We start from the raw sequence: 57,671 nt of genomic DNA on the forward strand, positions 1-57,671 counted from the left end.
GACGAATGATAACAACGGGTTATTCAGCACTCAGCCAGCGATCGATGCGAGTGGCAATTTGACTTACACTCCTGCGGCCGACGCGAATGGGATAGCGAATGTCGATGTGGTATTGAGTGACGATGGGGGCACGGCCAATGGCGGAGACGACACCTATGCGACGCAGAGTTTCACGATCACGGTAACGGCAGTGAACGATGCACCGAGCTTCACGAAGGGCGCAGATGAAGACATCAACGAAGATGCGGGTGCACAGAGTGTGACAGGCTGGGCGACTGCTTTGAGTCCGGGTCCGGCGGATGAGAGTGGCCAGAACCTGAGCTTCAATGTGAGCAATGACAATAATGCGCTGTTCTTGGTACAGCCGACGATCAATGCGAGTGGGGACTTAAGCTACACACCAGCAGCGGATGCGTTTGGTACAGCAACCGTAACAGTGAGCATCAGTGATGATGGAGGCACGGCGAACAGCGGGGTAGACACCAGCGCAGACCAGACGTTCACGATCACGGTGAATGAAGTTGTGGATGATGGAACACCTGTGATTACTGGTCAAAATACAATTCCTTTAATCAATGAAGACCATCCATTTGATATTCTTTTAACTGACTTGACGGTGAGTGATCCGGACAATGATTTCCCTACCGATCATACGTTGCTACTTATTTCGGGAGATAATTATCTGATTACCGCTGGGAGCATCCAACCAGATGAAAATTACAATGGACAATTAAAGGTTTTAGTTAAGGTGTCCGATGGGGTTAACGATTCTGATCCATTCGAATATCTTGTAGATATTCTGCCGGTCAATGATAAACCGATTTTGGTAGCAGATGTGCTCACAGTCCAATTCGGAAATTCAATGGAGGGAAATCTTTTAGCTAATGATAGTGATATTGAAAATGATGGGTTGATGTTAACAGATATTAGTCCACTGATAGAAGGGTTGAGCTTTAGTGCTGATGGAAGTTTTATTTATAATGGTGATACCGAAATTGGAACAATTGAAATGGATTATGTCGTTTGCGATACTGGTAATCCCTCAGAATGTGCACAATCTACTTTTACATTGACCATAGAAGGTGGTGATTTTGATGGTGATGGCATCCCGGATGCATTTGAAATTCAATTTGATGATACCGATGAAGATGGTGTGCCTGAATATAAAGATTTAGATTCGGATAATGACCGAATCGATGATGCTATCGAAGCAGGTCCAGATCCTACCAATCCAATAGATACCGACCAGGATGGAACACCTGATTTTATTGATACTGATAGTGACAATGATGGAAAACTAGATAGTGAGGAAGGATTGGAAGATTGTGATAGAGACGGCATCTTGAACTATATCGATAGAGACGATCCTTGTAGAATGAAAATAGCAGATGCTTTTTCACCTAATGGAGATGGGAAAAATGATGAGTGGCTTATTCAGGGAATTGAAAGTTATCCTAATAACAATGTGACTATATTCAATCGGTGGGGAACAAAAATATTTGAGATAGATGGCTATGATAATAACAGCAAAGTTTGGCGTGGTGAGATTAATACGAATTTTGGGTCAGATAAAAACGCTCCATACTCTACCTACTATTTTATTATAGATTTAAAAGATGGCTCTAAGCCCATAGCTGGAAACATCTTAATAAGTAGATAATGGCCCGACTCATATTTGTTGCGATAGCTTTACTTACCATGGGACAGTCTATGGGCCAGCAGCAATACGTTATTTCACAGTATATGTTCAATGGATTGGTTTTAAATCCTGCATATGCTGGTACCCATGAATCGTGGAGTTTTACTCTCATGACCAGGGATCAATGGCGGGGAATTCCGGGGGCACCATCTACGCAGACGTTTACTGCGCATGGAGCAATCACTCGAAGCAATGAATCTTCCGTTGGGTTGATTATATCAAATGATACTTACGGCGCAATCGCTCTCAATAATCTATATGGTGTTTATGCGTATCGAATGAGTTTTGATCGAGGTAGACATCATCTTTCGATGGGACTACAAGGTGGCGCTTCACTTTTCAACGTGGACCTTTCACAGGACGATTTGATTGATCCGGACGATCCGGTGTTAAACAATGATTTTAGTTCAATTATGGCCAATTTTGGAACAGGTATTTTTTACAATGGCCCAAAAGCATATGCAGGCGTTTCCGTTCCATTTTTATTGAATAATCGACTTAACCAAAGTGAGGATGATTTAAGCAGGCAGGTTCGTCATTATTATTTAACTGGCGGAGCTATTTTACCACTTAGTCACGATGTAAAATATAAGCCAAGTTTCTTAATCAGATACGCAGATGGTATTTCTGATATTGACCTTACTACAAGCTTTCTTTTTAAAGATGTAATTTGGTTGGGAGTTACCTACCGGGTAAAAAATTCGATAGATTTTATACTCGAAATCCAGTTTACAGACAATCTGCGGTTTGGGTATTCCTATGGGTTGGTAACATCTGAATTAGGTCAATCTACTTCAGGTTCTCATGAAATAGTACTTAACTATCGGATTAAGAAACAACATCCAAGGGTTAATCATCCAAGAAGATTTAGATGAAGCTAGTTCATTATATATCGTTCATTGCAGTTTTAAGCATGATGGCACATGGCCAATCGATCAAGATATTGCATAATCTGGATCCACTTGAGCAGAGAGGCAATAGATCATACAAAAATGGTGCGTATGAAGAAGCAGCCATTTTTTATGAAAGGGCCTTCAAAAGGGATACATCTAAATTATCAGTTGCTTTAAAAATTGCTGAAAGCTACTATCATATTGATCAGTATGAATCTGCAGAAAAATGGTTCCGGATCGGATTGCAGGATAATGAAGATCGAACCTCACAAAACATGCTTGACTTTGCTCAGGTATTGATGGCCAATCAGAAATATGAGGAGGCGGAGCAGTGGCTCGAGCAATATAAATCCAGTGAAGGATCTCACCTAATCGCATCTAAAAAGCTATCATCCATAGAAAACCTTCATAAACATTTTAAGGATTCATCTTCTATTGAAATTGAACCCTTAAGTATCAATACCCAATATGCAGAATTCAGTCCGTTTTATTATGATTTTGGTATAGTGTACCTGTCAGACCACCACAGCAATGACGTAACAAATGTGATGGGTTGGAGTGCTGAAGAGTATACTACAGTTTTTTATACTGAAGAACTTGAAAGCGGACGAATGAGGGATCCGGTGGTCTTTCATCGTGGGTTAAATTCAGAATACCATGAAGGCCCACTTGTATTTTACGATGGAAACAAGATCATTTTTACACGTGCCGGTATTCCCAATAAAAATAATGCTGAGAGTCACTTGGAGCTTTATTATGCTGAATATGATTCGAGAAAAGATCAATGGGTAAATATGAAGCCTTTACCGTTCAATGATCCAAATTACTCGGTAGGTCAGCCGGCTATTTCAAAAGATGGCAAAACGCTCGTTTTTTCATCCAATATGCCGGTTGGTTATGGAGGTACAGATCTTTATGTATCAAAGCTTCGGGACGGTCAATGGAGCGAACCTGAAAATCTAGGAGAGTTTATCAATTCTGCCGGGGATGATATGTTCCCTTATTTAATCAATGAGAATGAGTTAATTTTCTCATCGGACGGACATGGTGGATTGGGAGACCTGGATCTTTTTAGAGCCCCGCTAAATGCATCCAGCCACGATGAGGTGAAAAATCTTGGCTATCCATTTAATTCTTCATATGCTGATTTCGGATTCATCTCCGATTCCCTTGGAAGAACCGGATTCTTTACTTCCAATCGAAAGAATGGAGGATTTGACGATGATATATATCGCTTTACAGCCAAGTGGTCACGCGTGCAATGTATTGTAAATACTGTTTCGGGGGAAGTTTTAAGCAATTCAAATGTTAATTTTATTGTAGGCGGGGTGGTCAGAGATTCTCGTTTTACGAATGAAGGTGGAATGACAGATTTTTTGGCGCTACCAGGTGAAGAAATTAAACTGGAAGTGAGCAAGGAAGGATATGTTTCACAAAGTGATGTAATCACTTCAAATGAATTATTTGCTGGAATGGCATTGACTTTAAATATAACACTTGAAAAAAAACCTAAAATAAAAGAGGAAAGAGTGGATCCGGATGAGGAATTGCAGGAGTTGTATAATCGAAGAAAGGCTATGGTACAGGTAAATGGACGTATCTACGAATACAGAGAGGTAGGGAATAATCGATTCATCGTAAATGCGGACGAAAGGATTTTACTTTCCGATACGCCTCCCGATGATGGACAAACGGTTGAAGAACGTGCTAAACAGGCTGTAGAAGAAAAGGGTCTGGATATGCAGGAAATGTATACGCTCAGGAGCATTTATTTTGATCTGGATTCCAATGACTTATCCGAGTCAGGCAAAACTGAACTGGACAAAGTGGTAAAGATCATGACAGTGGATCAAAAGATTGCCTTTTCAATTAACTCCTATACAGATAGCAGGGGCAGTATGAAATACAATGATGAGCTGGCGTTTAGGCGATCGCAAAAGATTGCGAGATATCTCATTGAAAATGACATTCCTGGTAGTAGATTGATATTGGATAGCTACGGCGAACAAGGGATATTGAATCATTGCGATGATATGACCGAATGCGACGAACGATTCCATGCAGTAAACCGGAGATCAGAGTTAGAATTGGTAATGCGAAAACTTTACACCAATGATGAACAAGCGAATTAACATTTTCTGGATGTGTTGGGCGCTGTGCGTCCCTTCCTTTAGTCAGGAACCAGGCTGTGAAGATGCTAAAGCAAGGTTCCTGGATTTTAACGGAAAGTGTATCAGCAAAATCGCTTCGAATAATTGTGTAAACCTTGACATATCAGATTCATACGACTTTGAAGGAAAGGAATTTACGTTTAAGTGGGACATGGGTGATGGCACCATTCTCGAAGGGTTAAATATCAATCATTGCTATAATAGCCCCGGTCTTTATGTAGCCAAACTAAGTTTAGAGGATCCGATCACCAAGGCTGTCATTCAAGAAGAAGCTGAAATTGATGTGGTAATCAAAGGTTCCTTTGAGTTGATAATGAACCCGCTGGTAGATGTCAGAACTAATATTGAAGAGCATTCATCTTTTACTCTGGACTATCCGGACTCAGCGTATCAGATCAAACACACGTATTGGGATTTTGGTGATGGGAGTTTTGCATGTGAGACAAGCCCTGATCACGTATATACTCGCGCCGGGGTTTACTACCGGTCAATGTTGGTGAAACTTGAATCAGAAATAGACAAAGTAGAACTCTGTGCTAGAGATAGCGTCACGGTGAAGATAGCGAATCCAACTGCAGGTCTGCTGACTGATGCGCTTAATCAAAGGATGATGGATTCTCGATTTCTGGAAGATAAGTCAACCTATTTTTTATTAAGAAAAAATGGAGATGCTTATTTCGAAGTGGAAGGTCTGGACGAGTTAACCGGTGGTGGCGACTATCGAATCATCGCCTACCGTGGAAATCTCATGTATGACTCCAGAGATGTAAATGTACCCGAGGGATCTGATTTGAAAGTCACCCAAACCATCATTAGTGATCAAACGGAACAGCTTGCTTCTGGCGAGCCCTTCAAGCTAAGCGCAATTTTTTTTGAATTGGATCAAAACGAACTCTCAAGAAAAATTGAGAAATCTTTGAAAGAAAACATTGAGTTCCTACTTCAGTCGCCAATGATGGATGTTGAGATTGGTGTGTATACCACATCAGGGGGTTCATATGCTAAAGGAGTTGCTTTGTCAATTAGGCGTGCTGAGCTAATTAAGCAGTACATGGTGGAAGAAGGAGTGGCCCAGGAAAGAATCAAAGTAAAAAATCCAAAAACATCCAGGTCATTGATCAATTCCTGCCTCACAGGATCAAATTGTGATTATGTTGATGAAACTCTCAACAGAAGAGCTGATTTTAAGTTAATAATGAGGAGGTAATATGAGAGCTGTAAAAACAATTTTGACCATCTTTTTAGTATTAATATCTTTTGTTATTAAGGCTCAGCGCATTCCCAATGAGATTGAAAATATTGATTATTTGGTGACGTTTGGAGGAGACGCACCATTATCATGGGGTGATGATGATCACATCCAGATCTTCTTCTTTTTAATCCCTCATACGTTTACCGAGCCGATTTATTTGAGAGTTTTTGATCCGGATATTGGCGGAGAGATAGATGAAATCAAAGGAGACTGGAATTCTGTACATCGTATTTCCATTTTTGGTGGAAATGGAGCCCACTCTCATAAAGATGCACGAAAAGTGGAACCAGTTGGCGAATTCAAGAGTGGCAACTTACTTGCGTCTAAGATTTTCAAAGACAATCCTGAATTTGACGGGGAGTGGTTCACTTTCGGTCCTTTCAACCCCATTGAAGGAGAGTTAGATCCGGATATTCCCAATGGAAGAATATTCAAAGTGATTATGGAAGGGCTACAAGGCGATGACGGAAACCTGTATCAATATTACCTCAGCTCCAATCCGGATGTAAATGAAGAAGTGGAGGGGTCGAACGCCTTTACTTATGAGTATTCATTTCGGTTGCCTGTTGCAAGCGGTGAGATCAGCCATATTTACCCATTCATTGATAGAAATGTGGTATCCATCACACAGCACAACTTTGACTTTGATTATGATGGTGAAATAGTGATCTACTCAACATCTAAGAATCGACACAAAGTAAAAAAGTCTGCTGATCTGAAATGGGCAAGCTCGATGCATGAGATCACACCCGAAGAGCAGAACTCCACCATTGAAATTCAGATCATCAAGCAAGGAAAACCAAATAATAACATGGTTTTTTACATTCGTAACCAGTATGAGGAGGCTGTACGCTTTTTCAGTATTCCCATTGGAGGGCCGCCGAGATACAAGTATGTTGTGAACCTGAAATATTATCAGAAAGATGATAACTAAAATCATAGCGTCTTTCATCGGGTTATGCTCGTGTCTTATGCTGTCGGCATCATTGCATCAGTATGACATCAGGCATTTTAATCCTGAAACTGGTTTAAATGGGACGTACGTTTATACAACCATTCAAGGCCCATACGGATACAAATGGGTGGGCACAGATTATGGTCTTACCCGTTTCGATGGGCTCGATTTTGAGCTGATGGATAGCAACGATTCCACAAAGAAAAATTTTTCAACAGCTGCTTTTAGCGATCAAAAAGAAATCTATTTTGGCTATTTCAACGGACGTATTAAGCAATTCAATGGAGTGGATTTTCATCTGCTTTATGAACCTGAAAGTCATGAGAGCCCTATCGTTGGCATTGTTAAAATGGGTGAGTACCTCATAGCATTAACCCAGAATGATGGACTACTAAGTATCGGGACAGATTCTGTATGGCGCATTCAACCACCTGAATTGAAAAACCAAAAAGCCAACTTCATTTATGTTCATGAAGAACTCATACTGGTTGGCACCAATGAAGGGTTGTTGGTCTTTACGTTTGAGGATGACTCCATTCAATTTATCCACAGTGTCTCGGAGCTCAATTTCATGGCTATTCAGGCACTGGAAAGAAGTAAAGAGGGCGAGCGTTCATTTTGGGTCGGAACAGATTATGGAATGTACCATCTCAACTTAGCCGCGAACGGAAGAAAGGGCGAGGTTTTCAAAGCCGACTATTTACAAAAAGAATCAATTACCGCAATTAGGGAAACCGCGAATCTGGATCTTTGGATTGGTACTAAATACAACGGGCTGATCAAAGTTGACTTCAACAGGAATAATTTAAAATCAAGACAGTTTACCTTCTTCAATAAGAAAAATGGTTTTCCGGGTGACCTTGTTTCTACGCTTTATCGGGATGCGGATGAAAGTTTGTGGGTAGGAACCATTGGTGATGGGCTAATCCAGGTGAGAAAGAAGGGGCTTCTGTTCTACAATTTTGAATCTTTCAGAGCTCGATCAGTAAATGGTATTTCTGGAAACTCCAAACACGAATTCTTTTTTGCTACAGATGTAGGTTTAGTAAAAGGCTATTACAAAGGAGAACTTGACAGCCTCAATTTTGAACTGATTTCACACGAGAGCAAAGGAGAAAATATCACTGCGGTGTTTGTTGATGATGAGGATAGAATCTATTTCTGTGCAGAGGATCAGGGACTCTACGTAGCTGATGTAGACCTGAATAATTTTCGTAAGATCAAATTTGATTATGGAACCGGAAAACTAAAGATTCGACAAATCATCAAAGATCCAAAAGGAAATCTTTGGCTTTCGCTACACCAGAAGGGCGTCTACGTTCTTGATTCTTTAGATAATGTGATTGAGCAACTTTCTACCAGAACAGGGTTCTATCACAACGAAATATACCATATCCACTTCGATCAAGAAGGTAATACATGGTTTGCTGCTCATGGTGCTGGTCTTGCTATCCGAAAACCCGATAGCTCAATAATTTTTATGACCAAAGAAGGACTTTTTCCAGCGCATGATATCAATGATATTTCAGAAGACGAATATGGAAACATATGGGTAGGCACCCATGGTAATGGTATTTATGAATATACTGGTGAAGCTTTTATCCGATTTTCAACCCAGGAAGGTTTACTAAATAATTATTGCTTTTCAGTGGTCAGTGATAAAAGCAACCATGTCTGGGCGACTCACAGGACCGGGTTAAGCAGGGTGGATGAGTTTACTGAAGCGGTTTCTACCATTCAGAAAAAAGATGGTTTGAAGGTGGCTGAATTTATCCATAACTCCATCTACCGCGACATGGATCATAACATCTGGATTGGAAATAGAAATGGGGTCACTTTTTTGAGCACACCCGATGAAGTGTTTGAATCCCAGCAAATCACGCCCATCATTTCCGATATTAAAGTCAATTACTCCACGGTGGATTTGTATCAATTTTCACGAGACTCGAAGGTAAATGGTAAAGTGCCTGAAAATATGGTGCTTCCATATAATAATAACAATCTGACGTTTGAGTTTATCGCAATAAATCTCAGAAATCCGGAATCCAACCTCTATCAATTTTGGCTGGAAGGACAGGGCATAGGCTGGTCAAAAGTCACAGATGATAATCACGTTACCTTCACAAATCTGGCACCTGGGGATTATACCTTTTATGTCAGGCAATCAGATAATCCCAATCACTGGGGAGAGAATATTACAAGTATAAGTTTTAGGATTCGTCCGCCCTGGTGGAATACATGGTGGGCAATTTTGCTTTTTTTACTGTCTGGTTTTGGGCTGGTTTACGGATTCATAAAATGGCGAACGGATCGACTAAACATAAGGCTGAAAGAGAAACAAAGATTGATCTCGATAACGGAAAGTCAAAACAAACGATTAAAGGATTTTTCATTCATTACTTCACATAATACTCGATCCTCTGTTTCCAATATCCGCGGACTTATTACTGCACTGGAATCAGATCCTGGAAATCAGGATTTCATAAAAATGCTTAAAAATTCATCTGATCGGTTAAATGGAACAATCAGGCATATCAACGAACTTCTGAACTTTGAGAATGATAGGGAAAGCCTCAATAAAATTTCATGTAATGTAAAAGAATCAATTGATCGTGTATTGGAAACGAATGAAGAAGAAATCCGAAAACATGGCGTAAAAGTTATAACAGATATCCCATCAGACCTTTCAGTAAATGGAGTGCCAACCTACTTTGAAAGCGCACTGAATAACCTGATTTCGAATGCGCTGAAGTTTGGTATAACGGAAGACTCCAAAGAGATAACTTTATCGGCAGAAAGTCTTGATGATGAAGTAATGGTAAAGATTCAGGATCATGGGATTGGAATTGATTTAAATCGTTTTGGAAATAAATTATTTAGCCTCGGGTCTCGATTTCACCCAGAAAGATCAGAAGGAGATGGGTTGGGTATGTTTATTTCCAAAAACCAAATAGAAGGAATGGGGGGTAAGGTTGAAATCGCCAGTAGGGAAGGAGAAGGCACGACCATCTACATTTATCTAAAGAAGCCCAACCATGTGAGCCAGTCGAGTTTGACTTAAAATTTTAAAAGAAAATTCTACAAAACCGAAAGGAGTGACATAGGGCTGTCACTCCTTTTTTTCTTTTTGTCACAAGTAAATGATTAGGGTGTCGCAATTGACCTCTTATTGTGGCGGTTTTGCACCTTAAAAATCACGAAATTGTACTTCAACTTTGAGATATGGAAAATGAAAATGTAATGCCTGAAGCCCCTGCTCCAAAAAAATCCATTTGGAGAGCGCTGAATGATGCCATCCGTGGAACGGATGCTGACTACACAAAAATCGATTTAAAAAAGGCAATCTTTTTATTGGCAGTCCCGATGATTCTTGAGCTGGTCATGGAATCCACCTTTGCTGTAGTAGATATCTATTTTGTTGGGAAGCTTGGCTCATCTGCCGTGGCTACTGTTGGGCTGACGGAAACATATTTGTTTCTGCTTTACTCTATCGCTATGGGTTTAGCAATGGCAGTCACTGCTATCATTGCCAGAAGGATAGGAGAGAAGAAAAAAGAAGAAGCTGGTATATCAGCTGTGCAGGCCATCTTTTTGTCCATCCTCATCTCACTTCCATTTGCGATTGCAGGCATTTTCTTTTCAAAAGAGCTACTCGCACTTATGGGTGCTGATCAGTGGGCCATTGAGAATGGCTATCGCTACACCCAATGGATGTTGGGTGCAAATGGCATCATCATCCTGCTATTTGTAATCAATGCGATCTTCAGAGGTGCAGGCGATGCTGCAATCGCCATGCGCGTACTTTGGATTGCAAATGGTTTTAACATCATCCTCGACCCGATGTTCATATTCGGATGGGGCCCGGTTCCGGCGATGGGTATAGAAGGAGCAGCCATCGCGACAACCACCGGAAGGGGAATTGCGGTAGCGATTCAGTTTTGGACACTGTTCAAAGGGGGCAAACACATTCGGGTTGTTCTTTCACAGATATATTGGGATGCCAAAGCGATTTTAAACATCATCAAGACTTCACTGGGAGGAATAGGTCAAATGATCGTTGCGATGACCTCCTGGATCTTCCTGATGAGAATACTGGCTGATGTTGGAAGCGAGGCAGTTGCTGGATCTACCATCGCTCTACGCGTTATGCTATTCACACTCATGCCGGCCTGGGGTCTTTCAAATGCAGCAGCTACACTCGTGGGACAAAATTTAGGGGCAGGAGATCCCGATCGTGCAGAGTCAGCAGTATGGAAGATTGGATTTTACAATATGATCTTCTTGGTAGGCGTGTCTTTTGTTTACTTCTTCTTCAATGAAGCACTGATGAGCATCTTTACAGACGATCAACGAGTGATCGCCATAGGTGGAGAGTGGTTGCGTATACTGTCTTACGCTTACTTTGTGTATGGCTGGTGGATGGTTTCTGTGCAGGCATTCAATGGTTCAGGGGATACTCAAACCCCAACGAAAATCAACCTGGTCTTTTTCTGGTTGATCCAGATTCCGCTGGCTTATTTGCTTGCGCTGGAATTGAATTGGGCACATTCCGGTGTGTTCTGGGCTGTCTTTTTCTCCGAAACAGCTGTAGGGTTATTTACACTTTGGTTATTCAAACGCGGAAGCTGGAAAACGGTAGAAGTCTGATTTATGTTAATCACCGAATACAATAAGATGCGATCAGAGACAGATCAACAAATCTGCGAACAATTGATGATGGTGATAAATACGCACTTACCTGAAGCGGAAAGTAAAATCTGGCACGGACATCCGGTTTGGTTTTTGGAAGAAAATCCCATTGTAGGTTATAGAAAATTGAAGGATTGCATCCGATTGATGTTCTGGAGTGGCGCTGATTTCGATGAGCCTGATTTAATAACGGGAACCGGAAAATTCAAGGATGCGTCCATTCGCTACACTTTTACAGATCAAATCAATTCGAATGATTTGAAAAGATGGCTTGAAAAGTCAAAAACGATCCAGTGGGATTACAGAAATATCGTTAAGAAAAAAGGCCGATTGGATCGGCTATTTGTATAAAGATTAGTAAGATGGTTACAAATCAACAATTCAGGGACTTAGCCTTATCCTTTCCGGGAACGGAGGAAAACCCTCACTTTGATCGGCAAGCTTTTAAAGTGACGAAGAAACGAAACTTTGCTACCATCCACGAAGCATCGCAGACTGCCAACTTGAAATTACCTCTGGTTGAACAGTCGGTTTTTTGTGATTTTGGAGATGGAGTTTATAAAGTTCCAAACAAATGGGGTTTGCAAGGCTGGACCACATTCGAGCTCAAAAAGGTACCTGAAGAGTTGATCTGGGTTGCATTGGAAACTGCGTAAATTGATGTGTTAAAACCGAAGAAATAAGGAGAGTACACATCCGTTGCTTCAGGAAGTTTTAATTTTAAGAAACCAATAGCTCCATTCTATGACCAAACACCGAATCTATACTATGAGCTTTGCAGGGGTGTATCCTCACTACATCACCAAGGCTGAGAAAAAGGGACGAACCAAAGAAGATGTGGATCACATCATTGAATGGCTGACAGGTTATGATCAGAAAGGATTAGAAGCTGTATTAGAAAACAAAACCAACTTTGAAGATTTCTTCATTCAAGCTCCAAAAATGAATCCCAATCGAAAATTAATCAAGGGGGTAGTGTGCGGTATCCGTGTGGAGGAAATAGAAGAGCCACTGATGCAGGAGATTCGCTATTTAGACAAGCTAATCGATGAACTGGCCAGGGGAAAGAAAATGGAGAGTATTTTAAGGAAGGAGTAGTATGTACATCATTGATTTAAACTATATCGTTCCGTTGGAAGAACTTGATGCTCACATGACTGAGCATGTGAAATATCTTCATCGGTACTACAAGCAAAATAAGTTTGTAGCATCCGGTCGAAAAGTCCCACGAACAGGAGGGATCATATTGGCTCTCGCTGACTCACAGGAAGAGGTGGAGCAGATTATTTCAGAAGACCCTTTTTTTATCCATAAGCTGGCGGAATTTACCATAACTGAATTCCTCACCTCGCAAATGCATCCCCAACTAAAGCCTTTTCTGGGGAAAAAATAAGGTCAGAAACTTAGGTCTGCTTTTTTTTAATACTAAAGCAACCAATCGGTGATGGGCTGCATCATGATGGAAACAAAAATTACCTAATCCATGCACACACTTCAAGAACAAAAGAATGCCGTAAAATGGTTGAGAATATTATATCCCCTATGGGCAGTTCTGGGGATGTTCAGTCTCTTGTACGTTCCATCCCAACTGATCGTTTTGGCTGATCCGGAGCTGACTGCTTCCAACATCACCTCGAATGAAATGCTTTTTCGGCTGGGCATTGCCGGAAGCTTGATCACCCAATTATTTTGCGTAGCAGCAGTATGGTTCTTATACAAGCTATTTTATGAATCATATAAGGACGCCACCATTCTCATGGCCATTTTCGCTTTCCTGGGGATTCCGATAGCTATGCTTAGTACCGCCAATCAATTATTGGTGCTCGATATGCTTAATAATCCGGAACAGGTAATTCTTTTGCTAAAGCAAGACACAAGAGGCACCATCATCGCTACGATTTTCTGGGGTTTATGGCTGCTACCTCAAGGTTATATGATCATTCGCTCACCCTTATTTCCACGCGTAATTGGTTGGTTTATGATCCTTGCCGGAGTAGGATATACCATATCGGCATTCGCCTACTTTCTGGGCATCAAAGGAATATTGATCGACCTGCTGGATTACCTCACGTTTGGTGAAGTGATCTGGATGCTGTGGGTACTCATCATGGGTGCAAAGTGGAAAGCTATCCGGAATGAATCCTCAAATAAAGACGCTTAAGACTAGCTAAACCTCATATTACAAAAGTAATCTTCACACTAGACTCAAAATCTCTTAAGTTAGTTATACAAAAGTGTAGATAATTGATTATGTTTACTTTTGTATAACAAAAGAAATAACTTATGAGTAAGGGTGAACACCTTGGAGAACTGGAAGAGCTCATTCTAATGATTACCGGATCATTGATAGACAATGCCTACGCTGTTTCGGTAATGGACGAGTTGAAAGCTTCTACCGGGAGAAGCATAAATGTTAGTGCGGTTCATGCAGTAATGAAACGACTTGAAACAAAGGGATTCCTCCGGTCACATGTAGGCGGGGCTACCAATGAAAGAGGAGGCAGGAGTAAGCGTATGTATGTCATTACAGCTGAAGGAAAGAAAGCCCTGCAGGACTCAATGGATATCAGAGTTGATCTGTATAAAAAAATTCCAGGCTTTAGCCTAAACTACTCAGGATCATGAAAAATCAACCACCTAAATGGATCAGTCGATTCCTGAAATGGTACTGCGATCCGAATCTGTTGGACGAAATTCAGGGAGATGCGCTGGAACTATATAACCGTAGGCTTGGCGAACGTAGTAAGCGGTACGCAGACCTACTCTTTATTCGGGACGTGCTGGGCTATTTCCGTTGGACCAATATTAAAAAAACCACCAAAATCATGAATCCACTCAAAAACCTCATCTTGTTTCAAAGCTTTATGAAGATAGGGTTTAGAAACATTGTAAAACACTATATAATAAATTCCATTAGCATCATAGGACTTGCTTTGTCACTAGGGATTGGCATTACCGCGCTGATTTTTTATGATGTGCAGGTAAACATGGATGAGTTCCATGTCAAGGGTGATCGCATTTATCAAATAACCCAATTAACCGAAGGTTCTGAGATTGAAGGTAAAACACCTGTAGTGCTAGGTCCAACTATTCATGATGACAATCCTGCTGTGCAGCACTTCACCAGAATAGAGAGACGTGGCGCTTATGTAAAGCAACGAAATAATACTTTTGAGGAGCAAATCGCCTTTGTTGATCCTGCTTTTTTACAAGTTTTTGATTTCCCAATGATAGCCGGGAATAAACATTCTCTATCCAAAAAGCATTCAGTCGTCATCAGCTATGAAATGGCTAAAAAGTACTTTGCCAATGAAGACCCTATTGGTAAAGAGTTGCAATTAATGTTTACTAATGACTATGAAGCCAGTTTTGTGGTGACAGGTGTAATGGATAAATATGCTGACTATGCGAGCTTTTACTTTGATTTTTATATTCCTTTTGCCAACCTTTTTGACTTTCAACAAAATGAAAATCAATGGCAGGCAACAACAGATGCTACATTCATCCTGACAAAACCAGGAATATCTCCCGGCGCGATAACCGAAGGACTCCAAAGGTATCTTGAACCGGTCAATGCCGCCTTAGCAAGCAAGCCGGTAGTTGGTTTTAAACTCTATCCGCTGTTTGACCTCTCCGAAAAATGCCATGAAATAGCGGGTTCTGTTTCGTTTACTGCGCCCGCCTTCACGCGTATTTCACTTGCAATTATTGCATTGATGTTGATGGCACTGGCCGTTTTCAATTTTATTAACATCTCCATTGCCGCTTACTCCAGACGACTAAGGGAAATAGCTGTTAGAAAAGTTATTGGAAGCAACCGTAGGCAAATCGTACTTCAGTTTTTTACAGAGAATTTGTTGTTATGCCTCTTCAGTTTTCTGCTGGGAATATATCTAAGCATGGCGATATTTACTCCGGGGCTTAATTATTTGATTCCGCTTCGAATACCGTCATCTTTTAGCTCTGCATCCTTTATGCTTATTTCATTAAGTAGCTTGTTTGCAGGGATCGTGGCTATAGCAGGTATATACCCGTCACTGTATATCTCTCGTTTTTCATCCAGCCATATTCTAAAAGGCATTGCAAAGTTTAAGCGAAACAGTGTGTTTTCACGCTTGATGCTGGCTATTCAATTTGTTTTGGCTTTTATCACAATCGTGGGATGTTTTGTTTTTACCTCACACTCTTTAGCACTTTATGAGAAAGAATGGGGATATGATGCGAAGGATTTGTTGATGATACGAACCGTAAGTTTTGCACAAATGGAATTGATGCGAAACGAATTACTTGATGATTCAAAAGTAAATTCCATTGCAGTTTCAATGCATAGTCATGTTGGCGTGCATAATACGACCATCAACTATCAATACGACCACAAAACGTATGAATCGGTAGGCTACTATGTCGATGAGAATTACCTGTCAGTTTTAGGATTGAATCTCAAATCCGGTCGCTGGTTCGATGGAACTGGACGCGATTATGAAAAATCTGTTGTAGTGAATGAGGCAATGGTACATAGCATGAATTGGGAAGACCCGATTGGTGAAAAGATTGACCATCAGGGAACACTTCGTGAAGTGATTGGTGTAGTAAGCGATTTTCACTACCGTAGTTTTCACAGCACTATTCGGCCCGTTCTTTTTTTCGGGTTAGATGAGGATACTCCATCCAGTCTGTACTATTTGAGTATAAAATCCAAACCGGGAGCTATACACGATCTGAAGCTAAGCAGTCAATTGCTATGGGATGATGTAGTCCCGGGTGAACCGTTTGTTCATATGCTTCAGGAAGAGGCATTTGCGTCTTTTTATGAGGAAACAGAGGCTTCTACACTCATATTGATCGTGCTCAGCACAATAGCCATCATTCTTGCGTGCCTGGGTTTGTTCGGTCTGTTTTCTTTTTCGATTCAGCGAAGACTCAAAGAATTCAGTATTCGAAAAGTGCTGGGAGCGACACCTCTTTCTATTGTAACACACGTGAGCAAAACCTATTTAGTCATAATTATCATTGCTCTTGTAATTGGCGCACCTGTTGGGTACCTGATGATCGATAAATTACTATCGATTATGTACCCTGAACAGATGGCTACAGGATTTTCTCCGTTCTTTTTAGCTTTTATCATGACATTAGGAACCATAGGGCTGACCATTACCGGGCAGATCATACGAGCTGTAAAAGTGAATCCTACTGAAAACTTGAGGGGGGAATGATCTCTTTTTAAAGCAATTCGTTTCTCAAGTGACTATGCGCCCAAACAACGGATTTTAGAGCATGAAACTCACTGAAATAACCGTACTATTCCTTCAGACTACTATGAATTCCTAATGATCTTTACGACTCTGACTTTAAGGATTTAAGTAAATCATCCAGTCGCTCTAACGTGGAGGTCAGGCCTTCTTTCATACCCATATTGATGACAGCTTCCAGATCAGCGAGTGATTGATACGTAACGGTTGTTTCTACAAGGGCGTTTTCACCTTTATCCAAAAAGTGGACATGCCATTCTGCCCTGGGAAGGTCAGTGTTTATGTTTCCTTCACCATCACTGAATGCATCAAGTGTTTCATAAAAATCAATTGGCTGAATTTTAGTGTACTCGGTCCATCCCCAATATTCCTGACCCTCAGGATCAATCATTGCGTAATGCCAGTGCCCACCTTCACTGAAGTCCATGGACTTGGTTTTAGTATTGAAAGGCTTTGGCGCAAACCATTGATCGAGGAGTTCGCTCTTCGTGTAGCAGTCCCAAACAAGTTTACGATCTGCAGCGAATTCTCTTTTTACGGTGATTGTGTTTTTCTCCTTGTCCACAAGGAAGTCGAACTGTAGTGTGTTTTTCATCATTGTTTGTTTTTCATTTCAGTTAATAATGTATCAAGTTGGCTAAACCGGTTCTCCCAGATCTTTCGGAACTGCTCCAGCCAGTGGTCGATTTCTTTCATCTTATCATGGTTGATGTGATAGTGGATTTCCCGTCCGTTTTTTTCCTGTTTGAGCAATTCGCACTCACTCAGAATTTTAATATGGTTTGATACCGCCTGGCGGGTGGTATCAAAATGTTCCGCAATGGCATTAGGGGTCAGCGCTTGCGCTGCAATCAATACCAGTATTGCCCTTCTGGTCGGGTCAGCTATCGCATGAAATGGATCTCGTCTCATAATTATATGCAAGTGATCGTTTGCTAATATATACGCAAGCAATCGTTTGCGCAAATAATTTTTCTAAAAAGTGAGATTAGGCCTAATAAACAGTTTCAAGAGAGGTTAACGGTTAAGACTTTGAATTAATTAGCTACCTTGGATCGTAATGGGGGAGCTTCTCGACAAACAGCACAGGTTTTATCTTCAGCATGAGCAATCATTGGTGGAGAAATACAAAGGACAATTCATTGTGATTCACAATGAGAAGGTTGTTGATTCCTTTGGTTCTGAGCGGGATGCGTACATTTTCAGTGTGAAGCAATTCCCAATGGGAACATTTTTGATACGAGAGGTTCGTTCCAAAAATTCATCCGATTAATCCGCACATGCTAAGGATTTCAAATTCCATAACGATCGACAAACCACTGTCAGAAGTCTTTGCCTTCGTCAGCGATCAGCGCAACAATCCAAAATGGAATTATTATGTCATGCGTGTTGAAAAAATCAACGAAATAGATGGGCTTGGTGCTGAATATCTTCAAACCAGGAAAAGCGATAAGCAAAAATTTGGAGTTGTTGTATTTAAAGATAATGAACGTTTGGTCATTCAGTCACTTCCAGGTCAAAGATTGTCTGTTCGCCGAAATTTAGTTTTTGAAGGAGATGAAAAGCGAACGACTATTCACGATCAAATCAATTTCAAAGTGCCACTACCAAAATTCCTTTCCTTACTGATCCTTAAAGGACCTATAAAAGGAGTTAAGCAGAATCTGGAAAAGCTTAAAACACTTTTGGAAACCGGGAATGTGGTGTTGCAGGATGGAAGAGAGTTCAATTTAAAAAACACCCTCAACTAACTAGTTAAGAGTGTTTTTTTTGAACAAATCCTGCTTAAAAATATTGAACAGAGTATTTGCTGATCACGTGTAAGCGGTTCCATGATCCCACAACTCCTGTAATTGAAAAGGTACCCTCCGGAAGTACATCCTGGCTAAAATCAACATGACTATATGTTGCGACAAGGCCCTTGCGAGGATTTACCCCATCAGAGATATAATTAGAACCATCCCACTTTCTCACACCGTCTGCCTCACTAAAGTGAACTCCGTTGATCTTTACCAGCTGACCGGAATATGTTCCGGCTATCAGGTCGTCAATCGAAATCTCACGAGGCTGCACATGTACATTTGTGGCTAATGTGGTTCCGATCCGATCTTCCACTCCAATCAGTGCCTTTTGATCATTAACCATTTCACCTGTTGAATTTTTCAGATTTAAACGAACCTTTGTGCCTCTGGTCAGCATATTTGGAGCAATAAAAATCAACATGATGCCACCAGTCTCGTCCTGGATATAGATGCTTTTTTCATTTGCAACATTGTTGGTGCTGGTAACCACTCCTTCAATGAAGTAGTCGGTCGGAAGAAACCAATTTCCTTCATGAGCTTCAAAATAGTCTCTGAGTTCCTGGATAGAATGAAGTGAAGCAACAGCGTCTTCCTCATCGTCAATCAATGTCAGCCGAGTGTCAAACTGTTCGCCCTGATCCAGACCGGAAGTCCAGCTGCTAATAGTAAAGATAAATTCTACATCATCATTTAACGAGGAATTGTTAATAGGATAGAAAGTAAAGCTTTTGCTCACCTGACCGGCTTCAAAATAGATCGGAATCATTCCGTCCACCATTTCCGGGGTGGTGTAGAAGTGAACGCCATATTCAAAATTGGTTGGGATACCCACCGCTAACTCTACCAATTCCTGAACTGCAGAAGCATGAGATAGCATCAATGCCACCTCAACACCGTTTACATTGTCCTCGTTAATAGAACTACTTACCTGTACAAAGGTGACAGCCGCTACAATGTTTTCACCTTGATCATCATCATCGTCGGCAATGTTTACTGCAAGTTGCTTATGATGTCCCAATTCAAATCCCTCAGAAGGATTGGCAAGCTCTAATGAAACAGTCTTGTTGCCTGTATTTACATCATCATTGACAGGGAGCAATAGAAACTGGACATCCTCATCGCCTTCTTCAAAGTTCAATATAAGGATCCCATCTTCTAATTCTGGTAGCACTATGTAGTGCTCAGGGTTGGTGGCAGTACCACCAAAAGATACTTCCACTTGTCCGTCTGCTAGAGCAGCTTGATCAAATGAAATAGTCACAACTAGGGCTTCATCAGCCTCATCAAGAGAAAGCGTATTGCTTTCAAACGCCACCACGGTTTTACCTGGGGCTGCTACACGATCGTCATTGGAACATCCAAGAGCCAACAACGCAATTATTAATATTGATATTTTTGATTTCATAGCTCATCAGTGATAAACTGAGAGCGGCTTAGCAAAGCGAATGCCAGATTGAAAAAATCCTAGAAATTCAAAATTTAAATGATGCTATTTCCATCATTTTGTCCATTTACGGACGATGAGAGCTGTCCTGTGATCATTTTCGTTCATGGGAGGTTGTAATCATTACCCAATTTGAAAGGGAGATCAACGATATCTTCCAAACAAAAACTCCCGTTCCTTGAAAGTAGCTTTCCTGAAATCAAAGTGAAGCATTTTTCCCTCATACGGAAAAGTGATTCGATGATAGTTCTTTACTTCTGCGATCCTTCTGAACAGTAACTTGCCGGAATAGCTTTCACCCGGATATATTACTTCCCTGTCAAATAATTCTGTTGGCAAGTATCTCAGTTCCGTATTTGCGACCTCTTTGGTTTGTAGTGCCGCATCAGTTAAAATATCAGTAGCAAGCAAAGTGGTTGCGGTTGCAATTTCACGTCTGGCAGATTTTTTCGAGTCTTCCTCGGTCCAGTGCTCCTTCCGATTATCCTGATGATCTTTTACAGCATCGTAAGTAGTAATGGCAGCACCTACTAAAAAGAGGAATACAGCAGCTGCTTCGCTATCTTTTCTCTTCTTTTCAAAAAACCTTTTCACTTTGCCTGGGGTCATCGCGATCGTAATTTCCTGAAAAGTTTTGGCTTCCTCTTCCCGATAAGAAAGATGGTGCGCGTACTTCCGGATTTTTTCCAGGTCTATGAAAATAGGCTGATCACTATGGTTCTGTACCTCCATCCCAAAAACATAATGATCACTCTTAACCTCTAGGTTCACAAGTGATACCGAGATGGAATCAACCTCGACATATGCCTCATCATTATTCTGCTCGATAGAGAAATCATGAGGCACAAGGAGCTTGGGCAAACAGCTAACAAATACAAATGGAATTAAAGCTATGGTGAGTCTCATGATTGAGTAAAAACAATTATGAGGCCAAAGTAAGTTTTCATCCCAGTCTTGAATGTCATGCCGGACCTGCCTTTTGCCGGCAGGCAGGCTTGATCCGGCATCTTCCACAGTTATTTCTAACTTCCCTTTTTAGTAGTTCTACGATTCGAGGGTGAGGGTTACCTTAGCATTCTGATATTTTGTATGAAACATTTTAGCGCCATTCTTTTAGTTCTTGTTGCACTCAATTCGTATAGTCAAGAAACTATTGATTATGAACTTATTGAAATTACTTGTCTCAATTTGGTTGATAATCAAAAGGATGAATATGTAATTAATTCAAGGAAAGAGTACTTTGATCAGATGAAGGGATTACGCTCGAAAAATAAGGAGTGCAGGAACCAAGGGTTCTCTTCAATAGACTTCAATACGCATACTCTTTTAGGCTTTATTGTTAAAACTGGAGGTTGCAGTGAGCCTGAGTATAACTTGAAGATCACGTCTAATAGATCAGAATATAATGTCAAATGCGAAGTGAGCAATACTGGAGCCTGTAGAAGGGGTTGGACAAAGGCTTTTTGGGTTACTGTAGAAAAATTGGATACTAAAAAGCCTGTTGAGTTTGAGTTTATCACTGGTGGTTGATTCCAAAACCCAAAAGGATAGACACACCAATCAGATTCCCATGACTCGGACAATTTTTAAAAATTGTCCTCCCAAGGGAATAGGGTATGAGTCGGTATTCCCTTGCGAGTGAGGTACGAGCGAGACTTGGGAATCTGATGCACTTCAGACTTTATCAGGCATCTTCCTCAGTTATTTCTAATCCCCCCTTTGAAGGGGGTGAGAGGGTTGTTATATTAGCTAGCAAGCCAAACAAACCTAAAGCATGAAATACTTAAGACAATTTGAGGATAAACCTGAAAACCTTTTTGGGAAACTATTCTGGAACATGTTTTTCTTTCTTGCTTTTTGGATGGTACCGTTAAGTTTGCTTATCCTGTTTGGAGTTATTCCTTTTAATTTTAACGATCAGCCATATTATGGAATTGGTGGATTTCTAATGGCGCTTTCATTTATCCCTATGATGGCTTTAGGATTTGCAGCTATTTTCTGGCTGTACTATTCAATAGGTAATTACTTCCTCAGGCTTTTTAATAGGATATTCTAACAAAACAAATCATTGGAGTTATGTATGGGTTAATTTCTGACGGCATGGGTGGTTTCAAATTTGGGCCGCATCAAATGACCAAGATTAAAAAGGAACTAGAGCGTGATAGCTTGGGGAAATATATATGGCAGAGTGAATTTAATGAAAGTAAAATCAAGTTAATCGCTTTACACAGGCCTGAGGACTTTCATTTTACGATGGAGGTTTCAAATAATGAAACAATAATATTGTCATGGAAAGGGCTCAATGGAAATTCAGATAGTTCTCAGCAAGATTTTAGACATTGCCAAAACATGTTACGAGCCTGGCTTCAGGGTATCAAAAAAATTATAGATAGAAGTGAAAGTGCATTAAATGAAGCGAGAGTCAATAGGGAGATTTTAGAGAACTCTACGCAATCCAATGATGTACAACTAGACGAAATCAAACCTAATCCTTCGGATTACAAAAAAATTCACTGGACTTCAATCTTTTTCACGCTTCTCAGGTGGATACTTAGGAAATGGAAATGGGTTTTATTCATCCTAGGCTTAATTATGGTAGGTTTTTTTCTAAGAACCATTAAAATTCAATTTGATTATCGTGAAATTAATATGTCTTGGGATGAGCGAGCCTTCTGGTTGGTTTCAATTGCTATTGCAGTTCCTGTTGGTTTTTTCTTCGGAAGGCTGTGGGCTAAGATTAATAAGTAACCCAATCTAGTCCTCCTTTTCAATTAGCATCTCAATCTAGTCCTCGTTTGTAACGAGGATTCCTAAACCTAATTTAATTACCCCTGACAAATCTTCCCCACCACCTCCCACATTCTTCAGTCCTCCCCACCATCTCCCACCAAATCTCTCAAATTCCAATTTTCAAGTTCCAAATCACAAAATTTATTCAAAAAAGTAGTCTAACCGCCTCGTTTTCATAACTCACTCATTCACAGAACATTCATTTAAAGCCTAAAATCATCGATTTAATGCACAAATGGGCATTTTGTGATATTTTGTGTATGAAAGTGGGGGAGAGTGGGGGAAAATAGGAAAAGTTGATTACATTTGTCTCGGTGGTTTATATTTTTCAAGGCTCAGTATGACGTTTTTTACAAGCGAATATGAGTGTAAGTTGGATACTAAAGGAAGGTTGGTCTTGCCTGCAAAGATCAAGGTCAACCTTCCGGAGGTCTCCACTGCAGAACTGATAATTCGGAAGGGATTCGAGCCGAACCTAATCCTCTACCCAATGGTGGAGTATAAAAAGATACACCACAAGATCTCATCATTGAGTGAATTCGATCCGGAACAACGGAAGTTGAAACGGACATTTTTCAGGAGCATCGCGCAGGTGGAGCTGGATAATGCAAACCGCATCCTGATCCCGAAACAGATGCTCGCTCATGCGCAGATAGACAAGGAGGCACTCCTCATCGGCACGGGCAACTATATAGAAATGTGGAACCCTGAAGTATTTGATAAGCACATGATCAGTGACGATAGCGAATACTCAGAGCTGGCACAGAAGTTTCTTGACGAATAATGCATTTGAATGATATGGAAAACGCTAAGGGATCATTCGAAAGTTGCAAACAGGAACTTTGGGCCGACAAAAAAGGCGGTCTATGACCGCATATCACAACCCGGTCATGCTGCAAGAATGCCTGGACGGGCTGGACATAAAACCAGATGGAGTATACGTGGATGTGACCTTCGGAGGTGGCGGACACAGCAAAGCGATACTCGACAAGTTGACAACCGGACACCTCATTGCTTTTGATCAGGACAAAGACGCTGAGCAAAATGCACTACCGCTGGCGAAAGAAGCTGGCAAACGTTCTTTTACATTTATTGAGTCAAACTTCAGATACCTGAAAAAGTACCTCAGACTACACGGCATCACAGAAGTGGATGGCATCCTGGCCGATTTGGGAGTTAGCTCCCATCAGTTTGATGAGCCAGAGCGCGGATTCACCATTAGGGCAGAAGGTGAGCTGGATATGCGCATGGATCAGGCCGCTGCTAAAAGCGCCAGGGAAGTAGTAAACGAGTACGAAGAAAAGGATCTGATACATATTTTGAGTGCATACGGTGAAATCAGAAATGCGCGAACCCTCGCTAGAGAGATTGTGAGTTTCCGAATGAACCAACCCATAGAGACCAACGAGCAGCTGAAAGCAATTGCGATGAAGAACGCTCCAAAAGGTCGGGATCTCAAATACCTCGCACAGGTCTTTCAGGCCATACGCATTGAGGTAAATGATGAAATGGACGCACTCAGGGAGTTTTTGGTGCAGGCTGGCGAAGTGCTAAAGGCAGAAGGCAGGCTGGTGGTGATGAGTTATCATTCACTGGAAGACAGACCGGTCAAAAACTTCATCAATAAAGGAAACATTAAAGGGGTCGATGAAAAAGACTTTTATGGGAATCCAATCAGGGTGTTAGACCCGGTGAACCGAAAGCCCATCATCCCCACAGCGGCAGAAATTAAAGAAAACAGCAGAGCGAGAAGCGCTAAGCTGCGTATTGGCAAGAAAAGAAGTGTGAAGTAGGATGCTAGAAGATGGAAGTGATTCCAGCTTCAAACTCCCAGCTTCAAACTTCAAACTTTTAAGAAATGAAGAACACCTACAAATTACCCCAAAGAGAAGAGCGAGGAGGCTTATTCCGTCTCATCAATCGCTTTCTACGCATGGACAGCTCCATGAGCGAGGTGATACACGTGCGTTTTCTTCCCCAAATTCTATTTCTGGCATTCTTATGTCTGCTGTACATCGGCAACCGCCATTACGCGGAAAAGAAGGTTCGTGATATCAACCATCTCGAAAACGAGGTGGAGGATTTACGAGCAGATTATACTACCCTGAAAGCGGATTTCATGTATGAGAGCAAGCAATCGGAGGTGGCAAAACGAGCGGCAGAGCTCGGGTTAAAAGAGAGTAAAGAGTTACCCGTATTGATCAGGGAAGTTGAAACAAAGTGATTACAGGTAACAAAATAACATTTTTTGAAATTGACCAACGGTCAGTCCACAGTCTATCAGTCGACTGTCGACGGATGGCTGTTGACCTAAAAAAATGAGCATAAAACGAGACATAGTACTGCGCGTGCGCATCGCATTCATCCTCACCTTTTTGGTGGCGGGAGCAGTCGTGCTTCGTATTGCCAAGATCCAGTTCATTGAAGGAGAGGAGTGGAGAAGCCTCGGCGAAACCCTGGGCATGCAGGTAATGAATGTAAAAGCAACGCGTGGAAACATTTATGCTGATGATGGAAGCTTACTGGCGACATCATTGCCATTCTATCGGTTAGCGATTGATCCATATCTACCTACCAACGGACTCTACAAAAACAATATTGACTCGTTGTGCTATTTGCTGTCGCGCTACTACGGCGATTTGACACCAACACAATACAAACGAAAAATAGATCAGGCCAGGAAAGAAGGTCGCCGTTACCTGACCCTTAATCGTCAGGAAATTGGCTACCAGGATAAAAAACACATGGAAAACTGGCCGCTCTTCAGAGAAGGTCGGTTAAAAGGAGGAGTACTGTTCGAAAAGGTAGAAAAACGATTTCTGCCCTTTTCGCATTTAGGCATCCGCACCATTGGAAGTGTAAATGCAAACGATCGTGGGACCGTTGGACTGGAATACAGCTTTAATAAGCAGCTGGCCGGAGTAAACGGTAAAGGGCTCTATCAAAAAATGGCCGGAGGAGGTTGGAAGCCTATCTATGACGGTACCGAGAAACGTCCGGTCGATGGATATGATATCCAGACAACTATTAATGTGGATCTTCAGGATGTGACAGAATCAGCTTTGCTGGATGAGCTTCAAAAGCACAATGCAGACTATGGCGTGGCAATCGTGATGGAAGTAAATACCGGGGAAATCAAAGCCATTTCTAATCTGAGCAGGAATACCGACGGAGATTACTATGAAAGATACAATTATGCAGTAGGAAATCAGGGTTCACGAGAACCGGGTTCAACGTTCAAGCTTGCAAGTATGATTGCATTGCTGGAGGAGGTCGATATTAAATTGACGGATACGATCAACACCGGTGATGGCAGCCTCGAGTTTTTTGATAAGACCATGCGTGATCATAAGCCGGGGGGCTTTGGTACACTCACGGTACAGGAGGTTTTTGAAAAGTCATCCAATATTGGTGTGGCGAAGTTGATTTCTCAGCATTTCGGAAACAATCCGGAGAAATTCATCAACTACCTAAAGCGCATGAATCTACATCAACCACTTGATTTTCAGATGGTAGGAGAGGGCAAGCCATACATTAAAGACCCATCAGATAGCACTTGGAGTGGGGTTTCACTTCCATGGATGTCTCACGGCTATGAATTGAAAATGACACCTCTTCAGATGCTCACCTTGTACAATGCGGTTGCCAACAATGGCAAAATGGTGAAGCCGATGATAGTGAAAGGCGTGATGAAGGCTGATCGGATGGTGGAAGAATTTGATACCGAGGTGATCAACGATCGCATCGCATCCAAAGAGACGTTAAGAAAAGTAAAGATGATGATGGAAGGTGTGGTGGAACGGGGTACAGCCCAAAACATCAATCACTCACATTACAAAATTGCCGGTAAAACAGGTACCGCTAAGAAGGTGAAGAATGGGCGATATGTACGAGAGTATTACACCTCATTCGCTGGATATTTTCCGGCTGAGGCACCTCGGTATAGCTGCATCGTAGTGATTGATAATCCGAAAGGATACCAGATCTATGGTAGCGATGTATCTGCACCGGTATTCAAAGAAATAGCAGACAAGATCTACTCATTGGAGCTGGATATGCATGAGGTTGGCACTGAGGAAAGAACTTATGTAACGGGTATTTTTCCATACATCAAAGCAGGAAAACGTGACGAATTGACCATGATATGCAATGAGCTTGGTATTTCCAATCACACAAAAACGGAAGCTGAATGGGTAAAAACTGATGTCATCAATGATGCGGTATACTGGAAAGGAAATACGGTGAAATACGAAGTGATTCCGGACGTACGAGGCATGACACTTCGCGATGCGATCTATGTATTGGAAAATTTAGGCCTGGAAGTAAAAGTGAACGGAAGAGGTCGCGTTGCGACTCAGTCACTTGCTCCGGGTGGACGAATAGCCAAAGGTTCAACCATTAAACTTCAGATGAGCTGATGCAGACGTTGAAAGACATATTGTTTGGCGTTTCGCTCCAGTCGATTACCGGAAACCGGGAAGAGGAAGTTCTTGGGGTAGCTTTTGATTCACGAAAAGTGGAGCCTGGGTTCCTGTTTGTGGCGGTAAAAGGATTGACCGTAGATGGTCATGACTTCATTGAATCCACAATAGATAAAGGAGCAAAGATCATCGTTTGCGAAAAAACACCTAAAAATTTACCAAAAGGAATCACAGTCGTTCAGACAGACAATTCAGCGAAAGCCCTGGGCATCATTGCTTCGAATTTCTATGGACGACCATCAGAAAATATTAAGCTTGTAGGTATCACGGGCACGAATGGCAAGACCACTTGTGCGACGTTACTGTTCGAGCTTTTCCAAAACCTGGGCTACTCGGTGGGCTTACTTTCAACAGTAGAGAATAAGATTAACCATAAGGTCTTAGACACCAGCTTTACCACTCCTGATGCTGTGCAACTTAACCAGCTTTTGGCCGAAATGGTCAAAGGTGGATGTACGCATTGTTTTATGGAAGTAAGTTCCCACGCCCTGGTACAAAATCGTGTGTCCGGGATTCATTTTACCGGTGGAGTATTCACGAATATCTCCCACGATCACCTGGATTACCACAAGACATTCGACGAGTACATCGCCGCGAAGAAGCTTTTGTTTGACGGCCTTTCGTCTGAATCATTTGCATTGGTAAATGTGGATGACAAGCGAGGGATGGTGATGCTGCAGAATACGAAAGCAAACAAACACCGATTAGGTATTCGCTCCATGGCGGATTTTAAGGTGCGAATCATTCACAATACGCTTCAGGGCTTGGAATTAAATTTTGATGGAGTGGATGTGTGGTTCAAGTTGATAGGCGAATTCAATGCCTACAATCTGCTTACAGCTTATGCGGTGGCAATCCTATTGGAAGAGGAGAAGGAAGATGTGCTAAGCGGGTTGAGCACTACATCGGGTGCAAGTGGTCGCTTTGAGAGAGTAGAAAACACCTCCAATGTCATGGCAATCGTGGATTATGCCCACACACCGGATGCTTTGGAGAACGTGCTGAAAACAATTGATGATCTACGCACCAAGAATGAAATGCTGGTCACTGTAGTAGGCTGTGGTGGAGATCGGGACAAAACGAAGCGTCCTAAGATGGCGGAGATCGCTGCGCGCTTTAGTGATAAGATCATCCTCACGTCAGACAATCCACGGACAGAAGATCCGCAGCAGATTTTGGAGGATATGAAAGAGGGAATTCCAAAATCGAAGGAGCGAAACGTGATGATCATTTCGGACAGAAAAGAAGCGATCAGAACGGCCTGTAATCTAGTTAGCGATCAGGACATCATCCTGGTGGCCGGAAAGGGGCATGAAACCTATCAGGAAATTAATGGAGTGAGGAATCACTTCGACGATCGAGAAATATTGAAAGAGCAATTGAATTGATGAGGATTAAGAGAAAATATAATGCACAGTTAATTCCCCTCCTTGGAGGGGTTAGGGGTGGGTTAATTCTCAATCTAAAATCTTATAAATCTAAAATCGAAAGATGCTGAACTACTTATTTGAATATCTCAATCAAATAGACTTCCCGGGAGCGGGACTGTTCCAGTATATCTCATTCCGAGCGGGAATGGCAGCATTGCTATCGCTTTTGATCACGATCACTTTTGGTAAGCAATTGATCAATATGCTACGGAAGTTTCAGTTAGGTGAATCCATTCGTGACCTGGGATTGGAAGGTCAGATGGAAAAGAAAGGGACACCTACCATGGGAGGCATCATCATCATTTCAGGCATAGTAATCCCAACGCTGCTCTTTGCTGATCTCAGCAACATCTACATCATTCTGTTAATCATCTCCGCTCTTTGGATGGGCAGTATCGGCTTCCTGGACGATTATCTGAAAGTAAAAAAGAAAAACAAAGAAGGCCTCAGAGGTAAATTCAAGATAATTGGACAGATCGGACTTGGTTTGTTGGTTGGACTTGTCATGGTGTTCCATGAAGACATTGTAGTGAGGGATTTCTCGGGTGAGGCATTCAAGGATGAAAACTCACTGTTAACAACCATCCCATTTGTGGCAAACAATGAGTTCCAATACGATTGGCTATTGCCGGAATTCTTAGTGGATTATTCATGGGCACTCTATGTATTGGTCGTCATCTTTATTGTTACTGCTGTTTCCAACGGTACCAATATTACCGATGGGTTGGATGGTTTGGCAGCCGGAACATGTGCCATAATTGGTTTGACACTTGCTGTGCTCGCCTACCTATCCGGTAATGCCATCTTTGCCGATTACCTCAACATCATGTTTATCCCAAACTCAGGAGAACTGGTGATTTTCTGTACGGCATTTGTTGGAGCTTGTATTGGCTTCTTGTGGTACAATGCATACCCGGCTCAAGTTTTCATGGGCGATACTGGCAGTCTTTCGCTTGGAGGTATTATCGCTGTGTTGGCTTTTGTCATTCGAAAAGAATTATTGATTCCGATACTATGCGGAATTCTGGTTATCGAAAATTTATCGGTGATTATTCAGGTGTCTTATTTCAAATACACCAAAAAGAAATACGGAGAAGGAAGACGCATCTTTTTAATGTCGCCGCTTCACCATCACTACCAAAAGAAAGGACTTCATGAGGCCAAGATTGTAGCCCGCTTCTGGACGGTAGGGATACTCTTAGCCATTTTCACATTAGCAACTCTAAAAATCAGATAATGACAGTAACAGAAATCCATGAATTAAATGAGAAGTTCCAAAAGGGTGCCGTGCAGCTTTCGGAATTGATCCCAACAGGCACCTTGGTGCAGGCCACTTCTATGCTGATAAGAAGTGCGAGAAAGATCGATGATCAGTTTTTGAAGCTATTGAAGGCGCCATCCCATTCGGTTTTCAATAAGATAATGGGACTCTTGGAAGATGAGACGGATGAGATTCTTTTCATCCTTGATCAACTGGAATTGGCCAACAAAAAGCAGAAGATCAGCCTGATTGATGATTTCGTAAAGGAGGGGTATGACTTGATGGCCATCTACTCAAGATGCTTCGACTTGATTATTGGTAAAAAAGTAAAAGAAGAAGAATAATGAACGAACGCATAGTCATATTGGGTGGAGGTGAGAGCGGCGTTGGTGCCGCCATACTTGCTCGTCAAAAGGGCTATGAGGTATTCCTTTCTGACGGAGGAAACCTGGCTTCTGATCGCAGAAGAACGTTGAAAAGTCAGAAAATTGATTTTGAAGAAGGTGGCCATTCCGAAGAACTACTTCTGAATGCGTCTTTGGTGGTGAAGAGCCCCGGCATCCCGGATTCAGCTCCGTTGGTGCAAAAACTGGTTGGCAATAACATTCCTGTCATTTCTGAAATAGAGTTTGCATACCGATTTATCGACAAAGCAAAAGTTATTGCCATTACAGGTACCAATGGAAAAACCACTACTTCCTTGCTTACGCATCACCTGCTCAAAACAGCAGGATACAAAGTGGCATTAGGTGGTAATGTCGGCAGGAGCCTTGCGGGGCTCGTGGCTGAAGGTGGTTATCATTATTATGTAGTAGAGGTTAGCAGCTTCCAGCTGGATGGGATTGAAAATTTCCGTCCGGATGTGGCAGTCTTACTGAATATCACTCCGGATCACCTGGATCGATATGAGTACAAATTTGATAAGTATGTCACCTCCAAGTTCAGGATCATAGAAAACCTGACCAACGAGCAGGCTTTCATTTACTGTGCGGATTCTGCTCCGGTGACGGAAGAAATAAGTAGAAGAAAAATAGAGGCCAGCATGTTTGCCATGTCAGCTTCTAACAACAATAAGCTAAGCGCCTACCTGAAGGATGAACATCTGATTTTCAACTTTCAGTACAAGCACGATGCTGCTGAATTCCAGATTCCGGTCTCTGAGATCTCATTGATCGGAAAGCACAATATGGTCAATAGCATGGCGGCCGTATTGAGTGCACTTTGCATGGAAGTGCCAATGGAAATGGTCCTGAAAGGACTTAAGAATTTTAAGAATGCACCACACCGATTGGAATTTGTCAAGGAAATCGATGGTGCGGCATACATCAATGACTCTAAAGCGACGAATGTAGATTCTGTCTACTATGCTTTAGACGGAGTGAAGGGCGATATCATTTGGATTGCGGGTGGCATTGACAAAGGAAACGACTACACACAGATCGAAAAGTTGGTGAAGAAGAAGGTTAAGGGGCTGATCTGCATGGGTAAGGATAATCGGGCTTTGACGAGCTATTTCGGTTCAAAACTGGATTTGATTGCTGAGGTGGAGTCTGTTAAAAAGGCCATAGATCAGGCACATGAATGGGCCGAAGAGGGTGATGTGGTATTGCTATCTCCTGCTTGTGCAAGCTTCGACCTGTTCAGCAACTACGAAGATCGTGGAGATAAATTCAAGCGTGCAGTAAACAAGCTTGCGAAGACATTAAAAGCCAAAGAAGTCTAATGAGAAAGCAGTTCTCCATATCCTTAATGAATCAATTTCCCCCTTTGGAGGGGGTTAGGGGGAGGAATGTATGGGATGTTAAATCCAAAATTCAAGTAGCATGAACGAGGTAAAAAATTGGGCATATCGAAATCTGAAAGGAGACCCGGTGATTTGGTTCATCGTGCTGATTCTTTCACTATTTAGCATTTTGGTGGTGTACAGCGCTACAGGCAGTCTGGCCTACAAAATGATGGATGGTAACACGGAGTATTATCTGATTAAGCACTCGGTTCTCGTGATTGTGAGTTTAGGAGCAATCTGGCTTGCACACCGAATCGATTACCGATACTACTCAAAAATTTCACGCCTTGTACTTTGGCTATGTGTACCGCTGCTATTGTTTACCTGGATGTTTGGTACCAATATCAATGAGGCATCTCGTTGGTTAACGATCCCGGTGATCAACCAGGCATTTCAACCTTCCGATCTTGCTAAACTGGCATTGCTGGTAACATTAGCCAGTATGCTTTCCAAGCGTCAGCAATCCATTGATGATTTTCAAAAAGCAATTGTCCCGATGCTATTCTGGATTGGTTTGATCTGTGGCCTAATCGCATTGACCAATTTCTCGTCAGCAATCCTTTTATTTCTGACATGCATGCTAGTACTTTTCATTGGTCGGGTTCCAATGAAATATCTTGGAATGCTTGTCGTGATTTGTGCCTCCTTTGGTTCTGTGGCCTTCATGGTTGGTCAGAGAGGTGGTACTGCTATTTCAAGAGTAGAAGACTATATAAATAATGACACCCCATATCAGGCCAAGCAAGCTTACATCGCGATCGCTTCAGGTGGAGTGATTGGCAAAGGCCCTGGACAAAGTGATCAAAGAAATTTTTTACCGCATCCATATTCAGATTTCATCTATGCAATCATTTTGGAAGAATACGGATTGATTGGAGGTGTGCTGATTTTGTTTTTATACCTCGCACTTCTTTATCGCGGGATGAAAGCAGCGGAGCAAAATGATCGGGCATATGGAGGTTTACTTTCAGCTGGATTGAGTTTTGCTCTTGTGGTACAGGCATTGGTGAATATGGGAGTAGCTGTAGGGCTCGGGCCGGTGACCGGACTGACACTTCCTTTCATCAGTATGGGAGGTACATCACAGCTTTTTGCCGGGGTGGCATTGGGAATTATACTCAGCGTTAGCAGGGGTGAGATTGACAATTTTGGAGGAACTATAGGAAATCAATATAAAGAAGCAGCGTAATCGAACAGGAACGAACATATCGCATTATGATCAGTGGTGGAGGTACAGGCGGCCACATCTACCCGGCTATTTCCATAGCACAGGCTCTGAAAGATATGCTTCAATCTGTAGAAATTCTTTTTGTAGGGGCAAAAGGAAAAATGGAAATGAAGAAAGTCCCAGAGGCTGGTTTTGAGATTGAAGGTTTATGGATTAGCGGAATTCAGCGAAAGGTTTCTGCGGATAACTTGATGTTCCCATTCAAACTGTTATCGAGCATTCGACAGGCTTCAAAACTCATAAAAAGATTTAAGCCGGATGCAGTTGTAGGTGTCGGAGGATACGCCAGTGGCCCTTTGCTTTATGTGGCTGGGAGAAAAGGAATTCCTACACTTATTCAGGAACAAAACTCATACGCTGGATTGACCAATAAATGGCTTTCAAAATCAGCTAACACGATCTGTGTAGCGCATGATGGCATGGAGAAATACTTCCCAGCTGACAAAATAGTTGTTACGGGGAATCCTGTAAGAAAAACGATCAAGCTAAATCCTAACCGTAAAGCCGAGGCATTCAAGCACTTTGAACTCGATGAAAAGCAAGCCACCCTTTTAGTTATTGGTGGAAGTTTAGGTGCGCGAACTTTGAATGAAAGCGTATTATCCGGCTTAGAGAAGCTGGAAAAAGAAGCTGTTCAATTAATCTGGCAGTGCGGTGGATTCTATAAGGATGAAATGGAGAAACGGGCAGAAGGCAAAGGAGGCAAAGTGATTTTGAAGGACTTCATCCTTCAAATGGACTTTGCGTATGCATGTGCCGATGTGGTGATCTCCAGGGCAGGGGCACTTTCCATTGCTGAATTAATGCTCACAGCAAAACCGTCCATTTTAGTCCCTTCTCCAAATGTGGCTGAAGATCACCAGACGATTAACGCCAAGGCGTTGGTCGACAATGACGCTGCTGAGATGGTAAAGGATAGTGAGGCAATGGATAAGCTGATTGACGAAGCGATGGCTTTACTGAAAAATAAAGAGCGACAGGAAAAGCTGTCTAATAATATTGGAGCAATGGCGCATGAAAATGCCGCCATTGATATCGCTAACGAGGTAATGAAATTAGTTGAGTGAACAGTTCAATAAACATATCAAGAACGTCATTCCTGATGAAGCATAGCGGAATTCAGGAATCTCATCATAAGAACGAGATTCCTGCATGCGCAGGAATGACGGAAAGGATAATAATCCCCTCTTCAAAGGCAGTTCGACAATTCGAGGGTGTGTTGGATTTGCGCGTCAGCAGGGGGATGTTTAAAACCAAGTATCAATCATGAAACTAGCCGAAGTAAATAGCGCCTATTTCATCGGTATCGGAGGTATCGGCATGAGTGCATTGGCTCGATGGTTTCATGCGAAGAAAATTCCTGTTGCCGGGTACGACAAAACCGAATCCGATCTGACGAAGAAGCTGATCGAAGAAGGTATTGACGTGCATTATGAAGATCAGCTTGACTTGATCGATGACAAGTTTTTAGCAAAAGAGGGTATACTGGTTGTCTATACGCCAGCTATTCCTGCAGAGCATATAGAACTAAACTATTTCCGTGACAATGGCTTCACGGTAATGAAGCGATCCGAAGTACTGGGTATGATTACCGAAAATCATTTCACCATCGCGGTAGCCGGAACACACGGGAAGACAACCACAACTTCAATGATCGCACATTTGTTGAGCCATTCCAGAAAGGGATGTTCAGCATTTGTTGGAGGTATTATGGCCAACACAGGTACCAACCTGATTATTGGAGATGAGAACGCTCCGGTTGTTGTGGAAGCTGACGAGTACGATCGTTCTTTCATGCAACTCAATCCCAACTATACGATCATCACCTCGCTCGATCCGGATCACCTGGATATCTATGGTGATGAGACTGCCATGCTCGATACCTATGAGGAGTTTGTGAAGAAAACCCCGAAGGAAGGCAAAGTACTCATGCATTCAGACGCTGGTTTTAAAATCAATCCGGGGAACAAATACATCTCTTATGCGATCCGAAATGGAGATGCTGTAGCAGATGCTTTGAGAATTGTAAATGGTGCATTTGTTTTCACATATCGATATGGTATGGAGAAAATTTCGGATGTTCATCTCGAATTCCCAGGATATCATAATGTAGAAAATGCCCTTGCTGCAATCACAGTAGCTGTAGATATGGGAATGGATGGACGCGAGATCAGGAAACTAATGAGGTCATACAAAGGTGTGAAGCGCCGCTTCGAGTATGTCTTCAGAAGCCCACATGCTACGTTGATCGATGATTACGCACATCATCCGGAAGAAATTAATGCTTTCCTAAAATCAGTAAGATCATTGGCAGGTAAGCGAAAAATCACGGTTATTTTTCAGCCGCATCTCTATTCCCGAACAAATGACTTTAAGAAAGGCTTTGCAGAAGCACTTGACAAGGCAGATGAAGTGATTTTACTGGATATCTATCCTGCAAGAGAAAAACCAATTGAAGGTGTTACTTCCAAGTCTATTTATGACTTAATGGAAAACGAGAAGAAGGTCATGATTGCTAAAGAATACTTGTTGGACGAATTGGAAAATCACAACCTGGATATTGTAGTGACCCTTGGTGCCGGTGATATTGACCGGGAGGTTCCAAAGATCGCTGAGTACATGAAAAATAAGTTCAACCCTAAATCAACTGAAGATGAGTAAGGAAGAAAAGAAAAATATCCTGATCTACTCTTTCAGCGGGTTATTGTTGATTTCGCTGATCACCTTTGCAGGTATTAAAAACAATGGGAGAGAGGTAGAAGAAGTGAAGGTAGAAATCCTGGATCAGGAAGGAAATTTCTTCACAGACCAACTGGAAGTGGTAGACCTTATGACCGATAAAAGCACCGATTATGTCATCGGTGTGGAAATGGGAGATCTGGATCCGAAGGTGCTGGAAGAGCGAGTGGAAGCAAATCCATTCGTAAAAGATGCGCAGGTATACCGCGATCTGAAAGGCAACTTGAAAGTGAAAGTAGAGCAGAGTAAACCCATTGCACGATTATTTATTGACGGTCAAAAAGATCGCTACATAGATTCAGATGGACGGGTATTGCCAGTCAATGCGAAGCACACGGCCAGAGTCCCATTGATGGAGACTGAGTTTGAGTTTATGTGGGAGAAGAATTTAAAGGAAAGTAAGTATGGAAAGCAGGTATTTGACCTGCTGACCTTTATTGAGAAAGATGAATTCTGGAGAGCCCAGATCGCACATATCTTCATTCGAAAAGATGGAGAGATAGACATGTATCCACAGGTAACGAAGCAGGTCATTGAGTTTGGGAGACCTGAGGATTTAGAAGGAAAGTTTTCAAAGTTGATGACTTTCTACAAAGAGATTTTACCTAAGAAAGGTTGGAATACCTATGACCGGGTAAATCTGAAATTTGAGAATCAAATTATTTGCGAATAATCACCGAGAAATAAAGAAATTATGGAGGATAAAATCATCGTTGGACTAGACATTGGCACTACAAAGATTTGTGCCATTGTAGGCAAGAAAAATGAATACGGAAAGCTCGAGATACTCGGCATGGGCAAGGCAGTATCTGATGGTGTGATCCGTGGAATTGTCACCAATATCGACAAAACTGTTCGAGCCATTGAAAAGGCCATTGCGGAAGCAAGTGAACAGTCAGGTATCGATATAGGTGTGGTGAATGTTGGCATAGCCGGGCAGCACATTAAAAGTGCTGTTCATCATGGTGGCATTACCCGTGAAAATAAAGATGGTGAGATCACCATCGAAGATTTAGCACGACTCAATAGCGACATGCATCGCATTGTCACTCCTCCGGGTAGCGAAATCATTCATGTGATGCCTCAAGATTATATCGTAGACTATGAAGATGGCATCATGGATCCGGTAGGGATGACAGGAGTGAAGCTGGAGGCTGACTTCCACATCATCACTGCTCAGACCAATGCGATCAACAACATAAACAAGTGTGTGAAGAAAGCTGGGCTCCAGATTGAGAATCTCATTTTGGAACCACTCGCGTCCAGCTTATCTGTTCTCTCTGATGAGGAGAAAGAAGCAGGTGTTTGCCTGGTGGATATTGGAGGTGGCACCACAGATGTGGCTGTTTTCTATGAGAATATCATCCGACATACGGCAGTCATTCCATTTGGTGGTAACATCATTACCTCAGACATCAAGCAGGGTTGTATGGTGATGGAACATCAGGCTGAGTTGCTGAAAACAAAATTTGGCAAGGCTATCTCTGAAGAAGCCAGTCCGAACGAGATCGTTTCAATCCCTGGTTTAAGAAACCGTCCTCCTAAGGAGATTTCGATCAAGAACCTCGCTCACATTATCGAGGCACGAATGGAAGAAATCATTGAGCTGGTGCACACGGAGATTATTAGTTCTGGCTTCAATAAGAAGCTGGCGGCTGGTATAGTGGTGACAGGTGGAGGTTCGCAATTGACCAATTTGAGTCAGCTGTTTGAATACATGACCGGACTGGATACACGCATCGGTTATCCAAACGAGCATCTGGGTAAAAGCAAAGTGGATGCAGCGAAGAGCCCAATGTTTGCGACCACTGTCGGACTGGTACTTTCAGGCTTTAAGGCGCTGGACATCCGTCAGGCTAGGTATTCGGAAGCTCCTGCTTACAAGGGAGATGGAAAGAAAAAAATAAAGCAAGGCAACAAGTTTTTTTCCAACATTCTGGAGAAAACGAAGGGCCTTCTGATCGATGATTTTGATGATAAGATTAATTAACAGTCAACAGCCATTCAGCCGATTGTCGACTAAATAACTGTGGACTTTAAATAATACAATTATGGCAGAAAATATGTATCAATTCGACTTACCGTCACATCACAAATCCATCATCAAGGTGGTGGGTGTTGGTGGTGGTGGCAGCAACGCTGTTAATCACATGTACAGCCTGGGGATCCGGGATGTAGAGTTCGTGGTTTGTAATACAGACCACCAGGCGCTGGAAAGCAGCGCAGTACCAAACAGGCTTCAGATTGGAACCAATCTGACGAGTGGTTTGGGTGCAGGAGCAAATCCTGAACGAGGCAAAAATGCCGCAATCGAAAGTAAAGAAGAGATTCGTGACCTACTCTCGCAAGACACGAAAATGGTCTTTATCACAGCTGGAATGGGTGGTGGTACCGGTACAGGTGCTGCTCCGGTTATTGCTCAGGTGGCGAATGAGCTGGATATTCTTACGGTGGGCATTGTGACCGCTCCATTTGCTTTTGAAGGAAAGAAAAAAATGCAAGCCGCAGAGGATGGTATCAAAGAACTGAAAAAGTACTGTGATACGGTCTTGGTCATCATGAATGACAAGCTTCGGGAGATTTATGGAAACCTCTCCATAAGCGAAGCATTTGGTCAGGCGGACAATGTATTGACCACTGCAGCAAAAGGAATCGCCGAGATTATAACTGTTCCTGGTTATGTAAACGTCGATTTTGAAGATGTGAAGACTGTAATGAAAGGTGCTGGTCCGGCGGTAATGGGTTCTGCGAAAACCATAGGGGACAATAGAGCAAGAAGAGCGGCTGAAGAAGCGCTTAACTCGCCATTGCTGAATCAGCAGGATATCTATGGTGCTGAGAAGATCTTGCTTTCCATCATTTCAGGTGAGGAAGCAGAGCTTCAAATGGATGAGTTGACGGATATCACGGATTACATCCAGGAATACGCTGGCGACAATGCAGAGGTGATCTTCGGTCACGGTGTGGATAGTTCTTTAGGCGAGAATATCAGTGTAACCGTTATTGCAACAGGTTTTGGCAAAGTAGATGAAGATGGTGAATACATCTCCAAGGAGGAGGAAGCCAAACGATTTGATCTGCTATCGCAAAAAGAGATCGATGATTCCAAGAAACAAGGCAACACATCCGATTTCATGTTTGAAATTGAAGAGGATAGTGATAAAGAGGGTGTTGAAGATTGGGATTATGAGTTCAGTTCACTAAAAGATGAGATCAAGCGTGAGGTAGAAGAAGAAGAGCAACGTAGCAAGCGACCTGCTAAACAATCATCTTTTGAGTTCGACTTCACCAATGGTTTTGACAATGATGAGGACGAAGAAGTACACGAAGATGAAGTGAATATCTCTGATGCATTTCATGATTCGCCAAATTCTAAGCAAGTCAGATTAGCACAAGAAAGAGCTGAGCGAGAAGCGATGTTTAATAGCAAAAAGTTTGAGATGGCTACAGAGGAGTTCAAGGAGAGATTGGATGTGCCTGCCTACGAGCGTAAAAAGATCAAACTTCAGAATGTGCCTCACTCTGCGGAGCGAAACATCTCTAAGTTCAACCTAAACGAGGAAAATCAGATTTTAGGAAATAATAAATTTTTACACGATAACGTGGACTAGGCTATCGCCTAGAGGAGTTTAATTTATTTCTCTCCTTGATTGTCGTCTTGAGCTCGAGTGTCATCCTGAGCTTGTCGAAGGACAGACAGTCGAGTAACTCAGACTGACTTTAAAAACATGGTTAACGTAGGTGTTAGTCATACATCGCTGGTCTAGTACCGGCATTCTGCCAAGAATAAGCCCCGGCCAAGGTCGGGGCTTGATTGTTTTAATAATGACATCACTTTTTAAATGCTATCTCCCATGATTCAAGCGCCTCCTTTTCGGCACCATCCTCATTCAGAATGCCGGTACTGATCCATAATTTACCCAGGTCTTTCACTTCATCAGGAAAGGTTTCCCATAACTCATCATAGTCGCGGTACGCCCACCAAATCACATAGAGATAGTTCTCCTCCTGGGCATTGGTGAGAAGTGTTTCCAAATAGTCTTTTTGTTCTGCCTCATTCCCCGGAATAAACAGATCAAAGGAATCTACAGTCAGGTCTTCAGACAAGTGGCTGGTCTCTGCAAAAGCAATCGGTTTGGTGATCTTTTCATGAAGGAAATCGAATGCATTCTGAAAATCTTCTTCCGTGCTTAGCCCTTTGAAAAATGGATAAAAACTTATAGCCACAAAATCGTGTGAATTGGCATAACTCACCACCTCGTTGATATAAATATTAGGACTATCTACCGTAGGATTGTAGAGATTGTGCAATGTCATAGACTCAGAAATGGGCATTGATGGAAACTCCTCCTTTATGCGGGTTCTGATGTTTGACATCAGCAATTTGTATTGCTCCCATTTATCCGGATCATGCACCAGCAATTCATTTCCTTCTATGGCTACAATGAGATAGTCCGGATTAAGTTCATTGGTGATGTATACCAGATGTTTGAAATAGGCATCTTCGATTGCCTGATCATTCAATGCAGTGTATGTAGGAGTGGAGCCATCATATTCGGTGGCTATGTCATCTCTGGAAAGGTTTAAAAAACTAACTGAAACCGCCAGCTTTGCATTAGCAATTTTCCTGTTTTTACGCGAGATGATCTCATCGGTAAAAGCAGTAGGAAGTTCTGTATTGTTCATCCAGGCATCCCATGGCACACTTAGGTCCAGATGCTCGGAGTATACATCTGTGTTGGCCTCTATGAAATCATACGTATTATTGACGGAAGCTACCGTTGGAGCATAGGGCCATGTACTAAAACCCATTTCAAAGTTTCGGTTATCATATTGACTGAAAAAACTCGATTCTACGTCAGGAGTATTATCACTGCTACAGTTCAGTAAAGTGCTTGTTGCGATTGCCAAAAAAGAAAGTATCAATGTCTTTTTCATGTTTTTCGTTTAGTTCCCTATTGATACAGGGGAGTTGACAATTACCCTAATTCTCCTCGTCAATGGCCACAGCAATCTTTTTCACTAACTCTTCTACGGATATATTTTCATAATCAATTTTCAACGGCTGCCCGAATTTAAGGGAAAGGGTTACCCCTTTTTTAATTCGTTTGATCCCTGTTTTGTCAAACGCTTCTCTAAAGCCATCCACACGCACAGGAATTACAACAGGCTTATGTTGCTTGATAATGTGAGCTGTTCCCTTACGTACGGGTGCTCCTTGACGGGTGGTTCCCTGCGGGAATGTCACTACCCAACCATCTCTAATCGCCATGCCAATGGATTTGGTATCGTCCGGATTCACTTCCCGCTTGATCATCTCGTCACCTTTCCGCCAGGTTCGGTCTACCGTCACTGCTCCTGCCAGGGCCAGCACTTTAGCAAAGAAGCCTTTTTCCATGGTTTCACGCGCCGCTACATAATATACGTTCACCTTAGGATTCTTCAGGTAGCTCCAGTCTTCAATGGAATCTATTTGCCCGTTCAGAGCTGCAAACATCGCATGAAACATGGCGATGACATCTGTGAAGATGGTCTGATGATTGGCGATGAAGAGGACGTTTTGTTCAGGTAGTTCTGTGAGCACTTTGCTGCCGGAAACAACAACTTTATTAGGTTTGAGAAGGTGCCAAAGTACCAGTCTGCCAACTGTCTGAAAGATTTTCTTTTTGATCCAGATTGACTGTCCGAAAATATTCTTTTTTCCCATGAATTTTTTTTTGTCAACTCGAAATTAAAGAACATGGCTGGAAGATAGGAGGAGTAAAAAATAACCCCGACAAAATTGACGGGGCTTTCATAGTAGAGTAAGTAGGTAATTGAGCGTGTTAGTCCTTGTTTTGAGTAGTTTTTCCGCTATTACCTCTATTGCTGTGCCATAAACAGCAACCGTATGAAAATCAGATACTTACATGTATTTAGCATTATTGTAAATGTGCGAAATCGAACAATAGACCGTACACTTTAATGGATGTTATACTATTTCATCTTTTTTGATGAAATTTCCGCCATGAAGAAACTGATGCTGATATTTCTGATCATTCCACTCGGTTTGAGTGCCCAAATTAAATTTGAAAATTCATGGGATGAGGCCGTCTCTAAGTCGAGAATGACCGGAAAGCTCATATTCCTGGATGCCTATGCTGAGTGGTGTGAGCCATGTAAGGAAATGGAGGAATATACCTTCACAGATCTTGAAGTAGCTAATTATTACAATTCAAATTTCATCAATCTTCACCTCGATATGGAAGACTATCCCGGTGTTGAGCTTGCAGAGGAATATGCTGTCGGGGTGTTCCCATCATTTCTTTTCATTAACGGAAATGGAGAAGTAGTGCACAGAGGATGTGGAGCAATGGATGCCGGTCAGTTTCTGATGTTAGGAGAGGAAGCCCTGAAAGATAGTGTCACACTAATGGCGATGGAAAAGCGATATGACGATGGCGATCGTAACGCTGATTTTATGCTGGATTATCTGGAAATGCTGGAAGAGGCCTGTCTGGATGCAGAGCGATTTGCTGCAGGATATTTAAAAGGAGTGGTGTTGAGCGATTTAACCAATGAAACACCCTGGGAGGTATTTGCTGCGTACCAGTGGGATATATATAGCAGAGAGTTTCAATATGTGCTGAAAAACAAGGCTCAATTTGATGAGAAAGTAGGAGCGCGAATGGTGAACGCAAAGCTTTACGATACGTATTTGTCTCAATACCAGGAAGTATATGAGGCAGAAGAACTTCACGATTATGGCATGCGTGCACTGCTCCATTCTATTAAAGAGGTAACGTTTACAGGTGCCGACACGCTCAAAGTCATGATGAACTTACATTATGCAGAGTTTACTGAAAATTGGCCGGAATATGCCGAATATGCGGTTGAGCTGGTAGGAATGACCGGGGTGGAAGATCCGAAAGAATTGAATGAACTTGCCTGGAAGTTTTATCTTTTTGTTGACAATAAAAACCAACTGGAAATTGCGTCTTCCTGGGCGCAGGAGGCTGTCACTAAAATGCCTGAACCTTCCATCATAGATACGTATGCCTCACTCCAGTTTAAGCTTGGAAATAAAAAGAAGGCTATAGATCTGGAAAAAAGAGCTTTGGAGCTTGCACGTGAACTATACGATGACACCTCTCACTTTGAGTATCAATTGAAAAAGTTTGAGGGGGGGTAACGCTCAGATATTGCGCTGTGGCCTCCGAGCTTTATTAATTGCAATAAAAGTAGCTTATCTGCCGGTGCATTCAAAGCCTGCCTTTGCAGGCAGGTATCAAATACGCACTGCGCCATGAAAATTAAAATCTCTCTGCTGGTGCGAGCTTGTAGCTCGTACCTCTTACATCAAACAAAATCAATCTCAAGCATTCCTTTGCCTCCTGCATAGTCAATATCAATAGCACTGCTATACTTCCAATGCTCTGGTTCTGATACAAAACCTGCTTCCACGGGATTTTCATGAATGTAGTCTACTTTCTGATTAATTACTTCTGGACTCCAAAGTTCAATCGGTTTATTATGCTGCTGCCAAAATTGTCTATTTGAAACATTACTATTTGATTTGCCCACCCGCTCCATCATCCATAATACCCATTCCTTTCTGCTTTCCTTATTATTTTCTTGTACTTATTTCTGTAACTTTTTAGAAGTGTATGTTTTAAAATCTCTTAGTATGTCCCCTGGATTTTCATCTTTAGCTCGAAAAATTAAATGAATATGACTAGTCATAATGCAGTAAGCATAAATTTCCATTCCTTTCTCTTTTCTACAATAATTCAGGCTCTCTATGACGGTATTGAAATACTCATCTCTAAAGAAAGCACCATAGTTTCTTGGCGGTAGATAAGCGGCATGTTTAGAAGACGCTTGGCAGATAACTAAGTAAGGCCATGCGCAATATCGTCTGTTAGTGTCTGTTTATTCTTTTTAGATAACGTTGTAATTGGATTTTACAACTATCACAAAATGTGGATTGTAGCGAATAAAATTCTTCAGGGTTAACACCTGACGTCATTAGGCATTTGCTGTTCCTCTTGCAATGAACCAAACCAAGAGTATGACCAATTTCATGTCTAGTAACTTTTAGTAAAAGGCTCTTGTAGAACTTCTTGTCGTCACTCGCTTCATTCTTAATCTTGAACGTTGAAATAACCGCTGTTTTTCCGTTTTGGGTTCCTAATCCCCTAATTGAAGGGAATTGCTCTGTGAAATAAAGTGGTTTCTCAGTTATCGCTACTATTTTGTCAAATTCAGATTCTTTGTAAGTCTTCCTAAAATACTTCAACAATGAACTTGAAAGGACAGTGTCTCGTCCATTTTTCATGAGTTCCATTGGAATTGTAATTGGGAGTAACTCATAAACGTCACAGTTGTAATATGTCTGAATGTTTCTTTTGATTTGTTTTGCTTCTTTGAAGGTAGCTCCGTCAATAGATATAAGGGCGACTGTAAATCTCTCCTTCGGTTTCATGATGTTACCTGAAAAAATAAGAACAAGACAAAAAAATAAGAGATTTCTCAATTCGGATTAGATAAGATCTGTGATAATTCCTGCAGTCAAATAGACACTAACAATAACGTAAACGCCATGTGGCGTTTATTTACCTTTCAAATATAGCGGATGTGCCTGCTATAAGACATACTGCGCATTATTAAGTGTCAATCCGATTCATTCTTAGGGCAATTAACCGTATTAATAAACGTATATAAACGTTTTTTAAACGTATAATAATACGGTTATCAAAGCCAATAAACATCAAAGCCCTCCTCTGGAGGGCTTTGAAGAAACTCTTTTAATTGTACCATACTATTCATCCCTCAGCGAATTTACCGGGTTGGATAGCGCAGCGCGGATAGACTTGTAACTTACTGCTATCATCGCCACAAGAAGGGCCCCTATACCGGCAAAAAGGTAGATCGCCAGGTTATCAATACCCCATAAATCGATGCGGTACTGGAAATCACTGATCCATCCTTTCAGGAAGTAGAAAGCTATTGGCCAAGCGATGACATTAGCCAGAATGATCAGGATAACAAATTCTTTCATTAGTAGCTGCACAATCTGCCGTACGGTAGATCCCAATACCTTCCGTACACCTATTTCTTTTTTGCGTTGCTCCACCATAAAAAAGGAAAGCCCAAACAAGCCCAGAGCTGAGAGCACAATGGAAAGCAATGTGAAGGTATTCACCAGGCGGGCAAACAATTCATCGGAAGCAAAGATTTGATTGAACTCCTGATCAAAGAATTGGTAATCAAACGGATAATTAGGAAAGGTTGCATTCCATTCGGCTTCCAGGAAATCCAAGGTCTCACGTACGTTCGTAGGGCTTACCTTAAGTACGAGATTGTTGTTAGGGCCGGGGTTGTAATAGATCATCAATGGCTCAATCTTATGGCGCATGCTGGAGAAATGGAAATCCTTAATCACACCAACTATTTTTCGGGTGGTGTTATTTCCGAAAACCAGATTCTTACCCACAGCTTCATCCCAGCCCAGTGATTCCATCATGGCTTCATTGATGATAATCGATTCTTGCTGATCCGCTCCGAAGCTTGGGTCATAATTTCGACCTGCGGCCAGCTCCATACCCATTGCATCCAGGTAGTTTTCATCCATCGACATGACGCTTACAATCCACGGCTCATCCTCATTACCACCCTCTACATTCACACCACCTCGCCCAAAGGTGTTTCCCGGCATGTTGTTGGAATAGCCGGTACTGATAACATTGGAATAGTTGTCCAGACTTTCTTTAAAGTTTTCCATGCCACTGGCAAGCCCGGGATTTCCAACATTTATGTTGATCACTTGATCCTTTTCAAAACCAAGATGTTTGTTCTTGATGTAATCAATTTGTTTGGAGACAATCAAGGTGGTGCATATCATGCCTATCGCAGCAACAAACTGAAGGACTACCAATGTTTTTCTGAGCCATATTCCTTTTGAGCTGGTTTGGAATTTACCTCTCAGGATATTAACTGATTTGATGCTGGAAAGTATGAATGATGGGTAAATACCTGCTAGCGTGCCAATGAGAATACCAAGAAGGAGGAATGCCGGAAGTAGGATCGGTGAGTTCCCCATCAGGGTAAGTAAATCGAAGTTTAAGTCCAGGCTGTTGCTGTTGGTGAGCATGGAAACCAGAAATAGAGAAATAACCATTGCCATCGTTGCAAGCAGAATAGATTCAATCATATGCTGGCCGATCAGCAATGCTTTTGAGCTGCCAACTACTTTCCGTATCCCAACTTCCTTCGCACGGGTAGTTGATTGAGCAGTGGTCAGGTTTACAAAATTGAAAGCTGCAATAAGCAAAATAAAGATTGCCACTCCTGATAGTGCATATACATACACTTGATCGCCTTTGTTTTGATGGTAATAATCAAACAGAAGACCTGCAGAACCAAGATGTATTTCCTCAAGTGGTTGCAATTGCGGAACCCAGAAATCATTGACATCATTGGTAAGCGCAATATCTGCCATCTTCTTTTCCACTTCCAGTTCATCTGCTCCTTCCGATAGTACGGCATACCCCAGCATCCCAAGACCACCCCAGCCATTAATGTATTGGGCCAGGGAAGAATCGGATTGAGCAGGGTAGAGGGACATTAATGCGTCAAATCCCAGATGCGAATTCTGGGTGATATTGTCCATAAGTCCTACCACTTCCCATGATTGATCATTGATGGTTAAAATCTGTCCAACTGACCCTTCATCACCAAATACCTTTTCAGCGTAGGCTTCCGTCAAGATAAGCTTATGGGGCTGGTTGAATTTTTCCAATGTTTCCTCTCTTTCGCGGACCGGCAAGTCAAAAATCTCGAAGAAATCATTTTCAACGTAAAGTGCATGTTCGGAGTAATACCCGACATCTCCTTTTTCCATCCGTTGTTCACCTGCGTAGATCATCCGTGAAGCGATCTCAACTTCTGGAATTTCCTCTTCTGCGGCTTGCGGCATTCGGGGATTGGTAATGGCTACCTCATTGCTGGAAACCCCAATGGCTTCATCAATGGTTGTGAAACGATAGATTCTTGCTGATTTCTCGTGCCATCGATCGTAAGAAATTTCATTGTAAACAAATGAAGCCAACACTACGAAAGTGGAGAAGCCCAATATCAACCCAATGGCATTGATTGAGGTAGATAGTTTGTTTTTCTTAAAGCTCCGGAGAGCTACGAGCATAAATGTTTTTAGCATAGTCTTTTGAGTTTTTGAGTCAGATTAAGCTAGCGACAATACTCGATTGTATCAAAAATGGTTACATGAAAGGATTTGGGTTGGGATGAAGGGTGTTAAAAAAACGTTAAAATTGGTAAGTCATAAAAAAAGCCGGCTAAAACCGGCTTTAATAATGAGTTTGATTTGTGTTTAGCTAATGCTACTCTTTAAATACTCCCGATTCATGCGGGCAATGTTCTCGAGAGAGATTCCTTTTGGACATTCAACTTCACAAGCTCCCGTGTTGGTACAGTTTCCAAATCCTTCTTCGTCCATTTGCTTCACCATGTTTTGTACACGCTCTTTCGCTTCCACTTTTCCCTGTGGGAGCAAAGCGAGCTGAGAAACTTTAGCGGATACAAATAGCATTGCTGACGCATTCTTACACGTAGCAACGCACGCGCCACATCCAATACACGTTGCAGCATCAAATGCTTTGTCCGCATCATGTTTGTCAATTGGAATGGCGTTGGCATCCTGGGTGTTTCCTGAAGTGTTTACACTCACAAAACCACCAGAGGCCATGATTCTATCAAAAGAACTTCTGTCCACAACCAAATCTTTGATCACTGGGAAAGCCTTAGCTCTCCATGGCTCAATGTAGATTGTTTCGCCATCTTTAAACTCACGCATGTGAAGCTGACAGGTGGTGATCATCTCACCGGGACCATGTGCTTCGCCATTTATAAACATGGAGCAGCTACCACAGATACCTTCTCTACAATCATGATCAAAAGCCACCGGCTCTTTGTCTTCTGCAATAAGCTGTTCATTCAATATGTCCATCATCTCCAGAAAAGAGCTGTCTGGTGAGATGCCAGAAACCTGATAGGTTTCCATCTTACCTTTTTCTTTGTCACTTTTCTGTCTCCAGACTTTCAGTGTTAAATTCAATCCTTCTGTTGCTGACATAATATCTTATTTATAAGAACGTGTTTTCAGTTCTATGTTTTCGTATTTCAAATCTTCCTTGTGCAGCTTCGCCTTTGATGGCTCACCGGTATATTCCCAGGCTGCTACGTAGGTAAAGTTTTTGTCATCACGCATGGCTTCACCTTCTTCCGTTTTATACTCTTCTCGGAAGTGACCACCACACGATTCCTTTCTTTCAAGTGCATCTCTGGCGAAAAGCTCTCCTAATTCAAGGAAATCAGCCACTCTTGCTGCTTTCTCAAGCTCCTGATTAATGCCGTTGGCATTGCCGGGAACACTCACTTCTTTCCAGAATTGCTCACGAATTTCTTTGATCTCTTCAATAGCTTCTTTCAGTCCTTTCTCATTCCTGGCCATCCCTACTTTGTTCCACATCACTTTTCCAAGTCGCTTGTGGAAATAGTCAACTGAATGTTTTCCTTTATTGTTGATGAAGAAATCCATTTGCTCCTGTACGCTTTTCTCAGCTTCTTCAAATTCCTTTGAATCGGTTGGAATTGCTCCTGTTCGGATATCGTCCGCCAGGTAATCACCAATGGTGTAAGGAAGTACGAAGTATCCATCTGCCAGACCTTGCATCAAAGCTGATGCTCCAAGTCTGTTCGCTCCATGGTCAGAGAAGTTTGCTTCCCCAATGGCGTAGCATCCTGGTATGGTCGTCATTAAGTTATAATCAACCCAAACACCACCCATAGTATAATGCACCGCTGGGTAGATTTTCATTGGCGTTTCATACGGGTTATCTGCTGTAATTTTCTCATACATCTGGAAAAGGTTGCCGTACTTGGCTTCAACCACCTTCGTTCCTAGCTCTTTGATCTCAGCTTCGGATGCATTGTGAATGCCTTTTATATTGGCTTCTTCCTTCCCATAACGCATGATCGCAGAACTGAAATCCAGATATACAGCTTCCCCGCTCTCATTAGTGCCCACGCCGAATCCAGCATCGCATCGTTCTTTTGCAGCTCTGGAAGCCACATCTCTAGGTACCAGGTTACCAAACGAAGGATACCTTCTTTCCAGGTAGTAATCCCGATCTTCTTCTTTCAGGTCGGTTGGTTTCAACTTTCCGGCTCTGATGGCTTCTGCATCTTCTTTCTTGGCAGGAACCCAAATTCTTCCATCGTTTCGCAACGATTCAGACATCAATGTCAACTTGGACTGCTGATCACCATGCTGTGGAATACAGGTTGGGTGAATTTGTGTGTAACAAGGATTCGCGAAGAAAGCTCCCTTCTTGTGAATTTTCCATGCCGCAGACACATTCGATCCCATTGCATTGGTTGATAGGAAGAATACATTGCCGTATCCACCTGAACCTATAACCACAGCGTGTGCTGAATGTCTTTCCAGTTCACCTGTTACCAGATTTCTTGCAATAATCCCTCTTGCTTTTCCATCCACAATTACAACATCCATCATTTCATGACGGTTGTACATTTGAATTTTTCCTTTTCCAATTTGGCGGGACATTGCGGAGTAGGCACCAAGCAAAAGTTGCTGTCCCGTTTGTCCTTTGGCGTAAAACGTTCTGGAAACCTGCACACCACCAAATGACCGGTTATCAAGTAACCCACCATAATCTCTTGCAAACGGAACGCCCTGAGCCACGCATTGATCAATGATATTAGCAGACACTTCAGCCAAACGATAGACGTTCGCTTCCCTGGATCGGTAATCACCACCTTTCACCGTATCATAAAAGAGACGATAAGTTGAATCGCCATCACCCTGGTAGTTTTTTGCAGCGTTAATACCGCCCTGAGCAGCAATGGAGTGCGCTCGTCGGGGAGAATCCTGATAGCAGAATGCTTTTACATTGTAGCCCAGCTCCGCAAGTGATGCGGCAGCAGATCCTCCTGCTAGTCCTGTCCCAACCACAATCACATCAATGGATCGCTTATTGGCTGGATTAACCAACCGAATGTTGTTCTTATAATTGGTCCACTTCTCAGCTATTGGACCTTCAGGTACTTTTGAATCTAATGTTGACATACCTATTTATTTCTTAAAGGGAATTGACATAATGAAAAACGGCGATAAAAATGAATCCCAGTGGGATCAAAATTGCGTAAGCACGACCAATTTTCTCAATTGCCGGCGTGTATTTATCGTGACGTGCACCCATCGATTGAAAAGCGGACTGAAATCCGTGAAGCAGGTGCAGTGCAAGAAATACGAATGACAGGCAATAAATGATTACTCTGACTGGATTCTCGAACATGTGAACCACTTCATCATAGTATCGATCCGGGTCTTCAGCTTTTACTTCGATGTACTTATAGTTCATTTCTGGAATCCAGAAATCGTTAAAGTGGAATCCTAAAAAAAACAGAATGAATAAACCACTCCAGATCATATTTCTCGACATCCACGATGAATTAGCTGCTCCATTGTTCTTGGCATATTTTACAACTCGTGCATTGCGATTCTTAATTTCTAAAACAAACCCCATGATGAAGTGGAAGGCCACACCAAACATAAGAATTGGCTGCATCACAAACTGAATGAGTGGATTTGTGCCCATAAAATGGGATAGCTCATTGAATGTTTTTTCACTAAAAACTGACGTGAAGTTTATTGTGAAATGCTGCAATAAAAATATGATCAGGAAGAGCGCCGATAGCGCCATGGCAAATTTTCTGCCGATGCTGCCTGAAAAAAGTTGCTTGCTCATTTAGTTTAAGGTTATTGGATTTGCGCCAAAGGTAATTTCAGAATGCTTGTCAGACAATTCCAAATTTCATTTTGAATGGTTCTAAATAATATTGTCTCTCAAGGTAAGTAGTAAAACGTTGTACATTGTTTAGTAAATAACTTTTTAAGCACAATTCTTGTTCGATAAATATTTAATAGTGCTTTAAAAGCGTTTAGTTTTACGTAAGTTCAAACAGCTCCTATGAGGTTCTTAAGGTTTTTCATTCTTTCTATTTTCACTTTAGCTGCTTTTGTAAGTAAGGCTACTCACATTCGAGCAGGCGAGATTATTGCCAAAAGAGTTTCCGGTTTAACCTATCAGTTTACATTTATTGGATATCGGGATGTTGAAGGGGTTCCATTTGGAAATGGGACATTTGATTTTGGTGATGGAGAAATTTTTGGAGGTGAAAATGGCGAAAACATTCCATGGGAAACGCCTGAAGACCTTGGTAATGGTGTGGAAAAGTGGCAGTTTACAATAACACACACCTATGCTGGTGGATCTACATACCTTGTTAGCTATAAGGAAGATTTTAGAAACGCTGAAATTCAGAATATTTCAGGTTCTATAAGTACTTCTTTTTACGTAGAGACCCTGGTTATAATAGACCCTTTGATTGTTAATAATACTCCGGTTTTCACCGTTCCTCCAATTGATCAAGGGGTTGTTGGGGCTATTTTTGAGCATAACCCCGGAGCTTACGATCCTGACGGTGACAGCCTTTCTTATTATTTCACCACACCTAAACAAGACAAAGGCTTAAATGTTAATGGCTATCGATCTTTAATTGACCCAAACTTTTACGAAAATTTTAATGAAGGTAATAGCACAAAATCCGGACCTCCAACTTTATCCATAGATGCAATCGATGGAACTATTACCTGGGATTCACCCGGGGGTGCTACAATTGAAGATATGAAATGTGGTGAGTTTAATGTTGCATTTGTCGTCGAAGAATGGCGAAGAATTGGTGGGCAATTAATTCGTCTTGGTTATGTTACCCGTGACATGCAAATAATTGTCTGTGATTATGAAAATGATCCGCCAGATTTAGAAGTGCCTGAAGATACATGTGTGGTTGCGGGTCAAACAGTGACCGGTGTAATTGTAGGTACTGATCCGGATGGTGATCCGGTAAAAATCGAAGCTTTTGGTGGGCCGTTTGAGATTACACCTTCTGCTACCGTAAGTCCTGATCCCGCGGAATTCCAAGGACCTCCCTCGGTTTTAAATTTTGAGTGGAATACGGATTGTGGACAAGTAAGACTGGCGCCATATGAAGTGCAGTTCAAGGCTGAGGATGATCCTACTATTCCGGAAATTGATAATCCGCCTGGACAAGTGAATTTTGAAACATGGAGAATTACGGTCGTTGGACCACCTCCAACCGGTTTAACCGCTGAAACACAACCCGGAAGGCAAATTCAACTTAACTGGGATTCCTATTCATGTACCAATGCAGATTCCATGGAGGTTTGGAGGCGAGTGGGGGAATTTGAAATAGACCCAACCTGCAACCCCGGTATTCCGCAAAATTCAGGATATGAGTTGGTAGAAACACTAGATATAGCAGAAACATCATATTTGGATGACAATAATGATTTAGGGCTTTCACCTGGTTCAAAATATTGCTACCGCCTAGTAGCTAAATACCCGCTTCCCGCCGGAGGTGAAAGTATTGTTTCCGAAGAGGCTTGTGACAGCTTGTTAATTGACGTTCCTGTAATTACTAAAGTCAACGTTTTTGAAACAAGTGAAACTGAAGGAGTAATTGAGGTTGAATGGACTGAGCCACTTCAAAAAGATCCAATATCGGGACCTTTTCAATATGAAGTTATAAGAAAAGTAGGGCAAGGATTTGATGGTACATTTACTTCTGTTGACGGACCTTCGTCAAATTTGTCATTCACAGACACGGGTCTAAATACAGCAGATCAGTCTTATTCATACAGAATTATACTTTATGACAACACAAATCAACCTGTTGATACCTCGCAGCAGGCATCATCGGTTTGGCTGAGTCCAACACCTCTAGTAGGTGCTATAAGGATTAACTGGGAGTCCAACGTGCCATGGTCGAATACCGTTCAGGATTTCCCATATCATTACATATACAGAAATAATGTCGTGAATGGAAATTTATCATCTATACAACTAATTGATTCCGTTGATGTAACTGTTGATGGCCCTTCTTACTTGGATGACGGACGCTTCAATGGAGTAGACTTAGATGAAGAAATAGAATACTGTTACTATATCACTACGCAGGGATCATATGATAATGACCTTCTTCCTGAGCCATTAATTAACAATTCACAAATTATCTGTGCTCAACCAAACGATACAATACCCCCATGTGCACCTGTTTCGATCATTTTTGATGCAAGTTTCGATTGCGAAACACAAGCATCATGTCTAACCAGATCTGGAGGTTCAAGTGTAAGTCTGGTCAATTCATTTTCCTGGCAATATGATGGAGAAATATCCTGTGATGATGACATTGTCTTTTTTAGGGTTTATGCATCCAGCAACGGGCCCGAAGGAGACTTTTCATTCCTTACTCAAACTACCGGAACTCAATTTTTCCATAACGACTTGAAAACATTGGCCTACTGCTATTATGTGACTTCTGTGGATCGCTCGGGGAATGAGAGTGTCATCTCTGAGATTGTCTGCAATGACAATTGCCCGAGATATATTCTTCCAAATGTTTTTACGCCAAATGGAGATACGAAAAATGAAGTTTTTCAACCTTTAAATTCAGATGGGGAATGTCCACTTTTTGTTGAGAGCGTTGATTTTAAAGTGTTTAATCGAGCTGGGGCGGAGATTTTCAGCTATGATTCTACTGAGCCTGAACATACCATGTTCATTGAATGGGATGGAAAGACCAATAGCGGGAGAGAGCTGCCTGCCGGTGTTTATTTCTACTCAGCAAAAGTCAAGTTTCTAAAGCTGAACCCTGAAGAAGCTGTTGAAGTTATTAATGGGTGGGTACAGATCATTCGATAAAACAGCCAATCATCCTCTTTGATGGAGTCTGCAACCTTTGCAATTCATCAGTTCAGTTTATTATAGAAAGAGATAAAAAAGAACTGTTTCTTTTTGCTTCCTTACAATCCAGGTATGCAAAAGAAAATTTACCCGATGAATTTTCAGATGAAACAGCACTTCAAAGTATCATTTTGAAAGAGGGTGATGAGATCAAATCAAAAAGCAGCGCAGTTTTAACCATCACTAAATCTCTGTCGGGGTTGTGGCCCTTATTTTATGTTCTTATAGTAATTCCAAAATTCGTAAGAGATTGGGTGTATGATATCATTGCAAAAAACAGATATCAATGGTTTGGTAAAAAGGATCAATGCATGATCCCATCGCCTGAATTGAAAAATCGCTTTATCGATTAGTAGGATTGGCTACTTTTGTAACGAACAAACATTGACCTATGAGCAAAGCATACGTTTTCCCCGGACAGGGAGCCCAATTTTCAGGAATGGGTAAAGAACTCTATCATAACCACTCAGCAGCTAAAGAACTGATTGATCAGTCCAATGATATTCTCGGATTTGATATAAAAAACATCATGTTTACCGGCTCTGATGAAGAATTGAAGCAAACCAAAGTAACACAACCAGCCATTTTTATTCATAGCGTGGTTGCTGCAATCACATCAGACGAATTTAAGCCTGATATGGTAGCAGGACATTCGCTGGGTGAGTTTTCCGCCTTAGTAGCTAATGGTGTTCTAAGTTTTCAGGATGGTCTGTCATTAGTTTCAAAAAGGGCTAAAGCGATGCAAAAGGCATGTGAAATGCAAGAGTCAACGATGGCTGCTGTACTTGGACTTGAGGATGAGGTCGTTGAAAAAGTATGTGCAGAGACTGATGGAGTAGTGGTAGCAGCAAATTACAATTGTCCCGGACAACTAGTGATTAGTGGAGAAGTTGCCGCTGTAAATGCCGCCTGTGTGAAGCTGAAAGAGGTTGGTGCGAAAAGAGCACTCGTATTGCCTGTTGGTGGTGCATTTCATTCACCATTAATGGAGCCAGCCAGAGAGGAGTTGGCTGAAGCTATTCAAAACACTAACTTTAGTAATCCTAAATGCCCGGTTTATCAAAATGTGGATGCGAAAGGTTATTCAGATGTTGATTCTATTAAGAAAAACCTTGTTTTGCAATTGACTTCCCCTGTGAGATGGACGCAATCAGTTCAAAATATGATCGCTGATGGTGCATCTAGTTTCACCGAATGTGGACCTGGTAAAGTGCTGCAAGGACTTGTCAAAAAGGTAGACAGAGAAATGGAAGTAGACGGTATATCATGAAGTTCAATAAAGCCATATTGATACTTTTTATAGGAGCCATCCTAATTGGATCAGAGGGTTGTAAAAAAGGCCCATCTTCTTCTCACAAAAAGAATAATAAGAAAATCAAGAGAGGAAAGCCAATTCCTTGCCCTATTAAGGACTGTTAATGAACAAGATCGTAATTGCTATTGATGGGTATTCAGGAACTGGTAAAAGTTCAACTGCAAAACAAGTAGCATCCCGGTTGGGTTATACCTACATTGACAGTGGCGCAATGTATCGGGCAGTTACCTATTTCTTTCTTTCTAATGAAATTGATTTCACCAAAATAACAGAAGTAGTAAAAAGCTTAGAGGATTGCCATATTGGATTTAATGGAACTTCCATTTTTTTGAATGGAAAAAATATTGATCATGAAATTCGCACTATGGAGGTCAATCAAAATGTGAGTCCGGTGAGTGCTATTTCCGAAGTGAGAACAAAACTGGTGGAGCAGCAACGAAAAATGGGCGAAGAAAAGGGAGTAGTAATGGATGGTAGAGATATTGGAACAGTGGTTTTTCCGAATGCCGAATTAAAGGTTTTTATGACAGCTGAAATCGATGTTAGAGCAGAACGAAGAAGAAAAGAGCTGATTAAAAAGGGCATGGATGAAGACTTGGAGATTATTAAAGAGAACTTAAAGGCAAGGGATCACATCGATAGTAATCGGGAGGATAGCCCGCTAAAGATGGCTGAAGATGCTAAAGAGATTGATACTTCTCAACTAACTTTGAATCAACAGATCGACAAAATTGTTGAAATGGCTGAAGAGATAATTTATGCAAGTTGAAATTGATGAAAATTCGGGATATTGTTTTGGCGTAGAATTCGCCATTCAAATGGCTGAAGACGAAATGGTGGAAGGGCAGGAGTTGTATTGCCTTGGTGATATTGTTCACAATTCTATGGAAGTAGAAAGGCTTTACAATAAAGGTCTACGAACAATCACTCGTGATGAATTGAAGGATTTGAAAAACTGCAAAGTACTAATACGAGCACATGGCGAGCCACCTGAAACGTATCAGATCGCTATTAAAAACAATATTGAGTTGGTGGATGCTTCTTGTCCAGTGGTTTTAAAGCTCCAAAACAGGGTAAAGAATTCGTATGATTTGGTCAAAAACAAAAATGGTCAATTGGTTATTTATGGTAAGCCCGGACATGCAGAAGTAATCGGCTTGACAGGTCAGACTTCCAATGAAGCAATCATCGTTACTTCAATTGATGATTTGGAAAAAGTTGATTTCTCGAGACCAATCACCCTCTATTCGCAAACTACAAAAAGCACAAAAGGCTTTTACTCTATTAAAGAAGAAATAGAAAAGAGGATAGAAAATGATGGGATGCTTTCAGTTGCTGAAGATTTCAATGCTAATGATAGCATTTGCCGTCAGGTTTCGAATCGTGAACCCCACATGGAGAAATTTTCACAGAAGCATGACGTGATCATTTTCGTCGCAGGAAGAAAAAGTTCCAACGGCAAAGCACTATACAATGTTTGTCTTTCTCATAATCCGAGAAGCTATTTTGTTGAAAATGAAAAGGAAATTGATCTTAACTGGATCGATCCGCAGGATTCAGTGGGAATCTGTGGGGCGACCTCTACACCCACATGGCTCATGGAACAAGTGGCCGAATTCCTAAAGAAAAGTGAGACATTAACCGCCTGATAAATCAAACAAAACCCTGAAATAGAAATTTCTCAATTGGTTGTTGACAAAACAGCTTTTTTATTGAAATTTAGACAGGGGTTAAATCCTATATTGATTAAGTTTGCCTCGTTTTTTAGACGTTCTCCCAAGTTAGAAATATGTCTCAGACAATAAAGCTGAAAAAAGGTTTTAACTTAAACCTAGCCGGAAAGGCGGAAAATAAAACAGTAGAAGTACCACAGCCGGACACCTATGCATTGAAACCGACTGATTTTAGTGGCCTGAGCCGTCCTAAACTATTGGTGAAGGAAGGTGACAATGTAAAAGCTGGTTCTCCTATTTTCTTTGAAAGAAACGTAGAGGATATTCTCTATACCTCACCTGTAAGTGGTGAAGTAGTGGAAGTCAAGCGTGGAGAAAAGCGAAAAGTGCTTGAAGTTAAAATTCTTGCTGACAAGCAAATTGAATTTGAAAATTTCAAAAAGCACTCTGCGTCGGATATTAGCGGGATCTCCAAAGAAGATGCAATAGGGCAGTTAAAAAAATCTGGTGGATGGGTAAACATCATTCAACGTCCATACGGTTGTGTTGCTGATCCGGCAGACACCCCAAAATCAATCTTCATATCTGCGTTTGATAGTAGCCCTTTAGCGCCTGACTATGCTTATGTATTGGGAGGTCAAGAGCAAAACTTTCAAGCAGGAGTTGATATCCTAAAGAAATTTACTTCAGGAACAGTTCACCTAAATATTGATGGTAGAGCGGAAGTATCCCAATTATTTTCTCAGGTAAAGAATGTTCAGCTTAATACGATCAACGGCCCGCACCCGGCCGGAAATGTAGGCGTACAAATCCATCATCTTGATCCTATTGCGAAAGGAGACATTATATGGACGGTTAATCCTGTTGGAGTAGCTATGATTGGTAAGTTATTCCTGGAAGGCATTTAC

Annotated in this window: 53 protein-coding genes (1 of these 53 running past the window's edge); 40 read left to right on the plus strand and 13 right to left on the minus strand. The window is 41.8% G+C overall.

Going from position 1 to position 57,671, the window contains the following annotated elements:
* The 14 genes from RIC88_RS01165 to RIC88_RS01230 all read left to right on the plus strand — a co-directional run.
* Positions 1-1,660: T9SS type B sorting domain-containing protein (locus RIC88_RS01165; protein WP_350215590.1), on the plus strand; the 1,660-nt coding region annotated here is incomplete at its 5' end.
* A complete protein-coding gene (locus RIC88_RS01170; RefSeq protein WP_350215591.1) occupies positions 1,660-2,574 on the plus strand; it encodes a PorP/SprF family type IX secretion system membrane protein in 915 nt (304 codons plus the stop codon). The genes RIC88_RS01165 and RIC88_RS01170, both read left to right, overlap by 1 nt.
* Entirely contained in the window at positions 2,571-4,724 is a 2,154-nt protein-coding gene (locus tag RIC88_RS01175; protein WP_350215592.1) for an OmpA family protein, read from the plus strand. The genes RIC88_RS01170 and RIC88_RS01175 overlap by 4 nt, the downstream gene beginning before the upstream one ends.
* Positions 4,705-5,970: a PKD domain-containing protein gene (locus RIC88_RS01180; RefSeq protein WP_350215593.1), complete on the plus strand. Its 1,266-nt coding sequence runs from the start codon at positions 4,705-4,707 to the stop codon at positions 5,968-5,970. The genes RIC88_RS01175 and RIC88_RS01180 overlap by 20 nt, the downstream gene beginning before the upstream one ends.
* Before the next feature lies 1 nt (position 5,971).
* Entirely contained in the window at positions 5,972-6,949 is a 978-nt protein-coding gene (locus tag RIC88_RS01185) for a hypothetical protein (protein ID WP_350215594.1), read from the plus strand.
* Positions 6,939-10,031 carry a ligand-binding sensor domain-containing protein gene (locus tag RIC88_RS01190; protein WP_350215595.1) on the plus strand — a complete coding sequence of 1,031 codons (3,093 nt, stop codon included), beginning with the start codon at positions 6,939-6,941 and terminating at the stop codon, positions 10,029-10,031. Before RIC88_RS01185 ends, RIC88_RS01190 begins: the two co-directional genes overlap by 11 nt.
* 161 nt (positions 10,032-10,192) lie before the next feature.
* The gene (locus RIC88_RS01195; protein WP_350215596.1) at positions 10,193-11,617 is read left to right on the plus strand and encodes an MATE family efflux transporter; all 1,425 of its coding nucleotides are present in this window, start codon (positions 10,193-10,195) and stop codon (positions 11,615-11,617) included.
* Positions 11,618-11,620: 3 nt separating this feature from the next.
* Positions 11,621-12,010, plus strand: a complete 390-nt coding sequence (locus tag RIC88_RS01200) for a DUF1801 domain-containing protein (protein WP_350215597.1) — start codon at positions 11,621-11,623, stop codon at positions 12,008-12,010.
* A gap of 11 nt (positions 12,011-12,021) precedes the next feature.
* Positions 12,022-12,315 carry an MmcQ/YjbR family DNA-binding protein gene (locus tag RIC88_RS01205; protein WP_350215598.1) on the plus strand — a complete coding sequence of 98 codons (294 nt, stop codon included), beginning with the start codon at positions 12,022-12,024 and terminating at the stop codon, positions 12,313-12,315.
* 88 nt (positions 12,316-12,403) lie between these two features.
* Positions 12,404-12,757 (plus strand): DUF2200 domain-containing protein, encoded by a 354-nt coding sequence (locus RIC88_RS01210; protein WP_350215599.1) that lies wholly within the window; start codon positions 12,404-12,406, stop codon positions 12,755-12,757.
* Position 12,758: 1 nt separating this feature from the next.
* Positions 12,759-13,052: a YciI family protein gene (locus RIC88_RS01215; protein WP_350215600.1), complete on the plus strand. Its 294-nt coding sequence runs from the start codon at positions 12,759-12,761 to the stop codon at positions 13,050-13,052.
* Positions 13,053-13,142: 90 nt separating this feature from the next.
* A complete protein-coding gene (locus RIC88_RS01220) occupies positions 13,143-13,820 on the plus strand; it encodes a DUF4386 domain-containing protein (RefSeq protein WP_350215601.1) in 678 nt (225 codons plus the stop codon).
* A gap of 122 nt (positions 13,821-13,942) precedes the next feature.
* Positions 13,943-14,284: a PadR family transcriptional regulator gene (locus tag RIC88_RS01225; RefSeq protein WP_350215602.1), complete on the plus strand. Its 342-nt coding sequence runs from the start codon at positions 13,943-13,945 to the stop codon at positions 14,282-14,284.
* Positions 14,281-16,872, plus strand: coding sequence for an ABC transporter permease (locus RIC88_RS01230; protein WP_350215603.1), 2,592 nt, complete (start codon positions 14,281-14,283; stop codon positions 16,870-16,872). Before RIC88_RS01225 ends, RIC88_RS01230 begins: the two co-directional genes overlap by 4 nt.
* Positions 16,873-16,993: 121 nt before the next feature.
* Here RIC88_RS01230 and RIC88_RS01235 read toward each other — a convergent pair whose 3' ends face one another.
* A complete protein-coding gene (locus RIC88_RS01235; RefSeq protein WP_350215604.1) occupies positions 16,994-17,503 on the minus strand; it encodes an SRPBCC family protein in 510 nt (169 codons plus the stop codon).
* A complete protein-coding gene (locus tag RIC88_RS01240) occupies positions 17,503-17,820 on the minus strand; it encodes an ArsR/SmtB family transcription factor (RefSeq protein ID WP_350215605.1) in 318 nt (105 codons plus the stop codon). Before RIC88_RS01240 ends, RIC88_RS01235 begins: the two co-directional genes overlap by 1 nt.
* Positions 17,821-17,968: 148 nt before the next feature.
* Between RIC88_RS01240 and RIC88_RS01245 the strand changes: the two genes are divergently transcribed.
* Both RIC88_RS01245 and RIC88_RS01250 read left to right on the plus strand, forming a co-directional pair.
* Complete coding sequence (locus tag RIC88_RS01245; protein ID WP_350215606.1) at positions 17,969-18,181, plus strand: hypothetical protein; 213 nt, start codon at positions 17,969-17,971, stop codon at positions 18,179-18,181.
* A 7-nt stretch (positions 18,182-18,188) separates the two neighbouring features.
* Complete coding sequence (locus RIC88_RS01250) at positions 18,189-18,659, plus strand: SRPBCC family protein (protein WP_350215607.1); 471 nt, start codon at positions 18,189-18,191, stop codon at positions 18,657-18,659.
* A gap of 34 nt (positions 18,660-18,693) precedes the next feature.
* On the opposite strand, the gene RIC88_RS01255 is transcribed toward RIC88_RS01250, so the two are convergent.
* Entirely contained in the window at positions 18,694-20,115 is a 1,422-nt protein-coding gene (locus RIC88_RS01255) for a DUF5689 domain-containing protein (protein ID WP_350215608.1), read from the minus strand.
* Between the two features lie 183 nt (positions 20,116-20,298).
* Positions 20,299-21,060, minus strand: a complete 762-nt coding sequence (locus RIC88_RS01260; RefSeq protein ID WP_350215609.1) for a hypothetical protein — start codon at positions 21,058-21,060, stop codon at positions 20,299-20,301.
* Positions 21,061-21,243: 183 nt separating this feature from the next.
* Here RIC88_RS01260 and RIC88_RS01265 point away from each other — a divergent pair, with 183 nt between their 5' ends.
* From RIC88_RS01265 to ftsZ, 17 genes are all read left to right on the plus strand, one after another.
* Complete coding sequence (locus RIC88_RS01265; RefSeq protein WP_350215610.1) at positions 21,244-21,684, plus strand: hypothetical protein; 441 nt, start codon at positions 21,244-21,246, stop codon at positions 21,682-21,684.
* A 244-nt stretch (positions 21,685-21,928) separates the two neighbouring features.
* Positions 21,929-22,210: a hypothetical protein gene (locus RIC88_RS01270; protein WP_350215611.1), complete on the plus strand. Its 282-nt coding sequence runs from the start codon at positions 21,929-21,931 to the stop codon at positions 22,208-22,210.
* 20 nt (positions 22,211-22,230) lie between these two features.
* The gene (locus RIC88_RS01275; RefSeq protein ID WP_350215612.1) at positions 22,231-22,902 is read left to right on the plus strand and encodes a hypothetical protein; all 672 of its coding nucleotides are present in this window, start codon (positions 22,231-22,233) and stop codon (positions 22,900-22,902) included.
* Between the two features lie 382 nt (positions 22,903-23,284).
* A complete protein-coding gene (gene mraZ, locus RIC88_RS01280; RefSeq protein ID WP_089358058.1) occupies positions 23,285-23,728 on the plus strand; it encodes a division/cell wall cluster transcriptional repressor MraZ in 444 nt (147 codons plus the stop codon).
* Between the two features lie 82 nt (positions 23,729-23,810).
* The gene (gene rsmH, locus RIC88_RS01285; RefSeq protein WP_350215613.1) at positions 23,811-24,737 is read left to right on the plus strand and encodes a 16S rRNA (cytosine(1402)-N(4))-methyltransferase RsmH; all 927 of its coding nucleotides are present in this window, start codon (positions 23,811-23,813) and stop codon (positions 24,735-24,737) included.
* Positions 24,738-24,802: 65 nt separating this feature from the next.
* The gene (locus RIC88_RS01290; RefSeq protein ID WP_350215614.1) at positions 24,803-25,168 is read left to right on the plus strand and encodes an FtsL-like putative cell division protein; all 366 of its coding nucleotides are present in this window, start codon (positions 24,803-24,805) and stop codon (positions 25,166-25,168) included.
* Between the two features lie 94 nt (positions 25,169-25,262).
* Entirely contained in the window at positions 25,263-27,362 is a 2,100-nt protein-coding gene (locus tag RIC88_RS01295) for a PASTA domain-containing penicillin-binding protein (RefSeq protein ID WP_350215615.1), read from the plus strand.
* Complete coding sequence (locus tag RIC88_RS01300) at positions 27,362-28,813, plus strand: UDP-N-acetylmuramoyl-L-alanyl-D-glutamate--2,6-diaminopimelate ligase (protein ID WP_350215616.1); 1,452 nt, start codon at positions 27,362-27,364, stop codon at positions 28,811-28,813. Before RIC88_RS01295 ends, RIC88_RS01300 begins: the two co-directional genes overlap by 1 nt.
* A gap of 103 nt (positions 28,814-28,916) precedes the next feature.
* Positions 28,917-30,092 carry a phospho-N-acetylmuramoyl-pentapeptide-transferase gene (gene mraY, locus RIC88_RS01305; RefSeq protein WP_350215617.1) on the plus strand — a complete coding sequence of 392 codons (1,176 nt, stop codon included), beginning with the start codon at positions 28,917-28,919 and terminating at the stop codon, positions 30,090-30,092.
* The gene (locus RIC88_RS01310; RefSeq protein ID WP_350215618.1) at positions 30,092-30,460 is read left to right on the plus strand and encodes a hypothetical protein; all 369 of its coding nucleotides are present in this window, start codon (positions 30,092-30,094) and stop codon (positions 30,458-30,460) included. Before mraY ends, RIC88_RS01310 begins: the two co-directional genes overlap by 1 nt.
* Positions 30,460-31,839, plus strand: a complete 1,380-nt coding sequence (gene murD, locus RIC88_RS01315) for a UDP-N-acetylmuramoyl-L-alanine--D-glutamate ligase (protein WP_350215619.1) — start codon at positions 30,460-30,462, stop codon at positions 31,837-31,839. Before RIC88_RS01310 ends, murD begins: the two co-directional genes overlap by 1 nt.
* Before the next feature lie 100 nt (positions 31,840-31,939).
* Positions 31,940-33,091, plus strand: a complete 1,152-nt coding sequence (locus RIC88_RS01320; protein WP_350215620.1) for an FtsW/RodA/SpoVE family cell cycle protein — start codon at positions 31,940-31,942, stop codon at positions 33,089-33,091.
* Positions 33,092-33,117: 26 nt separating this feature from the next.
* Entirely contained in the window at positions 33,118-34,197 is a 1,080-nt protein-coding gene (gene murG / locus RIC88_RS01325; RefSeq protein ID WP_350215621.1) for an undecaprenyldiphospho-muramoylpentapeptide beta-N-acetylglucosaminyltransferase, read from the plus strand.
* A gap of 199 nt (positions 34,198-34,396) precedes the next feature.
* Entirely contained in the window at positions 34,397-35,791 is a 1,395-nt protein-coding gene (gene murC, locus RIC88_RS01330; RefSeq protein ID WP_350215622.1) for a UDP-N-acetylmuramate--L-alanine ligase, read from the plus strand.
* Positions 35,784-36,542 (plus strand): cell division protein FtsQ/DivIB, encoded by a 759-nt coding sequence (locus tag RIC88_RS01335; protein WP_350215623.1) that lies wholly within the window; start codon positions 35,784-35,786, stop codon positions 36,540-36,542. The genes murC and RIC88_RS01335 overlap by 8 nt, the downstream gene beginning before the upstream one ends.
* Positions 36,543-36,563: 21 nt before the next feature.
* Entirely contained in the window at positions 36,564-37,859 is a 1,296-nt protein-coding gene (gene ftsA, locus RIC88_RS01340; protein WP_350215624.1) for a cell division protein FtsA, read from the plus strand.
* A 61-nt stretch (positions 37,860-37,920) separates the two neighbouring features.
* Positions 37,921-39,480 carry a cell division protein FtsZ gene (gene ftsZ, locus RIC88_RS01345; RefSeq protein ID WP_350215625.1) on the plus strand — a complete coding sequence of 520 codons (1,560 nt, stop codon included), beginning with the start codon at positions 37,921-37,923 and terminating at the stop codon, positions 39,478-39,480.
* Between the two features lie 220 nt (positions 39,481-39,700).
* Here the strand turns inward: ftsZ and RIC88_RS01350 are convergent, their stop codons facing one another.
* Together RIC88_RS01350 and RIC88_RS01355 are read right to left on the minus strand one after the other, a co-directional pair.
* Positions 39,701-40,807 carry a glycosyl hydrolase 53 family protein gene (locus RIC88_RS01350; protein ID WP_350215626.1) on the minus strand — a complete coding sequence of 369 codons (1,107 nt, stop codon included), beginning with the start codon at positions 40,805-40,807 and terminating at the stop codon, positions 39,701-39,703.
* Positions 40,808-40,853: 46 nt separating this feature from the next.
* The gene (locus RIC88_RS01355; RefSeq protein WP_350215627.1) at positions 40,854-41,576 is read right to left on the minus strand and encodes a lysophospholipid acyltransferase family protein; all 723 of its coding nucleotides are present in this window, start codon (positions 41,574-41,576) and stop codon (positions 40,854-40,856) included.
* 300 nt (positions 41,577-41,876) lie between these two features.
* Between RIC88_RS01355 and RIC88_RS01360 the strand changes: the two genes are divergently transcribed.
* Positions 41,877-43,040, plus strand: a complete 1,164-nt coding sequence (locus RIC88_RS01360; RefSeq protein ID WP_350215628.1) for a thioredoxin family protein — start codon at positions 41,877-41,879, stop codon at positions 43,038-43,040.
* 167 nt (positions 43,041-43,207) lie between these two features.
* Here RIC88_RS01360 and RIC88_RS01365 read toward each other — a convergent pair whose 3' ends face one another.
* The 7 genes from RIC88_RS01365 to RIC88_RS01395 form a co-directional block, all read right to left on the minus strand.
* Positions 43,208-43,432 carry a hypothetical protein gene (locus RIC88_RS01365; RefSeq protein WP_350215629.1) on the minus strand — a complete coding sequence of 75 codons (225 nt, stop codon included), beginning with the start codon at positions 43,430-43,432 and terminating at the stop codon, positions 43,208-43,210.
* 57 nt (positions 43,433-43,489) lie between these two features.
* Positions 43,490-43,738 carry a transposase gene (locus tag RIC88_RS01370; protein WP_350215714.1) on the minus strand — a complete coding sequence of 83 codons (249 nt, stop codon included), beginning with the start codon at positions 43,736-43,738 and terminating at the stop codon, positions 43,490-43,492.
* A 31-nt stretch (positions 43,739-43,769) separates the two neighbouring features.
* Positions 43,770-44,333 carry a hypothetical protein gene (locus tag RIC88_RS01375; RefSeq protein WP_350215630.1) on the minus strand — a complete coding sequence of 188 codons (564 nt, stop codon included), beginning with the start codon at positions 44,331-44,333 and terminating at the stop codon, positions 43,770-43,772.
* 336 nt (positions 44,334-44,669) lie between these two features.
* Positions 44,670-47,066, minus strand: coding sequence for an ABC transporter permease (locus RIC88_RS01380; RefSeq protein WP_350215631.1), 2,397 nt, complete (start codon positions 47,064-47,066; stop codon positions 44,670-44,672).
* Between the two features lie 171 nt (positions 47,067-47,237).
* On the minus strand, positions 47,238-47,981 hold the full coding sequence (locus RIC88_RS01385) for a succinate dehydrogenase/fumarate reductase iron-sulfur subunit (RefSeq protein ID WP_221406750.1): 744 nt from the start codon (positions 47,979-47,981) through the stop codon (positions 47,238-47,240).
* A 24-nt stretch (positions 47,982-48,005) separates the two neighbouring features.
* The gene (locus RIC88_RS01390) at positions 48,006-50,015 is read right to left on the minus strand and encodes a fumarate reductase/succinate dehydrogenase flavoprotein subunit (protein WP_350215632.1); all 2,010 of its coding nucleotides are present in this window, start codon (positions 50,013-50,015) and stop codon (positions 48,006-48,008) included.
* Between the two features lie 13 nt (positions 50,016-50,028).
* A complete protein-coding gene (locus RIC88_RS01395; RefSeq protein ID WP_350215633.1) occupies positions 50,029-50,697 on the minus strand; it encodes a succinate dehydrogenase cytochrome b subunit in 669 nt (222 codons plus the stop codon).
* A 222-nt stretch (positions 50,698-50,919) separates the two neighbouring features.
* Here RIC88_RS01395 and RIC88_RS01400 point away from each other — a divergent pair, with 222 nt between their 5' ends.
* From RIC88_RS01400 to RIC88_RS01425, 6 genes are all read left to right on the plus strand, one after another.
* On the plus strand, positions 50,920-53,733 hold the full coding sequence (locus RIC88_RS01400; protein WP_350215634.1) for a T9SS type B sorting domain-containing protein: 2,814 nt from the start codon (positions 50,920-50,922) through the stop codon (positions 53,731-53,733).
* Positions 53,712-54,128 (plus strand): thiol-disulfide oxidoreductase DCC family protein, encoded by a 417-nt coding sequence (locus RIC88_RS01405; RefSeq protein ID WP_350215635.1) that lies wholly within the window; start codon positions 53,712-53,714, stop codon positions 54,126-54,128. Before RIC88_RS01400 ends, RIC88_RS01405 begins: the two co-directional genes overlap by 22 nt.
* A 38-nt stretch (positions 54,129-54,166) precedes the next feature.
* Positions 54,167-55,045: an ACP S-malonyltransferase gene (gene fabD, locus RIC88_RS01410; protein WP_350215636.1), complete on the plus strand. Its 879-nt coding sequence runs from the start codon at positions 54,167-54,169 to the stop codon at positions 55,043-55,045.
* Positions 55,046-55,193: 148 nt separating this feature from the next.
* Positions 55,194-55,859 (plus strand): (d)CMP kinase, encoded by a 666-nt coding sequence (gene cmk, locus RIC88_RS01415; RefSeq protein WP_350215637.1) that lies wholly within the window; start codon positions 55,194-55,196, stop codon positions 55,857-55,859.
* Positions 55,849-56,739, plus strand: coding sequence for a 4-hydroxy-3-methylbut-2-enyl diphosphate reductase (locus RIC88_RS01420; RefSeq protein ID WP_350215638.1), 891 nt, complete (start codon positions 55,849-55,851; stop codon positions 56,737-56,739). Before cmk ends, RIC88_RS01420 begins: the two co-directional genes overlap by 11 nt.
* A gap of 140 nt (positions 56,740-56,879) precedes the next feature.
* Positions 56,880-57,671: the 5' portion of a Na(+)-translocating NADH-quinone reductase subunit A gene (locus tag RIC88_RS01425; RefSeq protein ID WP_350215639.1), read on the plus strand. The gene runs 573 nt beyond the window's last position; 792 of the gene's 1,365 nt are visible here — the first part of the coding sequence; it begins with the start codon at positions 56,880-56,882; its stop codon lies beyond the right edge, outside the window.

The sequence above is a fragment of the Ekhidna sp. genome (assembly GCF_040220215.1).
Classification (GTDB): domain Bacteria; phylum Bacteroidota; class Bacteroidia; order Cytophagales; family Cyclobacteriaceae; genus Ekhidna.

Bases quoted from the DNA above. Each gene is read 5' to 3' on its own strand.
- RIC88_RS01170 (WP_350215591.1), top strand. From the start codon at position 1,660: ATGGCCCGACTCATATTTGTTGCGATAGCTTTACTTACCATGGGACAG.
- RIC88_RS01175 (WP_350215592.1), top strand. From the start codon at position 2,571: ATGAAGCTAGTTCATTATATATCGTTCATTGCAGTTTTAAGCATGATG.
- RIC88_RS01180 (WP_350215593.1), top strand. From the start codon at position 4,705: ATGATGAACAAGCGAATTAACATTTTCTGGATGTGTTGGGCGCTGTGC.
- RIC88_RS01185 (WP_350215594.1), top strand. From the start codon at position 5,972: ATGAGAGCTGTAAAAACAATTTTGACCATCTTTTTAGTATTAATATCT.
- RIC88_RS01190 (WP_350215595.1), top strand. From the start codon at position 6,939: ATGATAACTAAAATCATAGCGTCTTTCATCGGGTTATGCTCGTGTCTT.
- RIC88_RS01195 (WP_350215596.1), top strand. From the start codon at position 10,193: ATGGAAAATGAAAATGTAATGCCTGAAGCCCCTGCTCCAAAAAAATCC.
- RIC88_RS01200 (WP_350215597.1), top strand. From the start codon at position 11,621: ATGTTAATCACCGAATACAATAAGATGCGATCAGAGACAGATCAACAA.
- RIC88_RS01205 (WP_350215598.1), top strand. From the start codon at position 12,022: ATGGTTACAAATCAACAATTCAGGGACTTAGCCTTATCCTTTCCGGGA.
- RIC88_RS01210 (WP_350215599.1), top strand. From the start codon at position 12,404: ATGACCAAACACCGAATCTATACTATGAGCTTTGCAGGGGTGTATCCT.
- RIC88_RS01215 (WP_350215600.1), top strand. From the start codon at position 12,759: ATGTACATCATTGATTTAAACTATATCGTTCCGTTGGAAGAACTTGAT.
- RIC88_RS01220 (WP_350215601.1), top strand. From the start codon at position 13,143: ATGCACACACTTCAAGAACAAAAGAATGCCGTAAAATGGTTGAGAATA.
- RIC88_RS01225 (WP_350215602.1), top strand. From the start codon at position 13,943: ATGAGTAAGGGTGAACACCTTGGAGAACTGGAAGAGCTCATTCTAATG.
- RIC88_RS01230 (WP_350215603.1), top strand. From the start codon at position 14,281: ATGAAAAATCAACCACCTAAATGGATCAGTCGATTCCTGAAATGGTAC.
- RIC88_RS01235 (WP_350215604.1), bottom strand. From the start codon at position 17,503: ATGAAAAACACACTACAGTTCGACTTCCTTGTGGACAAGGAGAAAAAC.
- RIC88_RS01240 (WP_350215605.1), bottom strand. From the start codon at position 17,820: ATGAGACGAGATCCATTTCATGCGATAGCTGACCCGACCAGAAGGGCA.
- RIC88_RS01245 (WP_350215606.1), top strand. From the start codon at position 17,969: ATGGGGGAGCTTCTCGACAAACAGCACAGGTTTTATCTTCAGCATGAG.
- RIC88_RS01250 (WP_350215607.1), top strand. From the start codon at position 18,189: ATGCTAAGGATTTCAAATTCCATAACGATCGACAAACCACTGTCAGAA.
- RIC88_RS01255 (WP_350215608.1), bottom strand. From the start codon at position 20,115: ATGAAATCAAAAATATCAATATTAATAATTGCGTTGTTGGCTCTTGGA.
- RIC88_RS01260 (WP_350215609.1), bottom strand. From the start codon at position 21,060: ATGAGACTCACCATAGCTTTAATTCCATTTGTATTTGTTAGCTGTTTG.
- RIC88_RS01265 (WP_350215610.1), top strand. From the start codon at position 21,244: ATGAAACATTTTAGCGCCATTCTTTTAGTTCTTGTTGCACTCAATTCG.
- RIC88_RS01270 (WP_350215611.1), top strand. From the start codon at position 21,929: ATGAAATACTTAAGACAATTTGAGGATAAACCTGAAAACCTTTTTGGG.
- RIC88_RS01275 (WP_350215612.1), top strand. From the start codon at position 22,231: ATGTATGGGTTAATTTCTGACGGCATGGGTGGTTTCAAATTTGGGCCG.
- mraZ (WP_089358058.1), top strand. From the start codon at position 23,285: ATGACGTTTTTTACAAGCGAATATGAGTGTAAGTTGGATACTAAAGGA.
- rsmH (WP_350215613.1), top strand. From the start codon at position 23,811: ATGACCGCATATCACAACCCGGTCATGCTGCAAGAATGCCTGGACGGG.
- RIC88_RS01290 (WP_350215614.1), top strand. From the start codon at position 24,803: ATGAAGAACACCTACAAATTACCCCAAAGAGAAGAGCGAGGAGGCTTA.
- RIC88_RS01295 (WP_350215615.1), top strand. From the start codon at position 25,263: ATGAGCATAAAACGAGACATAGTACTGCGCGTGCGCATCGCATTCATC.
- RIC88_RS01300 (WP_350215616.1), top strand. From the start codon at position 27,362: ATGCAGACGTTGAAAGACATATTGTTTGGCGTTTCGCTCCAGTCGATT.
- mraY (WP_350215617.1), top strand. From the start codon at position 28,917: ATGCTGAACTACTTATTTGAATATCTCAATCAAATAGACTTCCCGGGA.
- RIC88_RS01310 (WP_350215618.1), top strand. From the start codon at position 30,092: ATGACAGTAACAGAAATCCATGAATTAAATGAGAAGTTCCAAAAGGGT.
- murD (WP_350215619.1), top strand. From the start codon at position 30,460: ATGAACGAACGCATAGTCATATTGGGTGGAGGTGAGAGCGGCGTTGGT.
- RIC88_RS01320 (WP_350215620.1), top strand. From the start codon at position 31,940: ATGAACGAGGTAAAAAATTGGGCATATCGAAATCTGAAAGGAGACCCG.
- murG (WP_350215621.1), top strand. From the start codon at position 33,118: ATGATCAGTGGTGGAGGTACAGGCGGCCACATCTACCCGGCTATTTCC.
- murC (WP_350215622.1), top strand. From the start codon at position 34,397: ATGAAACTAGCCGAAGTAAATAGCGCCTATTTCATCGGTATCGGAGGT.
- RIC88_RS01335 (WP_350215623.1), top strand. From the start codon at position 35,784: ATGAGTAAGGAAGAAAAGAAAAATATCCTGATCTACTCTTTCAGCGGG.
- ftsA (WP_350215624.1), top strand. From the start codon at position 36,564: ATGGAGGATAAAATCATCGTTGGACTAGACATTGGCACTACAAAGATT.
- ftsZ (WP_350215625.1), top strand. From the start codon at position 37,921: ATGGCAGAAAATATGTATCAATTCGACTTACCGTCACATCACAAATCC.
- RIC88_RS01350 (WP_350215626.1), bottom strand. From the start codon at position 40,807: ATGAAAAAGACATTGATACTTTCTTTTTTGGCAATCGCAACAAGCACT.
- RIC88_RS01355 (WP_350215627.1), bottom strand. From the start codon at position 41,576: ATGGGAAAAAAGAATATTTTCGGACAGTCAATCTGGATCAAAAAGAAA.
- RIC88_RS01360 (WP_350215628.1), top strand. From the start codon at position 41,877: ATGAAGAAACTGATGCTGATATTTCTGATCATTCCACTCGGTTTGAGT.
- RIC88_RS01375 (WP_350215630.1), bottom strand. From the start codon at position 44,333: ATGAAACCGAAGGAGAGATTTACAGTCGCCCTTATATCTATTGACGGA.
- RIC88_RS01380 (WP_350215631.1), bottom strand. From the start codon at position 47,066: ATGCTAAAAACATTTATGCTCGTAGCTCTCCGGAGCTTTAAGAAAAAC.
- RIC88_RS01390 (WP_350215632.1), bottom strand. From the start codon at position 50,015: ATGTCAACATTAGATTCAAAAGTACCTGAAGGTCCAATAGCTGAGAAG.
- RIC88_RS01395 (WP_350215633.1), bottom strand. From the start codon at position 50,697: ATGAGCAAGCAACTTTTTTCAGGCAGCATCGGCAGAAAATTTGCCATG.
- RIC88_RS01400 (WP_350215634.1), top strand. From the start codon at position 50,920: ATGAGGTTCTTAAGGTTTTTCATTCTTTCTATTTTCACTTTAGCTGCT.
- fabD (WP_350215636.1), top strand. From the start codon at position 54,167: ATGAGCAAAGCATACGTTTTCCCCGGACAGGGAGCCCAATTTTCAGGA.
- cmk (WP_350215637.1), top strand. From the start codon at position 55,194: ATGAACAAGATCGTAATTGCTATTGATGGGTATTCAGGAACTGGTAAA.
- RIC88_RS01420 (WP_350215638.1), top strand. From the start codon at position 55,849: ATGCAAGTTGAAATTGATGAAAATTCGGGATATTGTTTTGGCGTAGAA.